Here is a 54,467-nt window from a genome sequence, read left to right as displayed (position 1 = left end):
CCTGGTCCGAGTGGGCACCTGGTCGCCCACTCGACGGCCTCTTCCTTGCTGGCCACCTCGAGGATCCAGAAACCGCTGAACAGCTCGTGGGTCTCGCCGTAGGGGCCGTCGGTGACGATCGGCGTCTCCGACGCGAAGTCGACGACGAACGCCTCGCTGAGGTCGTCGGCCAGGCCGTCGCCGCCGAGCAGCACGCCCGCCTTCATGAGGGACTCGTTGTATGCACCCATCGCGTTGATGATCTGCTCGAAGTCGGCCTTCTCGTATTCCTTCTTCGCTTCATCCGTCGAGCGCATGATCAGCATGAACTTCATGGTGTTTCTCCCTGTGTCAGAGGTCGCGATTGCGTCCTTCTACCTATGCGTCGAACGAGCGACCCACGGATCGACACACTCTCGGAAAATACCCCAAAAAAGTTTGCAGGGCCATGTCGGCGATCTGGGCCGTGGCATCCGTTCGTATCCGCGGCGGGATATACGAGAGGCTAGGAACATGAATGCAGAGAAGACGGTGATCGCCTCCGAACTCGCCCAGGTCACGAAGCACTGGACCCCCCGAGTGATCGGGAGCGTCAACGACCAGTACATCAAGGTCGCCAAATTGCTCGGCGAACTGGTGTGGCACGCACACGAGAACGGGGACGAGATGTTCCTCGTCGTGTCCGGCCACCTACGGATCCAGCTTGAGGGTGCACCCGACGTTCATCTCGATGCGGGTGAGTTCTTCACCGTGCCCCGTGGGGTTCGGCACAATCCGGTTGCCGACGAGGAGGTCGAGATCGTTCTGATCGAGACCGTCAGCACCGCCCACACCGGTGACGTCGTGGTGCCACGAACCGTCCCGATCGCGGAGCAGGTCGCGCACCGGGGTTGAACGGCACGGCGACTGTCACCAACGACGGAGATTTTCGCGCGAAGGGGGCCGTGCGCCCCCAAAAACAGAGGTGTACCCGAGAATCTCCGAAGTTGAGAACAACCCTCGTTGCGAAAAGGAGCCGGCTCAGGATGCCGCGGCGCGGAGCTGCGGGATGAGTTCTTCGACGAAGCGGGCGGTGTCTTCCCAGTCCTCGACGGCCTGGCAGCGCACACCGAGTGCCTTCACCGGGTAGTCGTTGCCGTTCTCGTCGAGGCGGTCGCCGACGAAGAGCATGTCGTCGAGGGGGATGCCGGTGAGCTCGGCGAGCTTCTTCATGCCGTATGCCTTGTCGATGCCCCTGCGGGTGATGTCGACAGACGTCGATCCGCCCGAACGCACCTCGAGGTCTGGGAGGTCTCCGGCGACGGCTTCACGCAGGGTGTTCTTCTTCTCACCGGTCGGGTCCCACTCCTGCTTCGCCGACACCGGTGCAGCCTGGCCGAGGGCGGAGAAGGTGATCTGCGAGCCGCGGTCTTCGAGGATGGGGCCCCAGGTGTCCGTCTCCCAGAATCCGAGCTCCTTCGCGCGGGCCTCGACGGCCGCCAGCGCGCGGGACTTCTGGTCCTCGGTGAGGTTCTCGGCGTAGATCTGCTCCCACGCGTCGTTCTCGAAGCGGAAGTACTGCGTGCCACAGGTGGGCATCAGGTGCAGCCGCTCGAGGTGCGTCGATCCGGCCTCGGGCAGATTGTCGATCGCCTGCATCTTGAACTGCGCGAACTGACCGCCCGAGATGATGCAGACCGGCACGACGTCGAGCAGCTCAGCGAGGATCTGCGACATCCGCGGGTCCATCGGCGATTTCGACGGCGCGAGTGTGTCGTCGAGGTCGAACGCGACCAGAGCTGTCTTGACCATCGGCGGAACGTCCCCTTAGTACCCAGAAAAAATGCCCCGGCGAATCCGACGAGGACGATCCCAGACTACCGAACCGAGGAGAAAACCACCCCTCGGGGTATGGCAAACTGGGGACGCGCCGCACCCGAGCACGGCGTGTAGCGGAGCGACAATTGGCTGACTTCTCCATCCTGACCGTGTGCTCCGGCAACATCTGCCGCTCTCCGCTGGCCGAGCAACTCCTGCGAGCAGGCCTCGCCGACGTCCCCGACGTTCGGGTCTCGAGCGCAGGAACCATCGGAATGATCGGGTCCCCGATGGACCGCCAGTCGGCTGAACTCGCCGCACGGTTCGGTGTGACGGATGCCGACAAGCACGTCGCCCGCGAACTCAACGCCCAGCAGGTCGGCGACGCCCAGCTGGTGTTCGCGATGTCCCGTGAGCACCGCAGGGCCGTCGTCGAATTCGAACCCCGTGCCGCCAGGCGCACGTTCACGATTCGGGAGTTCGCCCGGATCACTGCCGAGATCACCGACGACGATCTCGCCCCCGTCGCCGCGTTGCCGCTCAGCGACACCACCGCACGACTCAATGCGGCCGTCGGTCTCATCGCCGCGATGCGCGGAATGGTGGGACCGGCCGCATCACCCGACGATGACGATGTGATCGACCCGTATCGTCGCCCCGCAGACGTCTACGAGCAGACCGGACGCGAACTGCAGCCGGCGGTGGATGCCGCGCTCACGCTGTTCCGGCGCGCGCTCACCCTCGCGGTCTAACGCACCTCGCGACGTAGCGGGCGGCGACCTCAGGGTCGAGGGCTGGGCTCCCGGCGAATCCGCACGCGGTGCGCAGCCTGTGCCCGCCGGTGACGGCTCACGTCGGCCCGTCCGGCGATCAGCAGCGCGGTCACACCGATCAGCGTGCCGATCACCGTGCCGATCGTGTTGGCGTACACGTCGTCGATCGTGGCGAATCGGCCGGTGAGAAACAGGTCCTGGCCCATCTCGATGGCGACGGACACCGCAATGCCGCCGAGGATGCTCAGCCACCACCACTGCACCCCGAGAAGCACGACCAGCAAGAGGCCGGCGGGGATGAAGAGCAGCACGTTGGCGACGGATTCGATCGTGTCGTAGGTGATCCAGCCGAAGCCGTTCCGGGCGAACCAGGCGATGAGGCGGCCGAGGAACCCGGATGCGGGTTTGTCGACCGGCGTCGGCCAGAACGCGATCAGCATGAGCGCCACCGCATAGAGGATCGCTGCCGTGGTCGTGAACCGACGGAGTCGGGTGGTGATCGTCATGCGGTCTCCGATGCAAATGGGAAAACGGATGATCCGCGATGACCGTGTGGGAAAAGTGTAGACCCGAGGAGCGGTGAACGGCCCTATGTGTTGACGAGTCCCGGCTCCGGGGCGGGAGGGGGACCGGGGATCAGGCCGAGTGAGGCGACGAGGAGGTCGTCGTCGTCACGGACCTGGGCATAGCAGTACCAGGCCGGGCCCTCAGGGCCGACGAGTTCGAACCGGGCATCGAAGCCCATGGCGAACGGCGCATCGCGGGCCACGACGATGCTGCAACTCCGGTCTGCGGTGCGCGTCGCGGTCGACGTTGTCACGAGGATGCCTGGCAGCACCAGTCCGATGAGCCCGAGGACCACAAGGAAACGGGCGGGGCGGAGCATCCGTCGTGAGGGCAGGGGTCTTCCGTCACTCGGCTCATAGCCGTCGAGTTCGGGGTGGCGGTCGGTCACTCCGTCATTGTTTCACGCCGGGCTGAGTGTGCGGGGCAGTGGCCGACGATCGAGTGCGCAGGGTCCTCTGATTCGCTTCGCTCCAGCCAGCGAGCCCTCGATCGATCAGCGGAGAGGGCTCCGCTCAACCCCAACCGGCCGAGGCGAGCGGGTTGGGGGAGCGAAGGGTTCAACATCGCTGGCCCGGCCACATCGGCAGGCGGGGCGGCCGCCGAAGTGGAAACTCTCGGGCCAGCGATGGTCAGTGGGGCGATCAGGCCATCTCGACGAGATCGCTGTAGGTGAAGGCGTCGAACGAGGCATCCGACATCACCGGCCTGGTGAGCGTGTGCTGCCTGCCGACCGCGCGTTGGCGGAGGAGAAGTACCAACTCGTCGTCGAAAATCTCGCCGTAATCGCTCGACTCGGATTCGGACACGATCTGGCTCGTCGGAACCAACAGGAAATTGGCTCGCGCGGTCGATCCGTCCGACCGGCGAACCGGTATGTCGACCGCTGCAGAGGTGTGGTGAGCGGTGAGGAAATGCGCGTAGTCGATCAGTGCGCGAGCGATCAGGTCGCCCGTGAGAAATGAACTGCCCGCGTAGTGGATGCGTTCCATGGCGGTGTCCCCTTAGGTTCAAGCCTCGACGTTGCGAGGATCATCCCGGGGTCTGGGGGACAGTTCTAACTGGTCCGGTGTCGGATCATGATCTGACGCTACACCCCGATGGGCCCGTTGAGTAGGGGGTCAGGGTTCGATTGTCAGTGCTCGCGAAACAAGGTTTTCCGCGACATTGGACAGCAATATTCCATTGTTGCGTGCGTACTGGCGCATCAGGTTGAACGCCTCGTCTGTTGTGATGTCGTTTGTCTGGGACATCACGCCCTTGGCTTGCTCGATGACGATCCGCGAGTTCAGTGCACGCTGGAGCTGGTCGCGCACGGCATCACTTTCGCTCAGACTGCGCGCGTGCAGGATGCCGATCGTTGCGACATCCGCCAGCGCCTGCGCGGCGCGCACGTCGCGTTCGTTGAGCTCCCCGGTTTCGGCGCGGAGCAGGTTCAGGGCGCCGATCGTGTTGTCCCGCAACCGCAGCGGAAGGGCGAAAACCGACTCGAAGCCCTGCTCGGCAGCACTGTCGCGGAATCGACTCCACTTCTCAGGGCTCTCGCGGATATCAGGCACCGAGACCGTGGTCCCGGATGTGAAGCAGTCGACGCACGGCCCGGCCTGCGCACTGAGCTGCATGACCTCAACGAGTCGGGAGGCTTCGCTGGTCGACGCGACGACCTCGAGGTTGCCATCCGGATCGGCCAGCAGAATTCCCGCCGCAGTGACGTCGAGCAGGTCGCGGCAATTTTCAACCAGGGTCTGCAGAAGGTCCACGGCGTCGTAGTCGGCAACCAGGGTGTCGGCCAGCGTCGCGAAGGCATCCACGAGCTGTCCTTCCCGTGTCATCTCAGTCATTTGGACTCCTCGATTCCGTCGTCGCTCACCGAGAAGTTCAAGCGTCGTTCTACTATGTCTTCTGCGATTTCCTGCATTGAGCGGCCCACAGCAAAGGCGTGGGCCTGGATGACGAGGCGGGCCTCGTCGGGGGGAAGGTTCAGCTGGGCAAGCACCATGCCTGTCGCCTGATGGATGGTTCGGCGTGAGAACTGCAGGTCGGCTTCGGGGGTCTCGTCGCGTCCCACCCGGGAGAGGGCGCGGTGAAGAACGAGACGGCTGACCACCGCCGCGAAGGCCGCAGTCTGTTGCGCATGGATATCGCTGAGGGTCAATGGTCGCGTCGAGTACAGATCGAGCGCCCCGAGTCGCAGCGGACCGACGAACAGTGGGAAGGCGAAGATGGCGCCGACCTCGTCTTTGCGAATCGCCTCAGAAAAGGCAGGCCAGACGCCGGCAGGGTGCGTCCTCACATTTGGCTCGAACACGGGGCGAGCTGTCGCCATGGCATCCCAGCACGGTCCTTCTCCGAGGTCGAACTGCAGCTCGTCAATTCTCGCGGCCTGCGTATCGGTGGCGGAAACGGTCTCGTTGCCGAGGAAATCGCCCATCGTCGAGATCGCTGCTCCGGTCACGGGGAGCGCGTCGGCGATCGGCCCCGCCAGTTCGGCTGGATCTCGTTCGGGCCGCGTCAGGCGGTCCATTGCTGCGGCGAATGCGTCAGACACAGCAACCTCCCTGTTGGCCCCTTCGGGAACGGGTGTTCCTTCTTCCTATGCTAACGCTGGGTGGGGGGAGCGGGGCATCCGTTTCAGTATTGGATCCTGTGATTCGACGGCCGGTGTTCGCGCTTCCGCGGTCGCATTTGACGACCTCGTTCAGATTTTCACAAGCCCCTGATTTTGCACCGGGCCGGTCTGTAGTGTGGGCGAACCAAGTGTTGTGATGTGCGCCCGAATCGTCGTCGCTGCACGGCGCGGTGGGGCGCCATTGAACACGATCTAGGGAACTCACATGTCCGACAAAACCGAAAAACGTGACTCAGGGCAGCCTGGCGCTGAGGCCACTCCGCCCGCTGATTCAAGCATCCCAGACAGCGACACCGGTGTCGCCGCTGGGTACACCGGCGAGCCGTCGACGTTCGAGCCGGAGGAAGACGTTCCGGCCTCCGACGCCTCTGCGGATTCAGACTCTGGCACCGGCGATGAGAAGGATGACGCTCAGGGAGGAACCGGCCCGCGCTCCACTGAGGCAACCGGGCTGAGCGGCGAAGACCGATCGATCTTCCAGAGCCACTGGGACGATTTCGCAGGGCACGTCGACTGAGGAGAACTATGCGCATCGTGATCGTCGGAGCCACCGGCAACCTGGGTACAGCGTTGCTGCGTCGGCTGCACGAGGAACCGACCGCCACCGACATCGTCGGTATCAGCCGTCGGGAACCGGATCTGACGGTCGCGCCGTACAGCGGTGTCTCCTGGCACGCCCTCGACATCGGGTCGCCGTCCGCGCCACGACGGCTGGCGAGGATCTTCGCCGGTGCGGACGCCGTCGTGCACCTGGCCTGGCAGCTCCAGCCGAATCACAATGAGGCGGCCCTCTGGCGGACGAACGTCATCGGGACGAAGAACGTCCTCGCCGCCGTCGCTGCTGCGCGGGTACCGCAGCTCTCCTACGCGTCATCAGTCGCGGCATACAGCCCCGGGCCTAAGACGACCCGGGTCGACGAGCACTGGCCGACCGGCGGCATCCCTTCATCGCATTACAGTCGGCACAAGGCCGTCAACGAGCGGGCGCTCGACCGGTTCGAGGAACAGTTCCCGACCATCATCGTCAGCCGGCTGCGGCCTGGACTGGTGTTCCAGCGCCGGGCGGCGAGCGAGATCGCCGGCCTGTTCGTCGGCAAGATCGTGCCGATGGGCTGGCTGAAATGGGTTCGGCCGCCCGTGCTGCCGATGCCCCGCCAGGCCATCTCGCAGGTCGTGCACGCCGACGACGTGGCGGATGCCTTCTGGCGCGCGGTCGACCGGAGTGCGGCTGGGGCGTTCAACATCGCTGCCGAGCCGGTCGTCGATCCGCTGCTCGTGGCATCCGTTCTCGGCTCGCGCTGGGTCCCTGCTCGTCTCCGCGTGATTCGCGCCCTGATGTGGGCCACCTGGAAGCTGCGGTTGCAGAAGTCCGACCCAGGCTGGATCGATATCGCGGCGACGGTGCCGGTGATGTCGACGTCTCGGGCTCGCGACGAGCTCGGCTGGAAGCCACGTGTGCCGTCATCGGTCGCGCTCGATGAGATCGTGCGTGGGGTCGCTGAGCACTCGAACGTGAGAGCGTCGCCGCAGCTCCGGGGGTAGTTCCTCCTGTCTCCACGCGAGATGGCAGTTGTGAACTCAAGATCGCCCGAATCCATGTCTATGGGTGCGTAACTGCACCCTCGTGTGCCCGGGCAGCGCGTGCCCCTTTTCGGGGACAGCCACCCGCCGTTCCCCACCGGTTCACCCGGATGTTCCCTGCGCTCGGTTGGCTGTGAACCGTCCGCCAGTTCGGCGGCACATCATCCAGGGGAATGAACTCAGCATGCCTGTATTTGAACTCGTGCGCCGTCGGCGCATCGTGACGTCGGTGGCCTCAGCGGCCCTCCTCGTCGGTCTCAGCATCGCGACGCCGCTCGCGGCATCCGCAGCGGTCGATGACAACGGGGGCGCCGCCCGCAACGACTCGGACCAGACCCAGGCGCTTCGCGACTCGATCGTCGACGGCGCTGCGAAGAACGTGATCGTGCTCATCGGCGACGGCATGGGTGACAGCGAGATCACGGTCGCCCGCAACTACGCCGAAGGCGCAGCTGGCACGCTCGCGGGCATCGATGCCCTCCCGCTGACCGGTCAGTACACGACCTGGGCGCTCAACAAGGACGGCACCCCGAACTACGCCTCCGAGTCGGCGTCGACGGCGAGCGGCTGGTCGACAGGCACGAAGACCAACAACGGTGCGCTGTCCGTCGACATCAACGGCACCCCGCAGGCGACGCTGCTCGAACTGGCGAAGGCGAACGGCCTGAAGACCGGCAACGTGTCGACGGCTGAGATTCAGGATGCCACTCCCGGTGCGGAGATCGCGCACGTGTCCGCGCGCTCCTGCTACGGCCCGACCGCGACGACGAAGACCTGCCCGGAGGCAGCCCTCGAGAACGGCGGCCTCGGCTCGATCTCGGAGCAGCTGCTCAACGTGCGCCCCGACGTCACCCTCGGTGGCGGCTCGAAGTCCTTCACCGAGAAGGCCGCCGCCGGACCGTGGGAGGGCGAGACCCTCTTCGAGCAGGCGGAAGACCGCGGCTACGCGCTCGTCGACTCCGCTGCCGAGCTCGAAGCGGTTACGACGGCGGATGACTCGAAGCCACTCCTCGGACTCTTCACCCCGGGCAACTTCCCGACCCGCTGGGTCGGTCCTGAGGCAACCGTCGGTGGCGGCGACCTGCCGGCCGTCAGCTGCACCGAGAACCCCGAGCGACTCGGCACCGGGCTCTCCCTCGGTTCGCTGACCAGCAAGGCCATCGACCTGCTGGCATCCGACGACCAGGGATTCTTCCTGCAGGTCGAAGGTGCGAGCATCGACAAGCGTGACCACGCTGCGGATGCCTGTGGCCAGATCGGTGAGACCGTCGACCTCGACGAGGCCGTCCAGGTCGCCCTCGAGTTCGCCAAGGCAGACGGTGACACGCTCGTCGTCGTCACCGCGGACCACGCCCACACGAGCCAGATCCTCGGCTCGACTCCTCCCGGACTCAGTGCACACCTGGTCACCGAGGAAGGACAGTCGATGATCGTCGGCTACGGCACCGCTGAAGCCGGCGGCTCGCAGCAGCACACCGGTTCGCAGGTGCGCATCGCCGGCTACGGCCCAGGTGCGGCCAACGTCGTCGGACTCACCGACCAGACCGACCTGTTCTTCACCTCGGCGAACGCGCTGACGCTGAACCGCAACCTCGCGGCGCTCAGTGCGGATGCCACGGTTTCTGTGGACAAGCCCGAGGCGGTTCCCGGTGACGACGTCACGGTCACGGTGTCCGGTCTGGATGCCGACTGGCAGGTCGCCGGTCTGCTCGAGTCCGACCCGGTCGACCTGGGTCAGCGGGACCTTCTCGGTGGAACTGCGACCTTCACCGTCGAGGCCCCTTCGGAGATCGGTGAGCACACCGTGACCCTGACCGGCGCCCAGACGGGAACGGAACTCACGGCATCCATCCTCGTCACCGAGGACCCGGCGGCCGTCCCGGTTCCGTCGCCTGAACCGTCCGATGGTGCTGGTGCCGGTGCCGGTGCTGCCGGGCCTGGTGGCCTCGCGTCGACCGGTGGCACGATCGTTCCGTATGCGGCGCTCGCCGCGCTGCTGCTGATCTCCGGCGCAGCACTGGTGAAGCGGCACCGCGACAGGCAGCAGCTGGTCTAGCGCTCGAACGCATCGAGATTGCAGTTACGCACTCATGATCGCCCGAAAGGGTGGTTATGGGTGCGTGACTGCAATCTCGTGCGAGCTGGGGTGCGGTCTACGCGTACAGCGTCTCCGGCGTCGCACGATACGCAGACGGCAGCATCCCGTACTGGGCCTTGAAACCGGCGCGGAGCGCGAACGGCGAGCTGAACCCCGACAGCGCGGCGATCTCTGAGATCGGGAGCCCACGCGTCCCCGGGCCGGCCAGCAGCATGGCCGCGGTCTGCGCCCTCTGCCTGCCGATCTCCTCAGCCAGCGTCGTCCCTGCCTCCTCGAACGCGCGCTGCAGGTTGCGCAGCGACACCCCGAGGCCCTGCGCCACCGACGACGGATTGAGTTCCCGCTGACGGTGCATGGCGGCGACGAGGTTGACGGCACGACCGCGGAGCCCAGACCGGAACTCCTCCCCGTCCATCGCGTAGCCCTCCGTCTCGAGGAACATGCCGACGACGAGGTCCTCGAGGGTCCGCTCGGCAATCGTCTCGCTCACGGCGCCCGGATGCCACGCCGGATCGACGAGCGCCGCAGCGAACGATCGCAGCGGGGCGCCGAGCGTCGTCTGCGACGCCAGCTTGAATCGGTCGTGGCGGGTTCGCACCCCGCGCTCGTGGATCCGGCTCTCCGCGAACCGGATCGTCAGGCCCCTCGTCGACTCGGTGCTCTCGAGATCGAAGGCATGCCAGTTGCTCACCGCGAAGACGCCGCCGGGGCGCATCACCGTTCCGGGGCCGCCGGCGAGTCCGATCCTGGCGCTGTTGTTGAGGAGAAAGCCGACGTAGAGCGAGCCGTCGGTGTCGATGACCTCGCGACCGCGGACCCGGAATGCCGACTGTGTGCTGAGCATCACACTCGTCGCGCCGAGGTCTCGCCTGCGCGCGGAGAAGTGGAAGACGACGCCACGGGGAATCGAGAAGCCGCTGGCTATGTGCTCGATCAGCTCGTCGGGCAGGGATGATTCGCCAACCTGCGTGAGGATGTGGCGCAGTGCTTCAGTCGACAGGGGTTCCCACATGCCTGGCCTTTCAGCATCCCTATCCCCGGGGCAGGGGATGGCGAAGGGATGCTCCGCACACTAGTGATCTTCGTGGCTCACGGCAACGACTTCTTCCGTAACGGTCGAACGCGCGCCTGACGAAGGGCAATCCCGCGCCGGACTCCTGCCCGGCCCGCCTGGCGCTCTTAATCTGAGCAGAACTGACGGATGACCACCGCCGATCAGCCGGAACGGCCCGCACCCACCGGGCAGATGTGAGGGAGCACAGGCACATGACCACAGCATCCACAACACAGAAAAAGACACCGGCTGCGCCTGCGACATCCTGGCTGCCGCTCATCGTGGTCGTCCTGACCCAGATCCAGGCGTCATTCGCCGTGAACGCCCTGACGGTGTCGATGCAGGGCATCACCACCGACCTCGACACCCCGGCCACGAGCGTCGGGACCGCGATCACCGCAGGAACCTTCGCGATGGCCGCCTTCATCCTTCTCGGCGCGAAGCTCGGCGCGAAGTTCGGGTCGCGCGGCGTGTTCCAGATCGCCGTCGCGATCCACGGCCTCGCCATGGCCGCCGTCGCGCTGAGCGTCAGCCCGGCGATGCTGTTCGTCGCCCAGGCGGCATCCGGAGCCGTCATCGCCCTCATCGCGCCCGCGCTCGTCGTCTTCATCGCCACGAACTTCCACGGCCAGGCGCAGGCGCGCGCAATCGGATTCCTCGCCGCGGCCATCCCCGCCGCCGGCGTTCTCGCCCTGCTCATCGCCGGAACCTTCGCGTCGACGATCGGATGGCGGTACTCCTTCGCCCTCGTCGCTGCCCTGGGCGTGCTCAACCTGCTCCTCAGCTTCCGGCTCAAGAAGGTCCCCGCCCAGCCGGGAGTGCAGATCGACTGGACAGGTGCGATGCTCGCCGCGGTCAGCGTCATCCTGCTCAGCTTCGGTTTCAGCGGCCTCAACTCGTGGGGCGTGGTGCTGACCCAGCCCGGTGCCCCGTTCGACATCCTCGGCCTGTCGCCGGCGCCGGTGCTCATCCTGCTCGGTCTCATCGTGGGTCAGATCTTCTTCAGCTGGACCCGCAAACGCAAAGCGACGAGCCGGCCGCAGATCTTCGACCTCGACGTGCTGCGCAGCGGCTCGGAGCGAGCGACCACCGCGTGCATGGCCGCGATGCTGTTCGTCGGCACCGCCGCCAACTTCCTCATCCCGCTGTACATCCAGATCGTGCAGGGCCGGTCGAGCCTCGAGACCTCGTTCTCGGTCATCCCGTACACCCTGTCGATCTTCGTTGCCTCGACGGTTGTCGCCACCCTGTACAAGAGGTTCCCGCCGAGGCAGATCGCCCGGGTCGGGTTCGTCGTCGTCGCGCTCGGCCTCATCCTCCTCGCCTTCACGATCCGCAACGAGTGGCAGCAGGCATTCGTGGTGATCGGCCTGATCACCCTCGGACTCGGCCAGGGGGCCATCGTCGCCCTCGTCTTCAATACCCTGCTCGCCGCCTCTCCCAAGGAACTCGCCGGCGACGTCGGCGCATGGCGCGGGCTCGTGCACAACATCTCGGGCAGCGTCGGCATCGCCGTGGCCAGCGTCTTCGCGGTCGGGGTGCTCAGCACCCTCGTCGCCACGAGCCTGGTCGGCAACGAGACGATCGACGACGCGTTGACGTCGCAGGTGAACCTCGACAACGTGAACTTCATCACGAACGAACAGCTCGACGACGTCCTGGCCGAGACCGACGCCACCGATGATCAGATCGCCGAGGCGGTGCGCATCAACGAGGAGGCGCGCCTGCAGGCGCTGAAGATCTCGCTGCTCAGCCTCGCAGGCATCGCCCTCCTCGCGATCGTGCCGGCCGGGCGGATGCCCAACTTCCGCCCGGGCGACATCCCCGAGGTCCTGTCCAGCGGCAAGCCCGTTCCCGTCCCGCCGGAGGACTGAGCGGCGGGCAGTGAGACCGGGCGCAGGGAGGCACCGTGGACCCCATAGCGATCACGCTGGTCGTGCTTGCGCTTGCCGTCGTCCTGTTCGTCTGGAATCGCATCCCCGTCGGCATCGTCGCCATCGCCGTGGCCCTGTCGCTGTACGCGACAGGAGTGCTCACCCTGCAGCAGACCCTCGCCGGATTCGGCGACCCGGTGATCGTCTTCATCGCGGCCCTCTTCGTCGTCAGCGAAGGACTCGACGCCACCGGTGTGACGACGTGGGCGGGGCAGCAGCTGATCGACCGCGCCGGAACGGAGCGCCGCACGATCGTCACCCTCGTCATGACGCTCGTCGCGGTCGTGACGGCACTCATCAGCGTCAACGGCGCGGTCGCAGCGCTCATCCCGATGGTCGTCGTTCTCGCCATCCGGATCAAGCAGCCCCCGTCGCAGATGCTCATGCCGCTCGCATTCGGCGCCCACGCCGGCTCGCTCCTCGTGCTCACAGGCACCCCCGTCAACCTGCTCGTCTCCGAAGTGGCAGTCGACGCAGGGGAACGCCCGTTCGGGTTCTTCGAATTCGGCTTCGCGGGGCTCCCGCTGGTCGTCGGAACCATCCTGATCACCGTGTTCCTCGGCCCGTTCCTGCTGCCACGACGTGAGGCCGTCGCCGGACCCCGCGACCTCAGTGCCCACGCCGAGACCATCGCCGCGCAGTATTCGCTGACGGATGCCGACGCGCGCCTCACCCGGGACGCCGGACTGACCGAGGTCATCGTGTTGCCCCGCTCGGCCCTCGTCGGCGAACTGGTCTTTCCTGGGATGGTCACCGACAGCGGCGAACTCGTCGTCGTCGCCGTCCATCGCTCGGGGGAGGACGTCGGCCGCACCCACCTGGCCCCCGGCGACATCCTGCTCGTGCGCGGAACCTGGGACGCCCTCGACGAACACACCGCAGACCCTGCCGTCGCCGTCGTCGATGCGCCGCAGCAGATCCGACGTCAAGCCGTACCGATGGGTCCGCGGGCGAAGATCGCGCTTGTGGTGCTCGCCGGGATGGTGGTCCTCCTTGCCACCGGGTTCGTCCCGCCCGCGATCGCGGCCCTCGTGGCGGCATCCGCCATGGTGCTGCTCCGCGTGGTGACCGTCTACCAGGCGCACCGGTCGATCTCGTGGACGACGCTCATCCTCGTCGGCGGGATGATCCCGCTCTCGACCGCGATCGAGGTCAGTGGCGCCGCCGACCTCATCGCCGACAGCCTCGTCGAAGCCGTCGGGGCATCGAGCCCGTACCTCCTGCTGTTCGGGATCGCCATCGTCACCGTTGTGCTCGGGCAGCTGATCAGCAACATGGCGACAGCGCTCATCGTGGCGCCGATCGCCGTAGCCATCGCCGCGGAGACCGGCATCTCGCCGCTCCCGCTGCTGATGGGCGTCGCCGTCGCGGCCGCGGCATCCTTCCTCACCCCGGTGGCGACTCCGGCGAACACCATGGTGATGGGGCCAGGCGCCTACCGTTTCGGTGACTACTGGAAGCTCGGGCTTCCGCTCGTCGCCCTCTTCGTGCTCGTCGCCACCTTCCTCGTTCCCCTGATCTGGCAGTTCTGACATCCACCCACACACACAAAGGACACGCTGATGACTCGCAGCCCGAACAAACTCATTCCCGCCACGTTCACCCCGGGGCCGTCGCTCTCGCCTGACGTTGCCGTCGGCATCGTCGTGCACACCGACCCCCCGGTCGGAGTGGATGCCTGCGGCTACGCGGTGGGGACGGAGGGGGCGGTCCCCGACGCGCTCGGCGTCGACCGCGCGGTTCTCGAACGCTCCGGCTTCGAGGGCAAGGTCGGCCAGGTGCTGCTGCTGCCGCAACCGGACGGCCCCGTCGTCGTCGCGGTCGGCGCGGGGCCGACCGTCGAGCAGAACGCCGCAGTGCTGCGAAACGTGGCAGCGTCGTTCGCCCGCGCCACCACGCGGCACTCGCGACTCGCCCTCACGCTGGGCAGCGAGTTCACACTGGAGCCGATGGCTGTCGGCCGGGCGCTCGCCGAGGGTGTTCTGCTCGCCCGGTACCGGTACACGGAGCTCAAAGCCACGGCGAAGGATGCCAGGCTCGAATCGTTCGACATCATCGTGAACGACGACGCCACCGACGTGTCCGCCGGGGTGCGGCACGGCGAACGGCTGGCTCGGGCCACGAACCTGGCCCGCGACCTCGCCAACACTCCCGCCGGCTACCTCACCGCCACCGACTTCGCCGATTTCGCTCTCGAACTCGGGCCGCAGCGGGGCCTCGAGGTCGAGGTGGCCGACAAGCAGAAGCTGATCGAACTCGGCTGCGGCGGGCTGCTCGGCGTGAATGCGGGCAGCACCGAGGAGCCGCGGATGATCGTCCTGCGTTACCGGCCGGAGGACGCATCCGGTCACCTCGCCTTCGTCGGAAAGGGCATCACCTACGACTCGGGCGGAATCTCGCTGAAGCCGTCCGACCCGATGCACCTCGCCATGAAGATGGACATGGCAGGGGCGGCCGCGGTGTTCGGGGCGATGACGGCGCTCTCCGACCTCGGCTGCACCACGGCCGTGACCGCGTATCTGATGTGCACAGACAACATGCCGTCGGGCTCGGCGACGAAACTCGGTGACGTGCTGACGATCCGGGGCGGCACGACCGTCGAGGTGAAGAACACGGATGCCGAGGGCCGGCTGGTGATGGCTGACGCCCTGGTGCTGGCGACGGAGGAATCTCCTGACGCCATCGTCGACATCGCGACGCTCACGGGTGCGGCGCTCGCGTCGCTCGGTCACCTCACGGCGGCGACGTTCAGCACCGATGACGGCCTGATCGGGCAGGTCCAGGCGGCGGCGGACGTCACGGACGAGTCGGTCTGGGAGCTTCCGCTCGAGCGGCGCTACCGGGAACAGCTCGATTCAGACGTCGCCGACATGTCGAACATGGGCGGCAAGTGGGCCGGTGCGACGATCGCGGCACTGTTCCTCGCGGACTTCGTGGCCGACGTGCCCTGGGCGCACCTCGACATCGCCGGGACGATGCAGTCCGAGAAGGACGACTTCTGGCGTTCGAAGGGGGCGACGGGTTTCGGCACGCGGCTGTTGATCGAGCTGGCGCTGAACTTCACGGCGCCGTAGCCGCGCGGGCATGCTGCCCGCCCCACGAGATGACAGTTGCGCACTCACTATCGGCGCAAATCGCGATTATGAGGGCGCAACTGTCATTCCGCGATCCGGAGGCAGCCGTCGGCTAGAGCGACCCCTGCATCTCGGTGCCGGCGGGCAACGGTTCGAGGCGGGTGACCTCGACCGGTGCGGCGAGCTTGCCCTCGAGAGCGGCGGTGAGGGCCGCGACCGCCTGGCCGCCGCCGTGGGCGTCGAGCAGCTCGGCGGATTCCCACTTCTCGATCATCATGATGGTGTTCTCGGGAGTGCGGTGGATCGCGTAGATGATGCACCCCGGCTCCTCGTGGACGGCGGCGATGGCGGGCAGGAGCGCCTCGTGCACGGCGTCGAACTGGCCGTCGGCTGGAACGAAATGGGCGGTGACTACGAGTGGATTGGTCATGGTGATCCCCACGCTACAGGCCGCGAGCGTCATTGCCGCAGCCACGGGCATCCGTTCGCTGAGAGTGCAGTTGCGCACCCAAGATCATCCGCGAGCGCGGTCTTGGGTGCGAAACTGCCATCTCGCGGGGGCGGCGGTGGCCACGGACTTCGTGGTCGCTGGGAGCCCGCTCGCGGAGCAGGAGTACCCTAGGGGGGTATAGACATTCGACCGGCCGGGACCGTTCCTCGCCGTTCTGGAGGTGACCATTCATGCTGCACAATGACCATTCCGCATCACGTCAGTGGACACGAGTGGTCGGCAGAATTACGCGCGTGCTTCTGGGGATCGCCGCTCTGGTGGCTGTGGCCGTACTCAGTGCTTGCACGATCAACTTTCCGACCGGTGGGGGCATGGGGTCATCGGCCCAGCGCCCTGCTGACGTCAACCAGAGCGACGTGATGTTCGTCGCGATGATGATCCCTCACCATGAACAGGCCGTGGAGATGAGCGACATCCTCCTCGAAAAGTCCGGCGTCGACGCCGAGGTGAGAACGCTCGCTGAAGACATCAAGGCAGCCCAGACGCCGGAGATCGAGCAGATGGATGCGTGGCTCTCGGAGTGGGGTATGAACATGGGGGGCGGGAGAGGCCATGGCGGGGGAATGATGTCAGACGATGACATGGGCACTCTGGAGGACGCTGACGGGCCGAGCGCGGCGGTGGTCTACCTCGAGTTGATGATCCCGCACCACGAGGACGCCATCGAGATGGCGGAGGACGTGCTCTCCACGGGTGAGAACGCGGATGTGCGCGAACTCGCGGAGAACATTCTGGAGAGTCAGACTCGTGAGATCGCGCTCATGGAGAACATGCTCGCGAGCGGGTAGAGGTGTGCCGGACCGCGGTCGCGGGGGTGGCGGTGGCCCTAGGGCGAGGTGACGAGCGAGTAGCCGGCCTCCTCGATCGCCGCAGCGACGTGTGCCCGGTCGAGCGGGGCGTCGCTGGTGACGACGACGGAGGAGACACCGTTGGGGTCGAGTGTCACATCGACGCCGTTCACGCCGTAGATCCCGGCGAGTTCTTCGGTGACGGCCGAGACGCAGTGCCCGCAGGTCATGCCGGCGACTGACAGCTCGGTCACGACTGAGCCCGGCGCCGACACGGCATGAGCGCCGTGACCGCCACCGTGTCCACCGCATGCGCAGCCACCGCCGCCGTGGCCGCAGCCACACCCGCCGGCGTTCACATCAGTGAGGCCCAGGTCGGTGCGTGCAGTCAGGCCGAGGTCGTTGAGGGGTGCTGCGGTCATGAAGTTCTCCTGGGATGTCGGGATGCGATCGGGTTCGGAAATCAGGAACGGACGAGCCTGGCGATGGCAGCGGATGCCTCGCGCAGCTTCTCGTCTGCCACCGGTCCACCCTCGCGGGTGGCCTCGGCGACGCAGTGGCTGAGGTGGTCCTCGAGCAGTTGAAGCGCCACGGTCTCGAGCGCCTTCGTGACAGCAGAGACCTGGGTGAGGATGTCGATGCAGTAGACATCGTCGTCGACCATGCGCTGGATGCCGCGCACCTGGCCTTCGGCGCGACGCAGCCTCTTCGTCAGGTCAGCCTTGTTGTCGACGTAGCCGTGCATGGGATCCTCCTCGGTGGCAATGCGTCCAATATACCCTGCGGGGGTATCGTTCACCACTTGCAGTATACCCCTGGGGGGTATATTGTGACAGCCATGAAGACCGAACACACGGCGCACAGCCCTGAGGCTGCCCACGAGCACACACCTCTCGAGCACAGCGCACACGAGGAACACATCGGAGCAGAGGCGGGGCACGGCGGCCACGCGGGTCATGAGGGCCACGCGGGTCATGGCGGCCACGGGGGCCATGCGGGTCACGGCGATCATGTCGGCCAGTTCCGCCGCCTGTTCTGGATCATGCTGGTCCTCGCCGTGCCGGTCGTCGTGTTCAGCCCGATGTTCGCGATGATCTTCGGCTACTCACTGCCGGACGCCGCCTGGGTCGCGTGGGTCTCGCCCCTGCTCGGCACCGTCCTGTACGTGTGGGGCGGTCGTCCGTTCCTCGTCGGCGCCGTAGACGAACTCCGGGCACGCAAACCCGGAATGATGCTGCTCATCGGGCTGGCCATCACGGTGGCGTTCGTGGCGTCGTGGGGAGCGACCAGCGGCATCCTCGATCATGAACTCGACTTCTGGTGGGAGCTCGCCCTCCTCATCGTGATCATGCTGCTCGGCCACTGGATCGAGATGCGGTCACTCGCCCAGACGTCATCGGCGCTCGATTCGCTCGCGGCGCTCATCCCGGATGAGGCGGAGCGCGTCCAGGGCGACCTGCTCGAGACGGTCTCGCCGGCCGACCTCGTCATCGACGACGTCGTCGTGGTGCGGCCGGGCGGGCGGGTGCCGGCCGACGGGCGGATCACCGAGGGCAGCGCCGATGTCGACGAGTCGATGATCACGGGCGAGTCGATGCCCGTTCGGCGGAGTCCGGGCGACCCCGTCGTCGCGGGCACCGTTGCGACCGACAGCGGCATCCGCCTCCGGGTCACCGCTGTGGGGGAGGGAACGGCGCTCGCCGGCATCCGTCGCCTCGTCGCCGAGGCGCAGAATTCGACGTCGCGGGCGCAACGGCTCGCAGACACGGCCGCCGGGTGGCTGTTCTGGTTCGCGCTCGGGGCTGGGGCGATCACTGCGGTCGTCTGGACGATGCTCGGGATGCCGGACGAAGCCGTCATCAGGACGATCACCGTTCTCGTGATCGCCTGCCCGCACGCCCTCGGCCTCGCCATCCCTCTCGTCGTCTCGATCGCCACCGAACGCGCCGCCCGTGCGGGCGTCCTGGTGAAGGACCGGCTCGCGCTCGAGAGCATGCGCACCGTCGACACCGTGCTGTTCGACAAGACCGGAACGCTCACCCGTGGCGAGCCCGTCGTCTCGGAGGTTCTGCCCGCCGGATCGTGGACCACGGATCGGGTGCTCGCGGCGGCGGCGTCAGCGGAGTCCGACAGCGAGCATCCGCTCGCCCGGGCCATCGTCCGTGCGGCGTCGCACCTCGAGCTGGCGCCCGCGACCGACTTCCGCTCGTCGCCGGCCGAGGGCGTCTCGGCGACGGTGGGTGGGGCATCCGTCTCGGTGGGCGGTCCGTACCTGCTGGAGCGGCACGGGCTGGCCCGCCTGCCCGGGACCTCTGAGTGGGACGGCGCCACCGTGCTGCACGTCGTGGTCGACGGGGTCGTCGTCGGTGCGCTGAGCCTGGCCGACGAGGTGCGCCCCGAATCGCGTGAGGCGGTGGACGCGCTGCACGCTCGAGGCATTCAGGTCGTGATGATCACCGGGGATGCGAAGCCGGTGGCAACGGCCGTGGCGGATGCCCTCGGTATCGACCGCGTGTTCGCGGGCGTCCGGCCCTCCGAGAAGTCTGCGCGGGTGGCGCAGCTGCAAAGCGAAGGCCACAGGGTCGCGATGGTCGGCGACGGCGTCAACGACGCACCCGCGCTGGCGCAGGCCGACGTCGGGCTCGCGATCGGAGCGGGGACCGATGTGGCGATCGCCTCGGCGGGCGTCATCCTGGCCAGCGACGACCCGCGGTCGGTGCTCTCGGTGATCGAGCTGTCGCGGGCGAGCTACCGCAAGATGAAGCAGAACCTCTGGTGGGCGGCCGGTTACAACCTCGTGTCTGTGCCGCTCGCGGCCGGCGTGCTGGCGCCGATCGGGTTCGTGATGCCCATGGCCGTCGGCGCTCTCCTCATGTCGCTGTCGACCGTCATCGTGGCGCTGAACGCGCAGCTGCTGCGGCGCCTCGACCTGCGGCCCGGTGTCGTGGTTGGTGCTGGTGCTGACTCCGCGAGGGACAAGGCGCTGGGGTAAGGGTGCTCGGCGGTGCTGGTAGGTCGCACGGTTCGCAGGAGATTTCACGATCTGCAGGATGCCCTGGGTCGATTCGTCCTGCTAACCGCACGATCTCCTGCAAACCGTGCGCGCGGTCGGGTCAGGCGATCGGCTCGGCGAGTCCCTGCGTCCGACGGGCGTGCAGGGATGCCGACCGGACGGCCCCGGCGCTCGCCACGACGACGAGCGCGATGGCCAGCCAGCTGACCAGTGTGAGGCTCTGGCCGAGCACGATGGCGCCGACGATCGCAGCCATCGCCGGGGCGAGGCTCATGAGGATCGAGAACGTCGACGCGGGCAGGCGACGGAGCGCCAGCAGCTCGAGCGCATACGGAATCGCCGACGACAGCACGGCGACAGCCAGGCCGAGCAGGAGTGCGGTCGGTGTGAACAAGGTGACCCCCGCGCTTCCGATGCCGAGGGGCAGAGTGAGGAGCGCTCCGATCGCCATCGCTATGGCGAGTCCGTCGAACTTGGGGAACCGTGCCCCCGTGCGCGCCGACATCAGGATGTAAACGGCCCAGAGTGCCCCGGCTCCTGCGGCGAAGGCGATCCCGACCGGATCAAGTGCCTCGTGCCCACCCTGGCTCAGCAGCACGACACCGGCGAATGCGAGCACGGCCCACAGCCAGCTCGCCGCCCGGCGGCTCGCGATCACGGAAAGGATAAGGGGTCCGAGCACTTCGATGGTGACGGTCGGGCCGAGCGGCAACCGCGCGAGTGCCTCGTAGAACAGCACGTTCATGCCCGCGAGCGCGACCGCGAAACCGGTGACGGTGAGCCAGTCGGCGCGCGAGTACCCGCGCAGCCTCGGTCGGCAGATGAGCAGGAGCACGATCGCCGAGAACGTCAGCCGCAGCGCGACCATCCCGAGCGGACCGACCGCCGGAAACAGCAGCACTGCGAACGATGCCCCGATCTCCTGGCAGAACAGGCCGCCGATGACGAGCCCCGCAGCGCCGATCGGCGCCCGTGCTGCCGGTCGGGTCGGGGTCGAAGTCACGCGTTCAAGCGTACGGCCAGTGCCGGGCGGCCACCGTACCCGCACCCCCGCCACGCTCAACAGGAGGAATCACGCGATTCGGACGCTCACCAGGAGCGAACGGCTCTCCGGGGACCGCCGTTCCTGTTTGAGCGTCAGAGCAGCGGGCGTCACGCCTCGGTCGTGAACCCGATCGCCTTGTGGGTTCCGTCGCAGAACGGCTTGATCGCCGATACTCCGCAGCGGCACAGGGCGATCGTCCTGCGCTTGCGCTCGATCGGGTCGCCCTCCGGCGTCACGAGGTCGAGTTCGCCGCGCACGAGCAGGGGACAGTTCGGGCACGCCACGATCTGAGGAGCCGCCCGGTTGAGGTCGCTCATGTCCGCCTCCACGATCAGGCTTCCGAACCGGATGCCGCCGGCGCGTCAGCCGACGGACGCCCGGTCACGAGCGGCACGCGCAGCGACGACTCACCTGCGGTCCACGCGTCGAGCATGTGCTGCCCGGCCCAGCCGTCGACGATGAGGCAAGCGGCCGCACCGAACATGATGTCGGCGCACAGCGCGGGCTCGTCCTCGGCGAGCGACCCGGCGAGGTCGCGTCCGGCGATCTGCTCGTGCACCGCATCCGCCTCGACGTGCTCATCGAAGTACCACGTGACATCCGCACCGAAGCCGTTCCGCCTGAAGCCCCTGGCGTACAGTCCGTTCGGGATCGACGACGTCATCTCGAACGCGGCCAGGTGGCCTGCGATCGCGCCGCGGAGGCGCCGGTTGAGCCCGAACATCGACATCATGTTGAGCGACGCGAGGGTCACGGCCGGCACGTGGTCGACGTATATGCCGTAACGGTCATCCAGTCCGAGCCCACGCATGGTGCCCGCGAAAATCGCCGCGTGCATCCGTTCGGGGCGGCCGCCGCCGTATTCGTCCGCCTGGATCTCGACCAGCGCGGCCTTCGCACGCCCGCTCAGCCGTGGGATCGCCCAGGAGTGCGGGTCGGCCTCCTTGAGGGTGTAGATCGACCGGTGCACGAGGAACTCGGTCAGCTGCTCGCGCGTGGCCTTCGCCGCCACGTACCGCGACAGGCTCGGCCCGGAATCCTCGCCGGTCAGCGCGAACAGTGCTGATGCGACCGACGCGCTCGTCGTCTCGGGCAGAGGCGGTACGGGCACGACGGCGCGCAGTTCCTTCTCGAAGGCATCCTCGAGGAGGCGGCGCAACGCGATGAGCGACGGATTCCACTCCCACCCGTCGTCGGTGTCGACCACACCTCCGTAGTGCAGGCCGTACAGCACGAACAGGGTCAGCTGGATGTCGTCGTCGTGCACGAGCTCTGTCGCCCGGGCGAGTGCCTCATCGGCGAGGGGAAGAAGGTCGAGATCGCGGATGCCGTCCGGCGCGTTCCCGAGGATGTCGAGGAGCCGGGCGCTGAGCGGCCCGCGGGAGCTGAAGGAGGGGTTCGGGTACGTGCCCTGCTCGAGCAGGGTCGGAGAAAGCGCCATTGTTCCACCATCGTCCGGGCTCCCGGCAACGGTCAAGGGCTTGCCATCGATCCTCATTCCTGCATGACGAGCCGTGCCCGGTCGTGCGAACCAGCGCGCGCGGGTGTTCCGGCTCCGCGCGGGTGAAAAAGCACCAGCGCAGAGCCGATTCACCCGCGCGAAGCAGCCAGGGCGCCCGCCGCCCATCACGACCCGCGCCGCCCTGTCAAGCTCGGCGCCGGCAGCCTCGAGCGGCGATATGGTGTGCCTATGACCCCCATCCGACGTCGGCTCCTCGCCGTGATGCTCGCCGTGGCGTTCGCGCTCACCGGCTGCGCGACGAGTTACCCGGCCGACCCCGACGGCACGCTCGACCGGGTGACCGGCGGCACCCTTCGAGTCGGGGTCTCGCCGAACGGGGACTGGACCGTCACCGGTGACGGCGACGACCCGTCCGGCATCGAGGTGACGCTGATCGAACAGTTCGCCGACACCATCGACGCCGAGATCGAATGGACGGAAGGCGGCGAGGAACGCCTCCTGACCGACCTCGAAGACGGTGAGCTCGACCTCGTCATCGGCGGGTTCACCGACCAGACACCCTGGTCGGAGAAGGCCTCGATCACGAAGCCGTTCGCCGAGGTCGATGCGAAGGATGGCACGACCGAGAAGCACGTCATGGCCACGGCCATGGGGGAGAACGCGTTCCTGCTCGAACTCGAGCAGTTCCTGCTCGACCGGGAGGATGCACCGTGACGGTCGTCGCGTTCGGCGAGACCGAACTCCCCAAGAAGCAGACCGAGACGCTGAAGAAGGCGATCAGGCTCGAGTGGATCACCATCGCGTTCCTCGCCGTCACCGTCAGCCTCGTGTTCCTCGTGCTCGGCAACTCCCAGGCCATGAAAGCCGCGTGGCTCGAAGACATCCTGTCATTCATCCCCCCGATCGCTTTCCTCATCGCAATCAGGGTGGCGCGCCGCAGGCCGAGCGCGAAGCATCCCTACGGCTACCACCGCTCCGTCGGGGTCGGGCACCTCGTCGCCGCGGTCGCCCTGCTCACGATGGGCACATTCCTCATCATCGATTCGGTGGCAGGTCTGCTCGCCGCAGAGCACCCGAGTATCGGTTCCGTCGAGCTCTTCGGCCAGGTGTTCTGGCTCGGCTGGCTGATGATGGGCGTCATGGCGGTCATCGCCCTCCCGCCGGTGTTCATCGGTCACGCGAAGATGAAACTGGCGCGCGAACTGCACGACAAAGTCCTGTATGCCGACGCAGACATGAACAAGGCCGACTGGATGACGGCGGTCGGTTCGATCGTCGGTGTCGGGGGCATCGGGCTCGGCATCTGGTGGACGGATGCCGCTGCGGCGCTCTTCATCGCCTGCAGCATCCTCTGGGACGGGGTCAAGAACACCCATGCAGCCGTCGACGACCTCATGGACAGCCGAGCGACGACGTTCGACGAGGCGAGACCACACCCGGTCATCCACCGTGTCGACGAGTATCTGCGCTCGCTGGGCTGGGTCGAGGATGCCGGCTCCCGCGCCCGCGATGAGGGCCACGTCTTCCACATCGAATCGTTCGTCGTTCCACGGTCGCGTCGCAAGGTCTCACTCGCCGACCTTGCCGCCGCGCGCGACGGATGCATCGAGCTCGACTGGAAGGTCGAGGACATCGTGATCATCCCCGTCACCGAGCTGCCCCGGGTCGTGCGGGACACGCACCCGGCGCACGCGCGGTCAGCCCAGCGGCGCCCCGCCGGTTAGGAAGCGGGCGGAACGTTCGTCGCGGCCGGGGGCTCAGGCACGATCTCGAGTCCGCCGACCGAGTTCGACGAACGCACGAGCGCCTGGATCCAGCGGGAGTTGATCTGCGCGGCGCGGCCGCCGTAATACTGGAACGACAGCGAGATGGCGCTGTGGATCCAGACCGTCGTGCGGCCCAGTCCGTTGGCGTTCTCGTTCCAGGTGAAGGCGAACGGCTCACCCCGGCGAAGCTTCGCGAGCATCACGATCTGCAGGTGGGCGAGGATGCGGTCATCGATGTTCGCGGTCACCTTCGAGTCGTACATCAGCGTTCCCACGGGGCGGGCCTCCAGGTCTCGAACTCCACCGCGGAGCGGCTGAGGTGTTGAATGATTCTATCGACGAACGAGGCGGGCACCCGCCGGTGAGCTACACATGGACGACCGTGATCCGGTTCTTGCCCGCGTTCTTGGACGTGTACATGGCCGCATCGGCCGTTCGCAGGATCAGGTTGGCAGATGCGCCCGTCCTGGCGTTGGGACCGATCACGGCGATCCCGATGCTGGCAGACAGCGGATGCCCCTCGGCATCCGGAACAGGCTCGCTCACGGCCTTCTGAATTCTCTCGGCCACCACGGTGGCCGCGGCTTCATCGGCGTCATCGCAGACGACGACGAACTCGTCGCCTCCGTACCGGCCGATGGTGTCCTCCTGCCGCACCGACGTGCGAAGGCGTTCGGCGATCCGCTGAAGGACGGCGTCGCCCGCGGAATGGCCGTTGGTGTCGTTGATGGCCTTGAACCCGTCGAGGTCGAGAAAGAGCACCGAGACCGGGCGCCCCGTTCGCCGCGATGTGGCCAGTGACTGGCTCAGGCGCTCCTGCAGGAGTTTGCGGTTGGACAGCCCGGTGAGCTGGTCATGGAGGGCCAGTTGCGTGAGCTGATCCTGCAGTCGGATCCGTGCGAGGACCTGGGCCGCCTGCCGGGTCAGGGCGTTGGTGAGCTCGACGGCGTTGTCGTCGAATGTGCGGTGCCTGGCGAAGGAGTAGAGGATGACGCCGAGCAGCGAGCCGTTGTCGAACACGGGCACGGCAGTGACGGTCTCCAGGCGAGCAGAGCGGAGCGAAGGGGCGAGGTCGGGAAGATCGTGATCCGCCCGTTCGGTCGTGTCGGAGACGGTGACCATGTGTCCACGTCGCACGGCCTCGGACTCAGGGCGGAGCGCGTCTGCCGCGAGGTGATCCTGCAGGGGATTCGTGCCGGCGGCGAGGACGAGTTCGCCTCGGGAGTCGATCCGGAACACGGCGGCAGCCGTCGCGTCGACCGCGCTGCGCACCGTACCGGCCAGGGCGTCCGCGAGGCCCTGCTCCGTCGCCGCCGCTGCGAAATCGCTCGAGGCCTGCTGGAGGACCCGAACCCGCGCCTCTGACGATTCAGCGGCCCGCCGCGAAGCAAGGAGCTCGCGTTCGTAGTCACGTCGCCTGGTCGAATCGAACACGGCGATCCGGATCTCCTGCCGCCCGTCAGGGCCTGTCGCGATCACGGAGTTCACGAGAGTCGGAACGGATGCGCCGTCAGCGCAGGTCAGGGAGAGAGCGACTTCGTCGGCCCGCCCCTCCAGCCTCAGTACCGGCAGGTGCCGCGTCTCGTGGAACAGCCTGCTCCCCACCGAGAGGAGGCTCTTGAACGTCTCGCCGATCACAGCTTCCCTGCGGTGGCCGGTCATGCTCAGGTACGTGTCGTTGACCAGGGTGACCACGCCGTCGGCAGTCGTGACCAGGTATCCGAACGGCGCGTTCTCGAACAGGTCGCCGGAGACGTCGCGATCCACCCCTCTGGCCCTCTCAGACACGGAGGTACGCCAGAATCGCGTCGCGGAGTTCCTCGGGTGCCGAGAGGTTCGGGCAGTGCCCGGTCGCTGACAGTTCGACCAGTTCGCTGCCGGGAATCTCGGCGTGAACGAACGTTCCCACCGACACGGGGGCGATGATGTCGTCCTGGCACTGCAGCACGAGCGTCGGCGTCGTCACATCCTTCAGGTCGCGGCGGTTGTCTGACAGGAAGGTGACGCGCGCGAAATGACGTGCGATCGTCGGGTCGGTGCTGCAGAAGCTCTCGACCAGGGTGTCGCCGAGGGCGGGGCGGTCGCCGTTTCCCATGATCATCGGGGCGATGGAGGCGGACCAGCCCAGGTAGTTCGCGTCGAGGGCGTCGAGGAGCGAGTCGATGTCCTCCTGTTCGAACCCGCCCTCGTACCCGGTGGCGTTGATGTAGCGGGGAGACGGCCCGACGAGGATGAGCGCGCCGAACGATGCGGGGTCGCGCGTGGCCGCGAGAACGCCGATCATCGCACTGACCGAGTGCCCCACGAACACGACGTCTCGCAGGTCGAGGGCGTCAACGATCTCGAGGAGGTCGTCGGCATACCCGTGGAGGGAATCGTACTTCCCCCGGTCGTACGCGCCGAGGTCCGATCCGCCGGACCCGACATGGTCGAACAGCACGACCCTGAAGTTCTCGGCGAAGTACGGAGCGACCTCACGCCACATCTCCTGACTGCACCCGAACCCGTGGCCGAAGACGATGGGCCGTCCGTCCGGGTTGCCCGAGACGGTGACGTTGTTGCGCTGGAGGACCGTGCTCGTGGAGCTCTCCATGGTGATGTCGTTCCTGGTCGTGAATCGCGAGCCTCACGGCCCGCCGTTCGCACCTCCGCGACGGCTCACAAAGCGTAACCGACCCCAAATTGCACGGCAATTTCGGGGCGGGGCTTCACCGGGAGTCTCCGGTCGTGTAAGGGATCGCGATTATACGCACACGGAGGCCGGATCCGGGTGCGTAGAAAAATTCTCTTCCCACGCTGACGATGGACTATGTCCAATTGCACCGTCCCCAGACCCGGACGATTCAGGCTCGAGGCGCCGTCGTGCCAAGACGGAGGCTCGTGGTGACGATCGAGGCGGAACTGGAGGGCGCCGTCGGTCGTGCGGAGATCGTCGCGTATTTCCAGCCGCAGGTCGATCTGGTCACCGGACGAGTCGCTGGCGTCGAAGCACTGTGCCGATGGCGCAACCCGCATCGCGGACTGGTCCCGCCTGCCGAGTTCATCCCGGCGGCAGAGAAGAGCGGCCTGATCCACGAGATCGGTGCATTCATGCTGGAGGAAGGATGCCGTCAGGCGGCGCTGTGGCGGAGCGTCGGCCGCGAGATCGACGTGTCGGTGAACGTCTCCGCGCTTCAGCTGGCGAAACCCGACATCTTCAACCGGCTGCACGAGCTGCTGCAGGAGAACACGCTCCCCGACGGTGCGCTCACCATCGAGATCACCGAGTCCCAGCTCATCGCGGACATGGGCGGCGTCGCTTCTCGCCTGCGCGTGCTCAAAGCTCTTGGCCTCGGGATCTCGCTCGATGATTTCGGCACGGGGCGGTCGTCACTGAGTCAGCTCCAGGATCTTCCGATCACCGAACTCAAAATCGATCGGTCGCTCGTTCAGGACGACACGAGCGCTGGAGCACTCATCGCCGTCGCTGTCGCACTGCTCCAGGAGCGCGGCGTGCGGGTCGTCGCTGAGGGCGTCGAGACCGAAGCGCAGCTCGAGAGGGTTCGCGAGTTGCACTGCGACCGCGCACAGGGCTTCCTGTTCGGGCGCCCGGTGCCGGTGGGTGAACTCGACGAGATGCTCGCGCAGACCCAGCCCTGACGCATCGGCCAGGGCGGAAACCTGCGGGCCTACAGACCGCCGAAGGCGTCGTCGTCGAGCTCCACCTGATCGTTGCCGCTGTGATCGCTCGGGGTGTTGTCGCCCCCGACGTCGATCTGGCTCCACGTCACAGGCATCCCGGGGGAGAAGAGGATGTCGATCCCGGGGCCCGTTCGCAGCGGCGGGATGTTGACGTATCCACCCCCGGCCTGGATGGCCGCGAGAATCTTGTCGCGCAGTTCGGTGACGGGGTCCGGGAGAAAATAGTCCCGACCGTCGACGGTCAGCCTGTGAACGATCACCTGATGAATTCCTGTCTCTGCCTGGCGCAGCCTCAGCCGCGCAACCAGCACAACGTTACCGGCTGCGACTGGATCGACCCGACATCGGGAGAGGGCTTGCGAATCGCCCGCACGTGCCGAACATCCGGGGAGCCGGACTTGACGTGGAGTGCACTCCAAGGTTCATGCTTGGCGTATGAGCATCACAGAGAGCGTTCCGGGGAGCAGGATTCCCGACACCGTGGTTCCGCGTGAAGGCCTCACGATCGGCGCGGCCGCCGCGGCGAGCGGGCTGAGCGCCGACACGGTCCGGTACTACGAGAAGGCCGGACTGACCCTGTCCCCGCCCGACCGGTCGGCCTCGGGTCAGCGCCGGTATTACGAACGCGACCTGCGCTGGCTCGACATGCTCGTGATGCTCCGCAAGACCGGGATGCCGATCCGCGACATCCGCTCGTTCGTCTCGCTGTACAGCGTGGACGGCAGCGAACCGGAGCGGATGGCCATCCTCACCGCGCATCGGGAACGGGTCCTCGCTGACCTGCGTGAGGTGCAGGAGCACCTTGCAGCGATCGACCGCAAAATCGAGTTCTATGAGAAGAAAGTGAATCAGCAATGAAGACAGTCGCACTCGGAAGCCAGGGACTCATCGTTCCCATCGAGGGCCTCGGCGCCATGGGAATGAGCGCCTTCTACAGCGGACGTGACGATGACGAGTCGATCGCGACCCTCAACCGCGCGGTCGACCTCGGGGTCACGCTCATCGACACCGCGGAGATCTACGGGCCGTTCACCAACGAGAAGCTCATCGCCCTGGCACTGGGAAGCCGCAGGTCCGAGATCACGATCGCCTCGAAGTTCGCCCGCGAGGTGTTCGACGACGGCACCATCGGCCCCGTCAACGGCAGCCCTGCGTATGCCAGGAAGGCGCTCGAGCGCTCGCTGCGTAATCTCGACACCGATGTGATCGACCTCTACTACATGCACAGGATGGACCCCGAGATTCCGATCGAGGAGACCGTCGGAGCGATGGCGGAGTTCGTCGCAGAGGGGAAGGTCCGCTACCTCGGGCTGTCGGAAGCCGCCCCTGAGACCATCCGCCGCGCGCACACCGTGCACCCGATCACCGCCGTGCAGACCGAGTACTCGCTGTTCGAACGGTCTCCTGAGGTCAACGGAGTTCTGGAGACGGTGCGAGAACTCGGCATCGGTTTCGTCGCGTATTCACCGCTCGGTCGTGGCTTCCTGTCCGGTGAGATCACGAAGCCGTCCGATTTCGCCGAAGACGACTTCCGCCGCCACCTGCCCCGGTTCAGCGAAGAGAACTTCGATCAGAACCTCGTCCTGGTCGAGAAGATCCGCTCGCTCGCCTCCGCGAAGGGCGTCACACCGTCGCAGCTCGCCCTCGCGTGGCTGTTCGCTCAGGATGTCGTCGCGATCCCCGGCACGAAGCGGCGCAGCTACCTGGAGCAGAACGCTGCGGCGGCCGACATCGACCTGTCTGCTGACGACATCGCGGCCCTCAGCGACGCGGCCCCGGTCGGTGCTGCCGTCGGCACCCGCTACGACGAGGCGGGAATGAAGCAGACCTACCTGTAGGCGGTCGCTCCGTCGTCGGCCGAACCGGGAGGGCACGCACCCGGTGCCCGCCCGTAGACAGCGGGAGGGTCGTGGCCCTACCGTCGAGGTGAGGGGATCTCGGCCTGGCTGCGAGCGGAGGACGGCATGACGGACGACAGTTTGCTGACGGACGCCGAGCAGCAGGAGATCGACAGGGCCAATGCCTCCGGACTCATCCCCGTCGTCTTCGTCCACGGACTCTGGCTGCTCTCCAGCAGCTGGGACCGCTGGCGGGCGCTGTTCGAGGATGCGGGCTACACGACCATCGCCCCTGTCTGGCCGGATGACCCGGAAACGGTCGCGCTGGCCCGGCAGGACCCGGATGTCTTCGCCCACAAAATGGTCGCGCAGGTCACCGACCACTACCTCGACGCGATCGGAAACCTCGAAGCCCAGCCCGTTGTCATCGGTCACTCCTTCGGTGGGCTGATCGCCCAGCGCCTCGCGGGCACGGGAGCATCCGCGGTCACCGTGGCGATCGACCCCGCGCCGTTCCGAGGGGTGCTGCCCCTGCCGTTGTCGTCGCTGAAGTCCGCATCGCCTGTGCTCCACAACCCGGCGAACACCAGGAGGTCGGTGCTGCTGACCTTCGAGCAGTTCCGCTATGGCTGGGCGAACGCGCTCACCGATGAAGAAGCCCACGAACTGTACGAGGGCTTCCATGTGCCGGCGTCCGGCGTTCCGCTGTTCGAGGCCGCAACGGCGAATCTCAACCCGTTCACGGATGTGAAGGTCGACACCCTCAACCCGGATCGCGGTCCGCTCCTCATCATCTCGGGGGAGAAGGATCACACCGTGCCGTGGGAGATCGCCAACGCGTCGTTCAAACGACAGCAGAAGAATCCGTCACTGACCGAGATCATCGAGATGGCGAACCGCGGGCACTCGCTGACCATCGACCACGGCTGGCGTGAGGTGGCCGAGACCGCACTCGAGTTCGTGCAGCGCAACTCCCACACGGCTCACTGACCGAGCGAAGCGACGAACTCCCGAATCTCGGAGGCCATGAGATCCGGCTCCTCGTGCGCGAGGAAATGGCCGCCGCGCTTCGGCTCGTGCCAGAACCTGATGTCTGAACACGCGCGTTCGGCGATGCTCATCGGATAGCCCACCATGCCGGGTTCTGAACTCAGGGTGAAGGCGGCAGGCACGTCGATGAGCGGCCGGGGTGCGTTGTGCTCGAAGTCGAGGTACTGCCGGAACGAGGTGCCGATCGACTCCGTGACCCAGTACAGCGTGACGAGCGTGAGCAGGGTGTCCCGATCGAACCGGGACTCCAGGTCGCCGTCGCAATCGCTCCAGTCCCTGAGCTTGTCGACGATCCACGCTGCCAGCCCTGACGGCGAATCGATCAGGGCGGATGCCACGGTGTCCGGCCTGGTCTGCATGATCCAGCTGTAGCCGGCATCCGTCGTGTCGTAGGCCTCCTCCGCGTCGAGGAATGCCTGCTCCTCGGCCGCGACCGGCTCGTCGAACGTCGCAGGGAACGGCGGGTGGATCATGTGGATGCCGATCACGTTCTCCGGATACTTCGCGCCCAGCCAGGCTGCGACCGTGCCGCCGATGTCGCCTCCGAACGCGGCATAGTGGTCGAAGCCGAGCCCGTCGGTCATCAGCGCGTGCAGGTCGTCCGCGACCTTCTCCCTCGTGAACGGGCCGTCAGGCAGATCGGAGAACAGGAATCCGGGCAGGGAGGGAATCACGACATCGAAGGCGAGGCCGGCCGGCGCCCCGAAGCGTGCCGGGTGAGCGAGACGGTCGGCAAGGGCGAGCATCTCGGTGAATGCACTGGGCCAGCCGTGGCAGAGGACGATCGGCACCCGGGTGGTGGCGTCCCCAACAGCCGGGATGTGGGCGTAGTGGAGCGTCCGTCCGCCGAGGTCGGCCTGGAACTGCGGCACGTCGTTGAGGGCGGCCTCCTGTGAGCGCCAGTCGAACCCGTCGGCCCAGTACGCCACGAGGCCCCGGAGATACTCCGGGTCGACCCCCGCCTGCCACGGTGTCGCAGCGGATGCCGTGGGGAACCGGGTGCGCTCGAGACGTTCGCGGAGGTCGGCGAGGGTCGCGTCGGAGATGTCGATCGTGAACGGCTCGGTGGTCACCATGCCGACACTCTAGGGCGAGGTTCTCCCCGACCGCGAAAATGTCCTCCCACCCGGCCGGCAACGGTGACCCCCGTTTAGGCGCAGGACAGCGTGGCGCCGACCACCTAGGCTCAATGTGAGTAATCATCACGTTCACAAACCTGAACCCGAAGCGGGCGCCTGAATGACAACTACGACTGAGCTTCCGCCACGCGCGCCGGTCAGGGTCTTCCTTCTATGGACCCTGCTGGTGCTGCTGGTCGGCGCCATAGCTGCCGGCCTGTGGATCGGGGTCCGCGGCGCATCGGCCGCAGACGAACTCTCGCAGGCGCGATCCCTCGCCTCAGGGCTCAGCGCGGCGATGGGGGCTGGAGACGTCGAGGATGCCGCTGACGCGATCGAGGAGGCATCCGGGCACACCGCGTCCGCCGTCTCGCTCACGAGCGACCCGGTGTGGAGGGCGGCCGAGTGGGTGCCGCTGGTCGGGGCGAATCTCGCCGCCGTCCGCCAGTCGGCCCAGGCCGTCGACGACCTGGTCACCGAGGTCGCTTCACCCCTGTTGCCGCTCGCAGGAGAGCTTGACGCCGGATCGTTCGCCGGAGCATCCGTCCCGATCCAGCCCCTGGTCGATGCGGCGCCGACCGCCGCAGAGGCCAGGAAGGCCGCCGAGGGGATCTCCGAACGGGTCGATGCGATCCAGACCGGACAGGCCCTGCCGTTCGTGCGCGATGCCGTTGCGGAACTCACCGACCTGGTCGCCGATGTGACGCACGCCGTGCAGGCCATCGACCGGGCGACCACCCTTCTCCCCGCGATGCTGGGTGCGGATGCGCAGAGGAACTACCTCGTCCTGTTCCAGAACAACGCCGAGCTGCGTGCCTCGGGCGGGCTGCCTGGGGCGACGGCTGTGCTCGCCGCCTCCGACGGCGAGATCACCCTGGCCGCGCAGCGCTCGAGCATGGACTACCCGCGGCTGGCCGAGCCGGCTCTGCCGCTGACCGCCGCGGAGGCGGGGTTGTACGGAACGATCCTCGGCAGGTACGTGCAAAACGTGAACCTGACGCCGGACTTCAGCAGGACGGGAGCACTCGCGCAGGCGATGGCGGAACCCGTCGTCGGCATGCCGATCGACGGTGTCATCGCCATCGACCCATACGTGCTCTCCTACGTCCTGGAGGCGACGGGACCTGTCGAGCTGGCGGACGGGAGCGTGCTGTCCAGTGACAACGCCGTCCGCGTGCTGCTCAGCGAGGTGTACGGCAGCATCGAGAAGCCCGCGGACCAGGATGCGTTCTTCGCCTCGGTCACCAGGGAGGTCTTCGCCGCAGTGACCTCAGACGACGTCGATCCCGCACGGCTCCTGGCCGCGATCGTGCAGGGAAGCGACGAAGGCCGCATCCGGCTCTGGAGCGCGGATGCCGCCGAGCAGGAGGCGCTCGCCGAGACCACGCTGGCCGGGGTGCCGTCGACCGATTCCGATCCGGTGCTCGGCGTCTACCTCAACGACGCCACCGGCGGAAAGATGGGCTACTACCTCGACGGACTCGTCACGTCGACATGCGCAGGCACGGAGCGCCGCGTCACTGTCGAGCTCACGAGTGAGGCGCCCGCAGACGCGGCGACCAGCCTGCCCGGGTTCGTCACCGGGAACGGCGTGTACGGGGTGCCCGCAGGCTCGATCCGCACCCAGGTGCTCATCGTCCTTCCGCCTGGCGCTCGCGCCGTCACCCAGGCCGACTCGGAGCGGACGGTCGTCAGGGACGACGCCGGACGGGTCGTGGTGGCCCAGCTCGTCGAGGTCGAGCCCGGTGGGTCGGTGAGCGTGGTCGTCGACTACGCGGATGCCTCGACCGCGCGGATCGACACCACGCCTGGGCTCGCTGTCAACAGCCCCGAAAGGGGACAAGCGGAATGCTCCTGATCGCCAGAAAGTGAGTTATTCTCACGTTAGGAGAGCACGCCAGTGCGATCCGGTCCCAGACAAGGAGAGATCCCGTGACACCGACCCGAACCCTCGCGGCAGCGTCCCTAGCGCTGCTCGCCGTCCTCGCAGCGCCTGCCCCGGCGTTCGCGGACACCTACCCACCCGGAGGCGGCGCGGCCGTCGTGAGCGTCGCGTGTGAATCGACGTTCAACGCCGAACCCGGCTATTTCAGCCCCGGTGAGACCGTCACGATCGAGATCCTCGCCGACAGCGCTGACGCCGCCGCACAGAGCGACGCGGACGTCGCGGGCTCGTCCATGTCGAAACACACGGCGGCCGCCGACGGCAGCCTCGTCTACACCCTGCCGAAGGGTACTGCCGACGCTTCGCAGTACGAACTGACGACGTGGGGATCGACCAGCCCTGAGCGTGGCCCGATCCTGTACTCGGCTGCGCAGGAATGCCTCGATGCCTCGCCGACGGCGGAGGAGGCGGCCCAGCCCGGGCTGCCGAACACCGGAGCCGACCTGTCCTGGCTGTGGCTGTCAGGCGGCCTCATCTTCACCGGCCTCATTGCCCTCGGAGCGGTCCACCTGGTCCGTCGTCGCTCCGTGTGAGCCGACCGTGGTCGTCGCCGACCCCAGACAGTTCGGCGACGACCGCGGGAGGTGGTCAGCTCGGGGAGCGCTCAGAGGATTCCTCGGCCGTCGCCCGCGGGCGCACCCCGCGGAACACGATGTAGTGGTAGAAGAGGAACCGCACGAGCACAACGATGACGATGCTCACGAGGTTCACGATGTTGACGATCACCGGGCCCGGGGAGTGGAACAGGCTGACTCCGAGCGCGAGGATACCGGCGCCGAGGACGGTGCACGCGGCATTCACCACGATGAAGAGGACGATCTCGAGCGCACGACCGTGATGTCCCCTGTGCTTGAACGTCCACTCGCGGTTTCCGAAGTACGCGTTCACCAGCGCGATGAGGGACGCGATGATCTTCGACGCCACCACGTCCACCCCGAGCGCATAGTGCAGCAGGTTGAACACAGCGATCTCAATCAGGGTGGAAATCGCTCCGACGGTAAGGAAGCGCGTGCCGAGTACGGCGAGTCGGCGGAAGCGGGTCTGGGTGGCCATTCTGCCGTCAACCGTACTTCACTTTCGGCGCATCGGCCCGCCGACCCGGCTTCGGCAGGTGAGGGCTGTTCGCTCGACTACGCTGAACGAAAACATGTCCGCTAAGGCCCTGGGGAGTGCCGTGCCCTTGCACCATCTTGCTGTAGTGATGCCGGCCTACAACGAGGCCGAAGGGCTGCCGGGTTTCCTGCACGAGATCCTCGCGCACGTCTCACCGCTGGCCGACAGGGTCAGCATCGTCGTGGTGGACGACCGCTCGACCGACGGAACGGCATCCGTTCTGCGCACACTCGAAGCCGAGCTGCCGCAGCTCGTCGTCGTTCACGCCGAGAGCAACCAGGGCCACGGTCCGACCGCACTCGCCGCCTACCGGGCCGGCCTTGCGCTGGGAGCGGATGCTCTCGTGCACGTCGACGGGGACGGCCAGTTCCTCGGAGCCGACTTCCCTCGTCTCGTGCGAGCGCTCGAGTTGCCAGGGGTCGACGTCGTCCACGGCGTTCGGCAGCACCGGAGCGACCCGTGGTTCAGGACCGTGCTCACCGGCCTCGTCGGCACACTGGTCTTCCTCTCGGTCGGCCGTCGGATTCCGGATGTCAACACTCCGCTCCGCGCGTACCGCCCCGGCGCGATCGCCCAGCTGCTCCAGCTCGTGCCGGACGACGCCCTCGTGCCTCACGTGCACTTCTCGCTCGCCGAACGACGCCTCGGCTTCACCGTGCGCTACGTGAAGGTCGAGAGCATCCCGCGCAGGGGATCGACCGCCGCCGGCACGATGTGGGGAGAGTCGGACGCGCCACGGCTTCCGCCCCGGCGACTCCGCGAGTTCAGCGCGCGGGCGATCTCCGAAGTGTGGCGGGTGAGCCTCAGGCCACGTCGCAGCCGATCATGACCCGGGTCGATGGGGCCGTGTCGCGTGCCCCGGGGAACCGCCCGTGGGCATCCGTTCTGTTCTGGTCCGTGCTCGGACTTGTCGTCGTCGCCCAGGTGGTCGTCGTGGTCCCCGGATTCACCGTCATGCGGCTCTGGGAGGATGAGGCCTTCAACCTGACCGTGCCGATCAACCTGCTCGACGGTCTCGGCTACACCAGCGACGGAACGCTCTCGGGGAGCCGGCTCACGCCGTTCGACCCGCGCATCTCGACCGGCCCTGTCGTGCTGCTTCCTGTCGCTGCGGTGCTTGCGCTCGGGGTGGATCCGGTGATCGCCGGTCGCGCCGTCGTTCTCGTCTTCTACGCCGGGCTGCTCGCAGGTCTCTGGCTGCTCGGCCGGCGGATCGGCGGCCGGTGGGCCGGCCTGGCCGCCGTCACCGTTCCGCTCGGCCTCAACACGTGGGATTCGGCGTCGCCGATCCAGACGCCCATCGACGTACTCGGCGAAGTGCCTGCGGCCGCGCTCGTGGTCTGGGCGCTGTGGGCGTTCCGTGACCGCCCGTGGCTGGCGGGACTCCTCATCGGGTTCGCGCTCGAGACGAAGACCATCGCGCTTCTCGCGGTACCGGCGATCGCGGTCGGCGTGTTCTTCACGGTGGAGGGGCAGGCGTTCTGGCTGCGGGTGCGACGGGTGGTGTTCTGTGGGCTGTTCGCGCTTCTCCCCGTCGCCGCCGTCGAACTCTGGAAGCTGATCGCGCTCGGGCCCGCAGGCTACGTGGACGTGACGAAGCAGTTCGGCTACTTCCTCCTCTCCGGCGGCCAGGGTGACAACCGCGTCCCGTTCGCATCCAAACTCAGCGGGCTGGTCACCTCCTGGTTCTCTCCGGCCATCCTGCCCGTCCTCCTGATCCTCGTGTTCGTCGTCGTCGGAATCCTCGTCATCGTCCTGCAGCGGCGGCAGGCTCTCCCTCCGCTCCCGACGGATGCTTCCGCCCGCGAACTCCTCGTCCTCCTGTCGGCGACACTGGTCGGCCTGGCCACCTGGATCGGCTGGTGGGCGCTGTCGAGCCACCTCCCGGTGTGGATCAGGCATCCGTCCCCTGGTCTGTTCGCTTTCGTTCCCGTGCTCGCCGCCTTCCTCGTGCTGGGCGCCCGGCTGCTCTGGAACGCGCGGTCATCCGGTGCGCCGGCCAGGCGGACCGGTCTGCGGGCCGCTGCCGTCGCGGCATCCGTGCTGCTGGCCCTGACGCTTGCCGTGCAGGTTCGCGGCCACGTCGGGATCGCCGATCATGTGCGGTACGGCGAGACGCTGGGGGAGCAGCGGACGGCCGCCGCAGCCGTCGGTGTGCTCGGCGAGGAGACCCTGGCGAGCAGCTGGGGGCCCGCGGTGTCCGTGATCGTGCTGTCCGGGGCGCGCGCAGCCCTCGTCGACGCACCCGGGTTCGCCGGGACGACGAGACTCTACGCAAACTACGACGTGTCAGAGGCCGGGCTGGACCGGTTCGACGACGCCCTCGAGGCGGTGTGTGAGGACGTGCCCCTTCGCATCGGGCACTACGCGATGTGCATCCCACGCTAGGGGCGCGTGCCGCGGCATCCATCCATCGTGCACACATCGCGCTCTGGGAGCGGATCCGGGTCGATTCGCGCACGATCACCGTGTGACTGACCGCGCCGATTGGAGTCGTCCGCTCGCCCGGTCTAGGCTCGACGGATGCCTTCCAGCCCCTTCACCCGCTCCCTGGCCGCCGTCAGGTGGCCGGTGATCGCCGGAACCGGCCTCGTGCTGGCCGGTCTCGTCGCCGGCAGCGCACTGCTGCTCGGCGCAGCGGGAACGGAGCAACCGGCGGCCGGGACCGCCGGCGTGCAGACACGAACGACGGCATCGGATGCCGACGGCCCCCTGAACCCGGGCTCAGACGCCCTGTTCTTCGGAGACTCGTGGACCTGGGGCTACAGCGCCGAGCCGCCGACGGAGGGCATGGCGTACACGGCCGCCGCTGAACTGGAACTCGATGCAACGGTCGACGGCGTACCGGGGACCGGCTTCGTCAGCCCAGGCCCAGGCAACGAGGGCTCCTTGGCCCGGCGGCTCACCGCGCTCGACCTCGACGCGGTGCCCGAGCTCGTCGTGCTGCAGGGCGGCACGAACGACACCGAGTCCACGCCGGAGAACATCGCGGCGGCACTGACCGCAGCCGTGGACGTCGTCGAGAAGCGCTGGCCGGAGGCGACGCTCGTCGTCGTCGGTCCCGGGCCGCGCACCTGGCCGGCGGAACAGCGGCTCTCCGCCGTCGACGCCGTGCTGTCCGGCACGGCGGCCGACCTCGGGATCGACTACATCTCACCCCTCGCCGAACGCTGGATCACCGAGGCCACGGCGCCGACGGTGCTCGACCAGTCGACGTCGCACCCGGGCACGGCCGGGCACGCGTACCTGGGCCGGGAGCTGGCCGACAGCATCCGGGAGCTTCTCGGTTGAGCCGGCCGCGGTCTCGCGGGCTGAAATTATCGGCTATTCTTATTGAGGCCTCCGGGCCATCGGGGTGTGGCGCAGCTTGGTAGCGCGCTTCGTTCGGGACGAAGAGGTCGTGGGTTCGAATCCCGCCACCCCGACAGTCAGACCGTTCGGTTCCGCAAGGAGCCGGGCGGTCTTTTTGTTGCCGCCGTGCGGATGCCGTGACGGCACCAGACAAGGAGAAAGCCCCGAGGCAAGGACGCTCCGCCTGAGGCATCCTTGCGCGGGGGCGTCGTCCTTATGCCGTGCTGGCGGCCGGACCCGGGATCGGCATGAGCCGGATGTGAACGTCTGCCCGGTGCTACTTTTCGCGCGCGACGAGGGTGAGCAGCGTCGCCTCCGGCCGGCAGGCGAACCGCACGGGCGCGTAGATCGAGGTGCCGAGGCCGGCGCTGACGTGCAGGAACGCCGAGCGCAGGGCGTGACGCCACAGGCTGAGCCCCTTCACCTGTGCGCGCGGGATGTCGCAGTTCGTGACGAGCGCACCGTAGCCGGGAACGCAGACCTGGCCGCCGTGGGTGTGGCCGGCGAGGATGAGGTCGGCCCCGTGGTTCACGAACGAGTTCAGGACACGCTGGTACGGCGCGTGCACGACTCCGATGTGCACGACGTGCTGCAGGCCGGCATCGTCGGTCTCGAGCGATTCGTCGTCCTGCTGGCTGTCGAGGAGACCGGTGAGCAGGTCGAGGCGGTCGGCGCCGATGTGCGGGTCGTCGACACCGAATACGTCGAATCGCGTGTTCTTGATCGTGACGCTGCCGACCGCGTTGTTCAGGTTCTGCCAGCCGAGGGCATCCGTGAAGAAGGCGTCGAGGCGCCGGGTGTCGAGGTTGCGCTTGCGCGGGTGATTGCCCGGACGGCCGGCGCTCGACGGGCCGGTGAAGTACTTCAGCCAGTTCTTGTGCATCGGGCCGTAGTAGTCGTTGGAACCGTGTACGTAGATGCCGGGGATGCCGCCGAAGTCCGCGAAGGCGCGTTCGACGCCCGGGATGCCGTCCTCGTGCCCCAGATTGTCTCCGGTGTCGACGATGAGGTCGGGCTTGAGTCGAGCGAGCGACCGGATCCAGTCCTGCTTGTCGTGCTGCCACGGCGCCATGTGCAGGTCGCTCAGGTGCAGGATCGTGACGGATGCCGCGCCCTTCGGCAGCACGGGAACGGTCGCGTGGCGCACCGTGAACAGGCGGCGTTCAACGAGGGAACCCCACGCGAACGCTGCCGTGCCGAGAAGGGCCAGGGTGCCGAAAGCACCCCAGACCCCCCGGCCAGTCGTGGACCCGGTCAATCGCACTTCTGTTTTCTGACGGTGAGAGTGATCTCGTCCTCAGCTTTCGCGGCTGTGCCTGGCGCAGGATCCTGCGCCGTCACCGTTCCAGGGCCCGCTCCGGCCCCGTTGTCCGGTTCACACACTTCTTTCACGTTGGCGTACCCGGCACCGGCCAGGGCGCCGCGTGCGGCATCGGGCGCGGCGCCGACGACGTTCGGGACAGTCGGCGACGGTGTTCCTGTCGACGGCCGGATGGTGATGGTCGAGCCGGTGGAGACCGACGCGCCTGCGCCCGGGTTCGTGGAGGCCACGAGACCCGCCGCGACGCTGGAGGCGATGGGCTCACCGATCTGGGTACCGAATCCGGCGTTCGCGAGCGTCGCGGCCGCTGCCTCGACCGACTGGCCGGCGACATCCGGGACCTTGATCTGCTTGGCGCGGATCAGGGCGTCGTCAGGCGCGGCGAACTTGTCTCCGCCGTACTTGTCGATCGACGACCGGAGGATGCCCGAGAAGATGCCGAACTTCGCACTGAAGCCGGTGACGCCCTCGTTCACGACGACGTCGTACATGCTGTCTTCGCCCTTGACGTTGCCGACCCAGAGCGACGTGATGGCATTCGTCGTTCCACCGGTGATCCACGAGTGCATCGCGTCATCGGCTGTTCCGGTCTTGCCCATCAGGGGAGCGCCGCCGACGGCCGCGCGAGACGCGGTTCCGCCGCCGTCGAAGACGGTTTCCATGGCGTATGCCGCGGTGTTGGCGACCTCGGGCGTGACCGCCTGCGTGCAGGTGCTCTTCGGCGGGGCGATCTCTTCACCGTCAGGCCCGACCACCTTGTCGATGGCGATCGGTGAGCACGTCAGACCCTGTGCCGCGATTCCGGCGATCGCCGTCGCGAGCGACAGCGGTGCGATCTCGTTGGAGCCGAGGAGGGTTGCGGGCAGACGCTTCAGATCTGCTCCGTCGGCGCGGTGCACGCCCATGTCCTGAGCCGTCTGGAAGATGTCGCACATGTCCAGCTTCTGCGCCATCGCGACGAACGCCGTGTTCACCGAGCGTCGTGTCGCCTCGATCGGCGTGATCGCCCCCGGGCTGGTGCCGTCATAGTTCTTGGGGGTGTATGGCTGGGTGTAGTTGCCTGAGCAGCTGTCGTTCCACTTGGAGAACGTGCGTTTCGACCCACTCACCGATTCCCGGAGTGAGTGACCGTTCTTCAGCCAGTCGAGCAGGATGAACGCCTTGAACGTCGACCCGACGTTGAAGCCGCTCGACCCGCCATAGGCGCGGTCAGTGTTGTAGTTCACAGACGTGTAGGAGTTGTCGGCTTCAGAGAGGGCGGCGTTGTTGCTGTACGTCTTGTTCTGGGCCATCGCGAGAATGCGGCCGGTCTTCGGCTGGACCGTCACGGCCGCCGTTCCGATGTCGGTGTTCGTCATCTTCTGCGGGATGTACTTGTTGATCGAGTTCGCCGTTGCGACCTGGAGGTCGTAGTCGAGGGTCGTGTAGACCTGCAGGCCGCCGCGCTTGAGTGTCGCCGCGCGGGCCTCTGGTGTTGCGCCGAAGGCTTCGTCCTTCTGGATGACACGGGTCACGTAGTCACAGAAGAACGCCATGCTGCTTGCGGTCGTGCAGCCGGTGCTCGGCTGCTGGATGTTCGGGGTGATCGGCACTGCCTTGGCTGTTGCGTGCTGCTCGGCGGTGATCTTGCCCTCTTCGAGCATCTTGTTGATCACGTAATCGCGACGTTCCAGGGTGGCGGCGTAGCCATTGGCCGCGCCATTCGTCTCGCTGTCCGGCATGTCGATCCGGAGCCGGGACGGGTAGTTGACGATGGCGATGAGCGTTGCGGCCTGCTCGATGGTCAGGTTCGCGGCTGTGACGCCGAAGTAGTACTTCGCTGCCGCCTGGATGCCATATGTGCGGGCGCCGAAGTTGGCGATGTTGAGGTACCCGAGGAGGATGTCGTCCTTCGCGTAGTCCTTCTCGACCCCGATGGCGTAGCGCATCTCCTTGAGCTTGCGGCTCGCGCCCTCGGCACCGCTCGCGGTCGTCGCGTCGTCGGCACAGGCCTGAAGTTCTTCGTCGTCCTTCGAGTCGATCTCGCACTGCTGCACGAGGACGTTCTTCACGTACTGCTGCGTGATCGACGATCCACCCTGGGTGGTTCCGCCGATGACGTAGGTCTTGAGGATGGCTCGCGTCGTGCCCATGACGTCGATGCCGCCGTGCTCGTAGAAGCGCGGGTCCTCCGCTGCGACTGCAGCGTCCTTGGCGAACTGGGAGACCTGCTCCCATGCCACTTCCTCACGGTTCTGGTCGAAGAACGATGCCAGGAGCACCGGCTTGCCGTCGGAGGTCTGCGCGAAGATGTTGGTCTTCTCCATCGACTGTCCGACCTTGAGGTAGTCGGGGAGTCCGTCGAATACGCCGATGGCGTTGTTGGCGGTCATCCCGGTGACAGCGAGGGCAGGGGTGACGGCAGCGGTGATGAGCAATCCGGCGGCAGCACTCAGGCCGATGAAGCCGAGGAACCCCCCGAGCACACCTCTAGCCGTGCGTTTTTGTTCAGGCATAGGATCGAGTTTAAGCGACAAATCTGAAAAACCGCCTTTACCCGGACATACAAGAGGAAAACATGCCCCGCTGGGAGTACATCACCACCCCGCTGATGATTCATAACACCGCCGCCATACTGAACAACTGGGGCAGTGACGGCTGGGAACTCGTGCAGGTCGTCAACGGTCCTGAGGGCGGCCTCGTCGCCTACCTGAAGCGTCAAGTGGCGGATGCCTGATGTCGCGGATCGCGGATCGTCTCGCTGAACTCGGACTCACCCTTCCCGCCGTCGCGACGCCCGTCGCCGCGTACGTTCCCGCCGTCGTGCAGGGCAACCTGGTCTACACCTCAGGGCAGCTGCCGTTCGTGGACGGCACCCTGCTCGCCACCGGCAAGGTCGGCGGATCCGTGTCGGCCGAAGACGCGAAGTCGTACGCGGCGACCTGCGTGCTCAACGCGCTTGCGGCCGCAGACAGCGTGATCGGCTCTCTCGACCGGGTCACCCAGGTCGTGAAGGTCACCGGCTTCGTGGCATCCGACCCGTCGTTCACCGGTCAGCCCGGTGTCATCAACGGTGCGTCCAACCTGCTCGGCGAGATCTTCGGAGACGCCGGCATCCACGCCCGCTCGGCCGTCGGTGTTGCTGTGCTGCCGCTCGACGCGCCCGTCGAAGTGGAGCTCGTGCTCGCGTTCGCGTAGTGCCCGCACGTTTAGCAGGAGATCGCACGGTTATCAGGATGCGTTCGGGCATTCCGTCCTGATAACCGTGCGATCTCCTGTTTTGCGTCTGCCCGGCCGTCTCCTGCACAGCCGGGGTCGCTCGCCGAGCTGTCCACAGACCGGTGATCACACGGCGTGACCAGCTCCGTTCCGCCATCGTCGATGGATGGACGTTGAGGAATGGGTGCGGCGCAACGGGCGGATCGCGCACACGAGCGACATCATCCGGGCCGGTGGCACGAAATACGGGATCCGTGCGTCGCTGGCGTCAGGGACGCTGAGTCGCGTCCGGCGTGACTGGCTCGCGATTCCCGATTGCGATCCGGCACTCAGAATGGCTGCCATGCATGGTGGGCGGCTGACGTGTCTCACCGCCGCGCAGCGCTACGGACTGTGGACGGTGGCTCATACCGAGATACACCTGGCAGTGCCGAGGAACGCCGGCCGGCTGCATCTGCCACCGAACGTCAAAGCTCACTGGTCCATGGGCCCGGTGTCGTCGTCGTCCTTGCAGCTTCTCGACTCGCTCGAGAACGTGCTCGTCCGGGTCGCCGAGTGCCAGCCCTTTGAGGCCGCGGTAGTGGTTCTCGACTCCGCGCTCCGGCTCAGGAAGGTCTCGCCCATGCATCTGCGACGGGTGGTGACCCGGTCGACGCGGTTCGCGGCCGCCGTGGAAGCCGCGAGCGAGTTCTCAGACTCGGGTATCGAGTCCATCCCACGTATCCGTCTGGCCCGGATCGGAGTCGAGATGCGTCAGCAGGTCATCATCGACGACCACCCCGTCGACGGCCTGATCGGTGATCGTCTCATTCTGCAGATCGACGGGTACGGCCCTCACTCGAGCGCGGATCGCCGCCGCCGCGACCTCCGACAGGACGCTCGCCTCACGCTCATGGGCTATACGGTTCTGCGGTTCGACTACGCGCAGGTCGTGGGGGACTGGGCCTACGTCCAGGCCACGATCCTCTCCGCAATGGCTCAGGGGCTGCACCGTGCCACCTGACAGCGCCGTGTGGGCAATCGCACGATGAACAGGAGATCGCACGATTTTCAGGATGGAATCGAGCTTTTCGTCCTGATAACCGTGCGATCTCCTGTGGCGCGTTCGCCCGCTCTACCTCGCCGTCACCTGCCCGGTGATGATCTGCATCACCGTCGTGTCTGCGAGCGTGGTAGTGTCGCCGACCTCGCGACCCTCGGCGACGTCCCGCAGCAGACGCCGCATGATCTTGCCCGACCGGGTCTTCGGCAGCTCGTTGACCACGAACACGTCACGCGGACGCGCGATCGGGCCGATCTGCTCGCCGACGTGCGTCCTCAGCACCGCGGCGATGTCCTCCACGGCAGAGGACTCCTCGAGCATGCTCTCCTTGATGATCACGAAAGCCACGACGGCCTGGCCGGTGGTGTCGTCGTGCGCACCGACCACAGCGGCCTCAGCCGTGAACGGATGCGCGACGAGGGCGGACTCGATCTCCGCGGTCGACAGGCGGTGACCCGAGATGTTCATCACGTCGTCGACGCGGCCGAGCAGCCAGATGTCGCCGTCGTGGTCGAGACGCGCACCGTCGCCGGCGAAGTACAGGTTCTTGGCCCCGAACTTCTCCCAGTACGTCTCCTTGAATCGCTCCGGGTCGCCCCAGATGCCGCGCAACATCGATGGCCACGGCTCGGTGACGACGAGGAGTCCGCCGTTCCCTGACCCGACGTGCTCGCCGTCGTCATCGACCACATCGATACTGATACCGGGGATCGGAACCTGCGCGCTGCCCGGCTTCGTCTGGGTCACGCCCGGGAGTGCGGAGATCATGATGGCGCCGGTCTCGGTCTGCCACCAGGTGTCGACGATCGGGGCGACCTTGGCGCCGATCACCTTGCGGTACCACATCCACGCCTCAGGGTTGATGGGTTCGCCAACCGACCCGAGCAGGCGGATCGACGACAGGTCGAACTGCTTCGGGATCTTGCGTCCCAGCTTCATGAACGAACGGATGGCGGTGGGCGCCGTGTAGAAGATCGACACCTTGTACTTCTCGATGATCTCCCACCACCGACCGGGGTGCGGGGTGTCGGGGGTGCCTTCGTAGAGCACCTGGGTCGCACCGTTGGCGAGGGGTCCGTAGACGACGTAGCTGTGACCGGTGACCCAGCCGACGTCCGCCGTGCACCAGTAGACATCCGTCTCGGGCTTGAGATCGAAGACCGACTTGTGGGTGAACGCGCTCTGCGTCAGGTACCCGCCGGACGTGTGCAGGATGCCCTTCGGCTTTCCGGTGGTGCCTGATGTGTACAGGATGAAGAGCGGGTTCTCGGCCGGGAACGACTCCGGGGTGTGCTCGGGGCTGGCCTTCGCCATCTCCTCGTGCCACCACAGGTCCTTGTCGGTCCAGTCCACCTCGTTCTCGCCGCGCTTGACGACGAGCACGTTGGTGACGGTGTCCTGGGGGCCGAGGTCTCCGCGGGCGCCGAGCGCGGCATCCACTGCGGGCTTCAACGCAGAGACCTTGCCCTTGCGCCACCCGCCGTCTGCGGTGATGACGAGTTTCGCGCTGGCGTCGTCGACACGCGAACGGATGCTGTCGGCGCTGAATCCTCCGAAGATGACCGAGTGCACGGCACCGAGGCGCGCGACGGCGAGCATCGACACGACCGCCTCGGGAATCATCGGCAGGTAGATCGCGACCCGGTCGCCCTGCCCGATGCCGAGGCCGGAGAGCACGTTCGCGGCGCGCTTGACCTCTTCGGTCAGCTCTGCGTACGTGACGGTCCTGCTGTCGCCCTGCTCACCCTCCCAGTGCAACGCCACCCGGTCGCCGTTGCCGGCTTCGACGTGACGGTCGAGGCAGTTGTATGCGACGTTCAGGCGACCGTCGTCGAACCACTTCGCGAACGGAGGGTTGGACCAGTCGAGGGTGTTGGTGAACGGAGTCTCCCAGTGCAGGAGCTCGCGCGCCTGGCGAGCCCAGAATCCCAGTCGATCGGCATTCGCCTCGTCGTAGAGCGCTGCGGTCGCCACCGCGTCGGCGGCGAATTCCTGTGTCGGAGGAAACTTGCGGTGTTCATGCAGGAGATTATCGATCTGAGTGTTCATCTTGTGGCTTCTCGCTCCTTCGCGGTCGGTTCACGGGGTCACCCCTGTGTGACTCATACAGACTGTACTCCGATCGACGCAGCCTCTTTTGTGCAGTGTGCACGGGCAAAAGTGCGCGTTTGCAGGCGGTCCACTGTTTGGGGGACTCGCCCGGGCTGCACAGGTGTTGCGCCGCCGTCGTTTGCGCGTACACTTGGGCTCGGCCGAATTCTTAATTCGTGCGTGCGACGTACAGATTCCCCCCAATCGAGCGTCGCGTGTGGCGGCATCCATTCCCCCCAATGGATGTCGCCCTCTAATTTTCCGGCCGGTCTCCCGCGGCCGATCCCTCCACCGCGAGACGCGCGAAACGCGTTCTCCACGGATGCCGGCCGGCCGGTTCTGGATCACCCCGGGCTGCGTACCCTCACAGCATGAGCGATCGATTCGTGGCGGCTCCTGTGCTCGGTGCCCCCTCAGCGGCGACGGCGCGGCCGGAGCGCGGGTCCGGCGCCGGAACAGGTTCGCCCGGGTCCGACGGCATCCGTGCGGGACCCGCTGTCGACCTTGCCGACGCCAGGCTGGCCCGGATGCGAATCGCCGCCGAGTTCGGCCCCCTCGCTCCATACCTGGTGGGCACAGACGTGACGGACCTCTTCGTCAACGGCGACACAGGGCTCTGGGTCGACCGGGGCGACGGACTCGAGCGGGACTCCGCGTGGGCGATGGCGGAGCGACCGTTGCGCGAGCTCGCTGTGCGGCTGATCGCGCTCGGCGGCCGCCACATCGATGAGGCGACGCCGTGTGTCGACGTCCGGTTGCATGGTGGGGTTCGCGTCCACGCGGTCCTTCCGCCGGTGTCGGTGAGCGGGACGCTGCTCAGCATCCGGGTGCCGCAGGTGCGGCGGTTCCGACTCGGCGACCTCGCCGAATCGGGGATGTTCGGAGCTGATCCCACGGTCGCGGTCGCCCGGCTTCTGCGCGCCGTCGCGGACCGCACCAATCTCCTCGTCACCGGCGCGGGGGGATCCGGAAAGACCACTCTGCTCGGCGCGCTGCTCGCCGAAGCGCCACACAGGGAGCGGATCGTGGCCATCGAGGATGTCGCCGAACTCGGCGTGGAGCATCCCCATTTCGTCTCGCTGGAGTCCCGGCAGGCGAACCTCGAGGGTGCAGGGGCGATCGGCCTGGAGCGGCTGCTGCGGGAGGCGCTGCGGATGCGGCCGGACCGGCTCGTTGTCGGGGAATGCCGCGGCGCGGAGGTCAGGGAGCTGCTCGCTGCCCTCAACACCGGCCACGACGGCGGCGCCGGCACGCTGCACGCCAACTCGTTGCGCGACGTGCCGGCACGGATCGAGGCGCTCGGTGCGCTCGCGGGCATGACCCCGGACGCCGTCGCACGCCAGACGGTGAGCGCCATCGGCCTCGTGCTGCACCTGGAGCGGGAGGACGGCGTGCGTCGGCTGGCGCAGCTGGGCCGGTTCGAGCTCGACGGGCACGGACGGCTCGGCATCAGCCCCGAAGGACCCGTCCCGTGACGGGGAGGGATCGCACGCCGCCGATCGAACGGGTGGCAGCCGTCACCGAACGGCTGGCCGTGCTCCTCGCCGCAGGGGTTTCGCCGTCGGCGGCGTGGGGATACCTGGCTGCGGCCCCCGGTGTCCGCACCAGGTCGCGCCGGCAGCCGCCGACCGTCGTCGACAGCGTCGTCGCGGCGGCCGCAGCGGCGGCCGCGGATGGCACGGATGTCGCGGCCGCGATCGCCGCGGCTGCGCAGGGGGCGGGGCGGCGGTCCGGAAAACGCGCGAGGGCATCCCCGGTGGCGGATGCCTGGCTCACGGTGGCCGCCGCGTGGTCCGTCGCGATGGAGACCGGTGCGCCGCTCGCCGGATGCCTGCACGAACTTGCGAGGTCCCAGCGCGCTCTCGGGCAGTCGCAACGGGACATCGAGGCAGCCCTCGCCGGGCCTCGGTCGACGTCGCGACTGGTGATGATCCTGCCGCTCGTCGGTCTGCTGTTCGGCCTGTCGCTCGGCTTCGACACCGTCGGCACCCTGGTCGGCACGATCCCCGGTGCGGTCTGCCTGGTGGCCGCAGCGGCGCTCATGCTCCTCGCGTGGCGCTGGTCGGCTGCGATGGTGCGCCGTTCGACACCCCGGTCGAGCGCGCCGGGGCTGGCCATCGACCTCACGGCGATCGCGATGTCGTCCGGGGCATCCGTCGACCGGGCGATCGCGGTGGTCGAGTCGGCGCTCGCCGCGTTCCGGCCGGACTTCTCAGCGGATCACGCGGACCGGGCGGCGATCGACGGAGTCCTCGCGCTATCGCGGGCGGCCGGGGTGCCGGCAGCCGACCTGTTGCGCGGGGAGGCGGACCAGGTTCGACGGGATGCCCGATCCACCGCCCAGCAGGCAGCGGCGGCGCTGGCCACGGGGCTGATGCTTCCGCTCGGGCTGTGCATCCTTCCGGCGTTCATGCTCGTCGGGGTGGCACCGCTGATGATGAGCGTTCTCTCCTCCACAGTCCGGGGAATCGGGTGAGGTTTCCCACCGATCCGCTGCCGGCGCTTCCGCCGGGCGCCGGACGCGCGACGATGGAGGTCCTCGCGCCAGTGGAACCGCATCGCACGATGCAGAAAGAAGGAAGACATGGCGCGAATTCGGGACAGGGCTGCACGGGTTGCCGGGCGGCTGGGAGACGAGACCGGAGCGGCGACGGCGGAGTACGCGATCGCGACGATGGCCGCAGTCGGTTTCGCCGGGCTGCTCGTCGTCATCATGCGCTCAGACGAAGTCCGCGGGATCCTCACCGATCTCATCCGCCGGGCACTCACGGTCAACGGCTGATCATGCCGGTCAGTCATATCGGGTTCGGCGGCGATCCCGTTCGGGCGGGCCGCCGCCGGGCGCTCCCGCGTGGCGCAGGGGAGAGGGCAGGGCCCTCTGGCGAGTCGGGGAGCGCTGCCGCCGAGTTCGCCGTGGCGATCCCTGTCGTGATTCTCGTGCTCGGGTGCTGTCTCGGCGCGATTCAGGTCGCGTCACAGCAGGTACGGCTGACGGATGCCGCGGCAGACGCGGCCAGAACGCTCGCCAGAGGTGACCCCGCCGCTGTGGCCGCGGCCCGTGTGCACCGTGTCTCAGGGGCGGCGCAGATGAGCGCGTCGACCCAGGGCGACTTCGTGTGCGTCGCGCTCAGTGCGCCGGCGAGCTTCGGACCGGCGTCGCTCGCCGGACTGCGAGTGCGCGCCTCGGGCTGCGCGCTCGCCGGAGGGCTCTGATGGCAGACCGTGACCGCTCTGGCTCTGGCGGCTCGGAATCCGGGTCGGGTTCCGTCCTCGCCGTCGCCCTCGTGGCATCCGTCCTGTTGCTGACCGGGATCGCGCTTCCGCTCAACGCCGCCCTCACCACTCGGCAGCTCGCTGCGAACGCCGCGGACGCTGCGGCACTGGCCGCGGCCGACACGGCATCCGGCCTCGTGCCCGGTTACCCCTGCGAGAACGCGGCCGAGGCGGCCAGGCTCAACGGAGCCTCACTGGGCGACTGCGCGGTGGACGGACTCGAGGTGCGGGTGACGGCGTCGAAGGTCGTGCTCGGGGCCACCGTCACGGTCGAGGCACGCGCCGGGCCACCGCCTCACGCGCGGTGAGTTTCCGGTCGCGGCATCGTTGCGCACACCAGAGCGTGCCGCATGCAGAGAGCGTGCCGAACGTGGGCCAGAACGAGAATGCACAGGTGTGCAGCACTCCTCCTGGCGCGAAGACGACCCCCACAACGGGAGTGCCGCCCCGGCGCTACTCTTCGTCGAAGTTCGTCGTCAGGAAACGGTAATTCACTGCGCTCGGACGGTCGGAATCCTCCGACTCGAACTCCTGCCCCGCAGCGCGTGCATAGATATAGGTCTTGCCGCCCTGCGCGGCGACGTCCACGGTGGGGCGCGGATCACCCGACTCGAGGAACTCGGCCGACATCGTCTTGCCTTCCAGCGGCCCGTCGGTGAGCTTGGCTGTGTAGGTCGTCGTCGTTGATGCGCTCATAGCCCCCATTCTGCTCTTTCCTGCGGTCTAATCAAGGGCCCACGACGGATGTGACGCCACGGGCGGATTAGGTGGACACCGGGAATACGTGTGTATGGTGTGCACGACGAAGGGAGTCGGGTGCCAGGAACACGCAAGCTGGTCATTGTTGAGTCGCCGACCAAAATGAAGTCGATCGCCGGATACCTCGGCGACGGCTACGAGGTGCTGAGTTCCGTGGGACACATTCGTGACCTCGCCGAACCCAAGAACCTCCCGGCTGAACTCAAGAAGGGCGCCCTCGGCAAGTTCGCTGTCGACGTCGACAATGACTTCGAGCCCTATTACGTGGTCTCCGACAACAAGAAGAAGACGGTGGCGGAGCTCAAGCGAGCGCTCAAGAACGCCGACGAACTCCTGCTCGCGACTGATGAGGACCGCGAAGGTGAAGCCATCGCGTGGCACCTGCTCCAGGTGCTCCAGCCGAAGGTTCCCGTCAAGCGCATGGTGTTCCATGAGATCACCAAGGACGCCATCCTCGCCGCCAAGGACAACACCCGCGACCTCGACGTCGCCCTCGTCGACGCCCAGGAGACCCGGCGCATCCTCGACCGTATCTACGGGTACGAGATCTCCCCCGTGCTCTGGCGCAAGGTCGGACCGAGCCTCTCGGCCGGTCGCGTCCAGTCGGCAGCCACCCGGCTCATCGTCGACCGCGAACGGGAACGCCTCGCCTTCACCGCCGCCGTCTACTGGGATCTCACCGCCCAGGCGGCGCCGGACGCAGACGCCACCCACTTCGAGGCCCGCCTCGTGCGCCTCGACGGCCAGCGCGTCGCGACCGGCCGCGACTTCGATGACACCGGAAAGCTGACAGGCAAAGCCGTCACGCTCGACGAGCAGGGCGCACGGTCGATCGCCGCAGCGCTCGCCGACCCCGCGGCATCCGCCGTCGTGTCGAAGGTGGAGTCGAAGCCGTACTCGCGTCGCCCAGCAGCCCCGTTCACCACGTCGACCCTGCAGCAGGAAGCGGCGCGCAAGCTGCGTTTCTCGGCCAGGCAGACGATGAGCGTCGCCCAGTCTCTCTACGAGAACGGGTACATCACCTATATGCGTACCGATTCGCCCTCGCTCTCGAGCCAGGCGATCAACGCGGCCCGCGCGCAGGCCACTGCGCTCTACGGCGCCGAGACCATCCCGGACAAGCCCCGTCTCTACGCCGGCAAGAACAAGAGCGCGCAAGAGGCCCACGAGGCCATCCGCCCGTCCGGCGACACCTTCCGCACCCCTTCGTCGCTCTCCGGCAGTCTCCGTGGCAACGACTTCAAGCTGTACGACCTGATCTGGAAGCGCACCGTCGCCAGCCAGATGGCAGACGCCAAGGGCCAGACCGCCACGGTGACGATCGAGGCGCAGGCCGACGGCAGGCTCGCCGAGCTGACGGCATCCGGAACGGTCATCACCTTCCGTGGATTCCTGCACGCCTACGAAGAGGGCCACGACGAGGAACGCAACGCGAGCGACAACGCCGCCCGTGAAGCGAAGCTGCCGCCGTTGACCCAGGGTCAGAAGCTCCAGCTCACCGACGTCGAAGCCAAGGGCCACGAGACGTCCCCGCCCCCTCGGTACACGGAGGCGAGCCTCGTGAAGACGCTCGAAGAGCTGGGTATCGGTCGCCCGTCGACGTACGCGCAGACCATCGCCACGATCACCGACCGCGGGTACGTCACCGCGCGCGGCCAGGCGCTGATCCCCTCGTGGATCGCGTTCAGCGTCGTCCGGCTGCTCGAGGAGCACTTCAACGACCTCGTCCAGTACGACTTCACCGCTGAGATGGAGGAAGACCTCGACCGGATCGCCGGCGGCGAGCAGGACCGCACCGAATGGCTTCGTTCCTTCTATTACGGCAGCGACCAGCACAGGGGCCTCCGCACCGTCGTCGACAACCTCGGTGACATCGACGCCCGCGAGATCAACTCGCTGCGCCTCTCCGACGCGATCACCATCCGCATCGGCAAGTACGGCCCATACCTCGAGGTGACGGATGCCGACGCGCCGGCCCAGGCGGACGGCGAACCGGCCACCCCGCGCCGGATCAACATCCCCGAAGACCTGGCGCCTGACGAACTCACCCTCGCGAAGGCGCAGGAGCTCATCGACGCTCCAGTGCTCACCGACCGTGTCATCGGGCTGAACCCCGAGAACGGCAAGGAGATCGTCGCGAAGGACGGCCGGTTCGGCCCCTACGTGACCGAACTCGAACCCGAGGTGGTCGAAGAGCCCGCCGTCGACCTCGCCACGGGTGAAGTGACGGATGCCCCGAAGAAGAAGGCGCCGGCGAAGAAGAAGGCCGCAGCGGTCAAGCCGCGCACGGCATCCCTCTTCAAGTCGATGTCACTCGACCAGATCGACCTCGACACTGCGCTGAAACTGCTCTCGCTCCCACGCGTCGTCGGCGCCGACCCGGAGACCGGTGAGGAGATCACCGCGCAGAACGGCCGGTTCGGACCGTACCTGAAGAAGGGCACTGATTCCCGGTCGCTCGAGAACGAAGACCAGATCTTCGACATCGAACTGCCCGGAGCTCTCGAGATCTTCGCGCAGCCGAAGTACGGCAACCGCCGTGCCTCAAGCGCGCTGAAGGAATTCGAGGCCGACCCGGTCAGCGGAAAGCCGATCAAGGTGAAGGACGGCCGTTTCGGCCCGTACGTCACAGACGGCGTCACGAACGCGACGATCCCGAAGGCCGAGTCGGTCGAAGAGGTCGACTTCGACCGGGCAGTGCAACTGCTCGCCGACAAGCGCGCCAAGGGCCCTGCCGCTCCGCGGAAGAAGGCGCCGGCCAAGAAGCCCGCAGCCAAGAAGCCCGCGGCGAAGAAGCCGACCGCTGCCGCCGCCAAGAAGGCCGCGGCGACCTCGAAGACCGGGGCCTCCACCGCAACCGCCAAGAAACCCGCCGCTCGGAAGCCGGCAGCGAAACCCGCACCGGCCGAGTAATGGGCACGACGGATTCGTACCCCGGGCTGTTCATCACCCTCGAGGGTGGTGACGGCTCGGGCAAGTCGACCCAGGCCGCCGAGCTGGAGACCTGGCTGAGGGAGCAGGGCCGCGAGGTCGTGCGCACCCGAGAACCGGGTGGCACTGACGTCGGAATCGAGATCCGCGAGATCGTGCTGCACCACCGCGGCGAGATCGCCCCACGGGCCGAGGCGCTCCTCTACGCGGCCGACCGTGCGCACCACATCAGCACCAAGGTGCGCCCGGCGCTCGAACGCGGGGATGTCGTCATCCAGGACAGGTTCATCGACTCCTCCATCGCCTATCAGGGCGCAGGACGCGACCTCGGCATCGACGAAGTACGCGACCTCTCGATGTGGGCCACCGGCGGGCTGATGCCCGACCTGACGATCCTGCTCGACCTCGACGAGGACGCCGCCCGGTTGCGGCTGGACTCGGCGCGCACGCGGTTCGACCGGCTCGAGAACGAGGCCGCCTCGTTCCATCGACGTGTCCGCGAGGTCTACCTCGAGCTCGCTGCCGCCGACCCCGCGCGCTTCCTCGTTCTGGATGCCACGGATGCCGTCGCGACGCTGGCAGACAGCATCCGGTCGCGGGTGTCGACCCTGCTCTGACCGGTTCGGCACCGATCGGTTCCGATGGCGCGATCGACGTCGGAGGCCACGGGTAGGCTGGAGGCCATGGCCACCTGGGATGACGTCATCGGGCAGGCAGACGCTGTCTCGCTGCTGCGCGACGCCGCCGCCGATCGTGGTTCAGACGCGCACGGCGCGATGACCCACGCCTGGCTCATCACCGGCCCGCCCGGCTCGGGGCGTTCGAACCTCGCCTACGCCTTCGCCGCGGCCCTGCTCAGCCGCGAACCCGACGGCGATCCGGGCACGGCGGCGCAGGTCGCCGCCCGAACCCACCCGGATCTCACTGTTCTCGCCACGTCGAACGTCATCATCAAGATCGACGAGGTGCGTGAACTCGTCCGCAGCTCGTATTTCGCCCCGTCCGTCGGCCGCTACCGGGTCATCGTCATCGAAGACGCGGACCGGATGGTCGAGCGCACGTCCAACGTGCTGCTGAAGGCCCTCGAGGAGCCGCCGGAGCGCACCGTGTGGGTGCTCTGCGCCCCCAGCGAGGCCGACCTCATCCCGACGATCAGGTCGCGCGTGCGCGCCATCCGTCTGCGCGTCCCCGACATCGCCGAGGTCGCCGACCTCATCGTCCGCCGCGACGGTGTCGACCTCGAACTCGCCGAACGGGCGGCGCGACAGGCCCAGTCCCACGTCGGCATGGCCCACCGCCTGGCGACGGATGCCGGCGCGCGCGCCAGGCGCGACGAGACGCTCACCGCAGCCCTCGGCATCCGCTCCGTCTCAGACGCCGTGCTCGCAGCGGCCCGGATGCTCGCCATCGCCACAGACGACGGCAAGGCCTTCACCGAACAACGGGATGCCGAGGAGCGCGAACACGCGCTGCGTTCGCTCGGGGTCGAGCCGGGTCAGAACCTCCCGCCTGCGTTGCGCTCACAGATCCGCACCCTCGAAGAAGACCAGAAGCGGCGAGCCACCCGCAGCCTCCGCGACGGACTCGACCGCATCCTCGTCGACCTGCTCTCGCTCTACCGCGACATCATCATGCTGCAGCTCGGCCGGACGGAGACCATCATCAACCGGGAACTGCAGGCCCAGCTC

General features: G+C 67.3%; 56 protein-coding genes and 1 tRNA gene (2 of these 57 running past the window's edge). 33 read left to right on the top strand and 24 right to left on the bottom strand.

Annotation, left to right across the window (positions count from 1 at the left end; all coding sequences use genetic code 11):
• Positions 1-314, bottom strand: the 5' portion of a protein-coding gene (locus AC1M0F_RS09025; RefSeq protein WP_480237893.1) for a YciI family protein. The gene continues 121 nt to the left of window position 1, outside the view; the window shows 314 of its 435 coding nt (coding positions 1-314); its start codon is at positions 312-314; its stop codon lies off the left edge, out of view.
• Positions 315-492: 178 nt separating this feature from the next.
• Between AC1M0F_RS09025 and AC1M0F_RS09020 the strand changes: the two genes are divergently transcribed.
• Positions 493-873, top strand: coding sequence for a cupin domain-containing protein (locus AC1M0F_RS09020; protein ID WP_480237892.1), 381 nt, complete (start codon positions 493-495; stop codon positions 871-873).
• Between the two features lie 126 nt (positions 874-999).
• Here AC1M0F_RS09020 and AC1M0F_RS09015 read toward each other — a convergent pair whose 3' ends face one another.
• Positions 1,000-1,770, bottom strand: a complete 771-nt coding sequence (locus AC1M0F_RS09015; RefSeq protein ID WP_480237891.1) for an HAD-IIB family hydrolase — start codon at positions 1,768-1,770, stop codon at positions 1,000-1,002.
• Between the two features lie 152 nt (positions 1,771-1,922).
• Here AC1M0F_RS09015 and AC1M0F_RS09010 point away from each other — a divergent pair, with 152 nt between their 5' ends.
• Complete coding sequence (locus tag AC1M0F_RS09010) at positions 1,923-2,528, top strand: arsenate reductase/protein-tyrosine-phosphatase family protein (RefSeq protein WP_480237890.1); 606 nt, start codon at positions 1,923-1,925, stop codon at positions 2,526-2,528.
• Positions 2,529-2,557: 29 nt separating this feature from the next.
• Here the strand turns inward: AC1M0F_RS09010 and AC1M0F_RS09005 are convergent, their stop codons facing one another.
• The 5 genes from AC1M0F_RS09005 to AC1M0F_RS08985 all read right to left on the bottom strand — a co-directional run bounded on the left by AC1M0F_RS09005 (position 2,558) and on the right by AC1M0F_RS08985 (position 5,637).
• On the bottom strand, positions 2,558-3,055 hold the full coding sequence (locus tag AC1M0F_RS09005) for a VanZ family protein (protein WP_480237889.1): 498 nt from the start codon (positions 3,053-3,055) through the stop codon (positions 2,558-2,560).
• Positions 3,056-3,138: 83 nt separating this feature from the next.
• Positions 3,139-3,504, bottom strand: a complete 366-nt coding sequence (locus AC1M0F_RS09000) for a hypothetical protein (RefSeq protein ID WP_480237888.1) — start codon at positions 3,502-3,504, stop codon at positions 3,139-3,141.
• Between the two features lie 253 nt (positions 3,505-3,757).
• Positions 3,758-4,105 carry a hypothetical protein gene (locus AC1M0F_RS08995; protein ID WP_480237887.1) on the bottom strand — a complete coding sequence of 116 codons (348 nt, stop codon included), beginning with the start codon at positions 4,103-4,105 and terminating at the stop codon, positions 3,758-3,760.
• A gap of 129 nt (positions 4,106-4,234) precedes the next feature.
• Complete coding sequence (locus tag AC1M0F_RS08990) at positions 4,235-4,954, bottom strand: GAF domain-containing protein (protein ID WP_480237886.1); 720 nt, start codon at positions 4,952-4,954, stop codon at positions 4,235-4,237.
• Positions 4,951-5,637, bottom strand: coding sequence for a GAF and ANTAR domain-containing protein (locus AC1M0F_RS08985; protein ID WP_480238441.1), 687 nt, complete (start codon positions 5,635-5,637; stop codon positions 4,951-4,953). Before AC1M0F_RS08985 ends, AC1M0F_RS08990 begins: the two co-directional genes overlap by 4 nt.
• Positions 5,638-5,947: 310 nt before the next feature.
• Here AC1M0F_RS08985 and AC1M0F_RS08980 point away from each other — a divergent pair, with 310 nt between their 5' ends.
• From AC1M0F_RS08980 to phoA, 3 genes are all read left to right on the top strand, one after another.
• Complete coding sequence (locus AC1M0F_RS08980) at positions 5,948-6,259, top strand: hypothetical protein (protein ID WP_480237885.1); 312 nt, start codon at positions 5,948-5,950, stop codon at positions 6,257-6,259.
• Positions 6,260-6,267: 8 nt separating this feature from the next.
• Positions 6,268-7,284 (top strand): NAD-dependent epimerase/dehydratase family protein, encoded by a 1,017-nt coding sequence (locus AC1M0F_RS08975; protein WP_480237884.1) that lies wholly within the window; start codon positions 6,268-6,270, stop codon positions 7,282-7,284.
• 223 nt (positions 7,285-7,507) lie between these two features.
• Positions 7,508-9,379: an alkaline phosphatase gene (gene phoA / locus AC1M0F_RS08970; RefSeq protein WP_480237883.1), complete on the top strand. Its 1,872-nt coding sequence runs from the start codon at positions 7,508-7,510 to the stop codon at positions 9,377-9,379.
• A gap of 97 nt (positions 9,380-9,476) precedes the next feature.
• Here the strand turns inward: phoA and AC1M0F_RS08965 are convergent, their stop codons facing one another.
• Positions 9,477-10,433: a helix-turn-helix transcriptional regulator gene (locus AC1M0F_RS08965; RefSeq protein ID WP_480237882.1), complete on the bottom strand. Its 957-nt coding sequence runs from the start codon at positions 10,431-10,433 to the stop codon at positions 9,477-9,479.
• Between the two features lie 254 nt (positions 10,434-10,687).
• On the opposite strand from AC1M0F_RS08965, the gene AC1M0F_RS08960 reads away from it, so the two are divergent.
• From AC1M0F_RS08960 to AC1M0F_RS08950, 3 genes are read left to right on the top strand one after another with little or no spacing between them, the layout of a single operon-like run.
• Positions 10,688-12,349, top strand: a complete 1,662-nt coding sequence (locus tag AC1M0F_RS08960) for an MFS transporter (RefSeq protein ID WP_480237881.1) — start codon at positions 10,688-10,690, stop codon at positions 12,347-12,349.
• Between the two features lie 35 nt (positions 12,350-12,384).
• Positions 12,385-13,941: an SLC13 family permease gene (locus AC1M0F_RS08955; protein ID WP_480237880.1), complete on the top strand. Its 1,557-nt coding sequence runs from the start codon at positions 12,385-12,387 to the stop codon at positions 13,939-13,941.
• A 30-nt stretch (positions 13,942-13,971) separates the two neighbouring features.
• Positions 13,972-15,483 (top strand): leucyl aminopeptidase, encoded by a 1,512-nt coding sequence (locus AC1M0F_RS08950; protein WP_480237879.1) that lies wholly within the window; start codon positions 13,972-13,974, stop codon positions 15,481-15,483.
• A gap of 112 nt (positions 15,484-15,595) precedes the next feature.
• Here the strand turns inward: AC1M0F_RS08950 and AC1M0F_RS08945 are convergent, their stop codons facing one another.
• On the bottom strand, positions 15,596-15,913 hold the full coding sequence (locus AC1M0F_RS08945; protein WP_480237878.1) for a putative quinol monooxygenase: 318 nt from the start codon (positions 15,911-15,913) through the stop codon (positions 15,596-15,598).
• Between the two features lie 314 nt (positions 15,914-16,227).
• Here AC1M0F_RS08945 and AC1M0F_RS08940 point away from each other — a divergent pair, with 314 nt between their 5' ends.
• Positions 16,228-16,782, top strand: a complete 555-nt coding sequence (locus AC1M0F_RS08940; protein ID WP_480237877.1) for a DUF305 domain-containing protein — start codon at positions 16,228-16,230, stop codon at positions 16,780-16,782.
• A gap of 38 nt (positions 16,783-16,820) precedes the next feature.
• On the opposite strand, the gene AC1M0F_RS08935 is transcribed toward AC1M0F_RS08940, so the two are convergent.
• Both AC1M0F_RS08935 and AC1M0F_RS08930 read right to left on the bottom strand, forming a co-directional pair.
• On the bottom strand, positions 16,821-17,204 hold the full coding sequence (locus AC1M0F_RS08935) for a heavy-metal-associated domain-containing protein (protein WP_480237876.1): 384 nt from the start codon (positions 17,202-17,204) through the stop codon (positions 16,821-16,823).
• A 41-nt stretch (positions 17,205-17,245) separates the two neighbouring features.
• Positions 17,246-17,527, bottom strand: a complete 282-nt coding sequence (locus AC1M0F_RS08930) for a metal-sensitive transcriptional regulator (RefSeq protein ID WP_480238440.1) — start codon at positions 17,525-17,527, stop codon at positions 17,246-17,248.
• A 93-nt stretch (positions 17,528-17,620) separates the two neighbouring features.
• On the opposite strand from AC1M0F_RS08930, the gene AC1M0F_RS08925 reads away from it, so the two are divergent.
• Complete coding sequence (locus tag AC1M0F_RS08925; RefSeq protein ID WP_480237875.1) at positions 17,621-19,774, top strand: heavy metal translocating P-type ATPase; 2,154 nt, start codon at positions 17,621-17,623, stop codon at positions 19,772-19,774.
• Positions 19,775-19,895: 121 nt separating this feature from the next.
• On the opposite strand, the gene AC1M0F_RS08920 is transcribed toward AC1M0F_RS08925, so the two are convergent.
• The 3 genes from AC1M0F_RS08920 to AC1M0F_RS08910 all read right to left on the bottom strand — a co-directional run bounded on the left by AC1M0F_RS08920 (position 19,896) and on the right by AC1M0F_RS08910 (position 22,281).
• Positions 19,896-20,798 carry an EamA family transporter gene (locus AC1M0F_RS08920; protein WP_480237874.1) on the bottom strand — a complete coding sequence of 301 codons (903 nt, stop codon included), beginning with the start codon at positions 20,796-20,798 and terminating at the stop codon, positions 19,896-19,898.
• Positions 20,799-20,947: 149 nt separating this feature from the next.
• Complete coding sequence (locus AC1M0F_RS08915; RefSeq protein WP_480237873.1) at positions 20,948-21,157, bottom strand: CDGSH iron-sulfur domain-containing protein; 210 nt, start codon at positions 21,155-21,157, stop codon at positions 20,948-20,950.
• Between the two features lie 14 nt (positions 21,158-21,171).
• The gene (locus AC1M0F_RS08910) at positions 21,172-22,281 is read right to left on the bottom strand and encodes an iron-containing redox enzyme family protein (protein WP_480237872.1); all 1,110 of its coding nucleotides are present in this window, start codon (positions 22,279-22,281) and stop codon (positions 21,172-21,174) included.
• Positions 22,282-22,530: 249 nt separating this feature from the next.
• Between AC1M0F_RS08910 and AC1M0F_RS08905 the strand changes: the two genes are divergently transcribed.
• Both AC1M0F_RS08905 and AC1M0F_RS08900 read left to right on the top strand, forming a co-directional pair.
• The gene (locus AC1M0F_RS08905) at positions 22,531-23,016 is read left to right on the top strand and encodes a transporter substrate-binding domain-containing protein (protein WP_480237871.1); all 486 of its coding nucleotides are present in this window, start codon (positions 22,531-22,533) and stop codon (positions 23,014-23,016) included.
• Positions 23,013-24,026 carry a cation efflux transmembrane domain-containing protein gene (locus AC1M0F_RS08900; protein ID WP_480237870.1) on the top strand — a complete coding sequence of 338 codons (1,014 nt, stop codon included), beginning with the start codon at positions 23,013-23,015 and terminating at the stop codon, positions 24,024-24,026. Before AC1M0F_RS08905 ends, AC1M0F_RS08900 begins: the two co-directional genes overlap by 4 nt.
• Here the strand turns inward: AC1M0F_RS08900 and AC1M0F_RS08895 are convergent.
• The 3 genes from AC1M0F_RS08895 to AC1M0F_RS08885 all read right to left on the bottom strand — a co-directional run bounded on the left by AC1M0F_RS08895 (position 24,023) and on the right by AC1M0F_RS08885 (position 26,661).
• Positions 24,023-24,331, bottom strand: coding sequence for a DUF7882 family protein (locus AC1M0F_RS08895; protein WP_480237869.1), 309 nt, complete (start codon positions 24,329-24,331; stop codon positions 24,023-24,025). The genes AC1M0F_RS08900 and AC1M0F_RS08895 overlap by 4 nt on opposite strands.
• Before the next feature lie 103 nt (positions 24,332-24,434).
• Entirely contained in the window at positions 24,435-25,856 is a 1,422-nt protein-coding gene (locus AC1M0F_RS08890; RefSeq protein WP_480237868.1) for a sensor domain-containing protein, read from the bottom strand.
• On the bottom strand, positions 25,849-26,661 hold the full coding sequence (locus AC1M0F_RS08885) for an alpha/beta fold hydrolase (protein ID WP_480237867.1): 813 nt from the start codon (positions 26,659-26,661) through the stop codon (positions 25,849-25,851). Before AC1M0F_RS08885 ends, AC1M0F_RS08890 begins: the two co-directional genes overlap by 8 nt.
• Before the next feature lie 269 nt (positions 26,662-26,930).
• On the opposite strand from AC1M0F_RS08885, the gene AC1M0F_RS08880 reads away from it, so the two are divergent.
• Positions 26,931-27,707 (top strand): putative bifunctional diguanylate cyclase/phosphodiesterase, encoded by a 777-nt coding sequence (locus tag AC1M0F_RS08880; RefSeq protein WP_480237866.1) that lies wholly within the window; start codon positions 26,931-26,933, stop codon positions 27,705-27,707.
• 29 nt (positions 27,708-27,736) lie between these two features.
• On the opposite strand, the gene AC1M0F_RS08875 is transcribed toward AC1M0F_RS08880, so the two are convergent.
• Entirely contained in the window at positions 27,737-28,009 is a 273-nt protein-coding gene (locus tag AC1M0F_RS08875) for a hypothetical protein (RefSeq protein WP_480237865.1), read from the bottom strand.
• A gap of 175 nt (positions 28,010-28,184) precedes the next feature.
• On the opposite strand from AC1M0F_RS08875, the gene AC1M0F_RS08870 reads away from it, so the two are divergent.
• The 3 genes from AC1M0F_RS08870 (at position 28,185) to AC1M0F_RS08860 (ending at position 30,577) form a co-directional block, all read left to right on the top strand.
• Positions 28,185-28,607, top strand: a complete 423-nt coding sequence (locus AC1M0F_RS08870; RefSeq protein WP_480237864.1) for a MerR family transcriptional regulator — start codon at positions 28,185-28,187, stop codon at positions 28,605-28,607.
• Positions 28,604-29,587: an aldo/keto reductase gene (locus AC1M0F_RS08865; protein ID WP_480237863.1), complete on the top strand. Its 984-nt coding sequence runs from the start codon at positions 28,604-28,606 to the stop codon at positions 29,585-29,587. The genes AC1M0F_RS08870 and AC1M0F_RS08865 overlap by 4 nt, the downstream gene beginning before the upstream one ends.
• A 126-nt stretch (positions 29,588-29,713) precedes the next feature.
• Positions 29,714-30,577, top strand: a complete 864-nt coding sequence (locus tag AC1M0F_RS08860; RefSeq protein WP_480237862.1) for an alpha/beta hydrolase — start codon at positions 29,714-29,716, stop codon at positions 30,575-30,577.
• On the opposite strand, the gene AC1M0F_RS08855 is transcribed toward AC1M0F_RS08860, so the two are convergent.
• The gene (locus tag AC1M0F_RS08855) at positions 30,571-31,713 is read right to left on the bottom strand and encodes an epoxide hydrolase family protein (RefSeq protein WP_480237861.1); all 1,143 of its coding nucleotides are present in this window, start codon (positions 31,711-31,713) and stop codon (positions 30,571-30,573) included. The two genes, AC1M0F_RS08860 and AC1M0F_RS08855, sit on opposite strands and share 7 nt — an antisense overlap.
• 163 nt (positions 31,714-31,876) lie before the next feature.
• Here AC1M0F_RS08855 and AC1M0F_RS08850 point away from each other — a divergent pair, with 163 nt between their 5' ends.
• Both AC1M0F_RS08850 and AC1M0F_RS08845 read left to right on the top strand, forming a co-directional pair.
• Positions 31,877-33,613 (top strand): DUF4012 domain-containing protein, encoded by a 1,737-nt coding sequence (locus AC1M0F_RS08850; RefSeq protein WP_480237860.1) that lies wholly within the window; start codon positions 31,877-31,879, stop codon positions 33,611-33,613.
• Positions 33,614-33,687: 74 nt separating this feature from the next.
• Entirely contained in the window at positions 33,688-34,233 is a 546-nt protein-coding gene (locus AC1M0F_RS08845; protein ID WP_480237859.1) for an LPXTG cell wall anchor domain-containing protein, read from the top strand.
• 55 nt (positions 34,234-34,288) lie between these two features.
• On the opposite strand, the gene AC1M0F_RS08840 is transcribed toward AC1M0F_RS08845, so the two are convergent.
• Entirely contained in the window at positions 34,289-34,753 is a 465-nt protein-coding gene (locus AC1M0F_RS08840; RefSeq protein ID WP_480237858.1) for a GtrA family protein, read from the bottom strand.
• 148 nt (positions 34,754-34,901) lie between these two features.
• On the opposite strand from AC1M0F_RS08840, the gene AC1M0F_RS08835 reads away from it, so the two are divergent.
• From AC1M0F_RS08835 to AC1M0F_RS08820, 4 genes are all read left to right on the top strand, one after another.
• Positions 34,902-35,642, top strand: coding sequence for a glycosyltransferase family 2 protein (locus AC1M0F_RS08835; protein ID WP_480237857.1), 741 nt, complete (start codon positions 34,902-34,904; stop codon positions 35,640-35,642).
• Entirely contained in the window at positions 35,639-37,201 is a 1,563-nt protein-coding gene (locus AC1M0F_RS08830) for a hypothetical protein (RefSeq protein ID WP_480237856.1), read from the top strand. The genes AC1M0F_RS08835 and AC1M0F_RS08830 overlap by 4 nt, the downstream gene beginning before the upstream one ends.
• Positions 37,202-37,336: 135 nt before the next feature.
• Positions 37,337-38,104: an SGNH/GDSL hydrolase family protein gene (locus AC1M0F_RS08825; RefSeq protein WP_480237855.1), complete on the top strand. Its 768-nt coding sequence runs from the start codon at positions 37,337-37,339 to the stop codon at positions 38,102-38,104.
• 60 nt (positions 38,105-38,164) lie between these two features.
• Positions 38,165-38,238: transfer RNA gene (locus AC1M0F_RS08820), tRNA-Pro, on the top strand.
• A 203-nt stretch (positions 38,239-38,441) separates the two neighbouring features.
• Here AC1M0F_RS08820 and AC1M0F_RS08815 read toward each other — a convergent pair.
• On the bottom strand, positions 38,442-39,422 hold the full coding sequence (locus tag AC1M0F_RS08815; protein ID WP_480237854.1) for a metallophosphoesterase: 981 nt from the start codon (positions 39,420-39,422) through the stop codon (positions 38,442-38,444).
• Positions 39,419-41,980 (bottom strand): transglycosylase domain-containing protein, encoded by a 2,562-nt coding sequence (locus AC1M0F_RS08810; protein ID WP_480237853.1) that lies wholly within the window; start codon positions 41,978-41,980, stop codon positions 39,419-39,421. Before AC1M0F_RS08810 ends, AC1M0F_RS08815 begins: the two co-directional genes overlap by 4 nt.
• Before the next feature lie 62 nt (positions 41,981-42,042).
• On the opposite strand from AC1M0F_RS08810, the gene sp36 reads away from it, so the two are divergent.
• The 3 genes from sp36 (at position 42,043) to AC1M0F_RS08795 (ending at position 43,686) form a co-directional block, all read left to right on the top strand.
• The gene (sp36, locus tag AC1M0F_RS08805) at positions 42,043-42,201 is read left to right on the top strand and encodes a Sp36 family protein (protein WP_480237852.1); all 159 of its coding nucleotides are present in this window, start codon (positions 42,043-42,045) and stop codon (positions 42,199-42,201) included.
• On the top strand, positions 42,201-42,662 hold the full coding sequence (locus tag AC1M0F_RS08800; RefSeq protein WP_480237851.1) for a RidA family protein: 462 nt from the start codon (positions 42,201-42,203) through the stop codon (positions 42,660-42,662). Before sp36 ends, AC1M0F_RS08800 begins: the two co-directional genes overlap by 1 nt.
• A 187-nt stretch (positions 42,663-42,849) precedes the next feature.
• Positions 42,850-43,686, top strand: a complete 837-nt coding sequence (locus tag AC1M0F_RS08795) for a DUF559 domain-containing protein (protein ID WP_480237850.1) — start codon at positions 42,850-42,852, stop codon at positions 43,684-43,686.
• 111 nt (positions 43,687-43,797) lie between these two features.
• Here AC1M0F_RS08795 and acs read toward each other — a convergent pair whose 3' ends face one another.
• A complete protein-coding gene (gene acs, locus AC1M0F_RS08790) occupies positions 43,798-45,774 on the bottom strand; it encodes an acetate--CoA ligase (RefSeq protein WP_480237849.1) in 1,977 nt (658 codons plus the stop codon).
• Positions 45,775-46,187: 413 nt separating this feature from the next.
• Here acs and AC1M0F_RS08785 point away from each other — a divergent pair, with 413 nt between their 5' ends.
• From AC1M0F_RS08785 to AC1M0F_RS08765, 5 genes are all read left to right on the top strand, one after another.
• Positions 46,188-47,291, top strand: coding sequence for a TadA family conjugal transfer-associated ATPase (locus AC1M0F_RS08785; protein ID WP_480237848.1), 1,104 nt, complete (start codon positions 46,188-46,190; stop codon positions 47,289-47,291).
• A complete protein-coding gene (locus AC1M0F_RS08780) occupies positions 47,288-48,292 on the top strand; it encodes a type II secretion system F family protein (protein ID WP_480237847.1) in 1,005 nt (334 codons plus the stop codon). Before AC1M0F_RS08785 ends, AC1M0F_RS08780 begins: the two co-directional genes overlap by 4 nt.
• A 108-nt stretch (positions 48,293-48,400) precedes the next feature.
• Entirely contained in the window at positions 48,401-48,598 is a 198-nt protein-coding gene (locus tag AC1M0F_RS08775) for a DUF4244 domain-containing protein (RefSeq protein WP_480237846.1), read from the top strand.
• A 2-nt stretch (positions 48,599-48,600) separates the two neighbouring features.
• Positions 48,601-49,029, top strand: a complete 429-nt coding sequence (locus AC1M0F_RS08770; protein ID WP_480237845.1) for a TadE family type IV pilus minor pilin — start codon at positions 48,601-48,603, stop codon at positions 49,027-49,029.
• Positions 49,029-49,397: an Rv3654c family TadE-like protein gene (locus AC1M0F_RS08765; RefSeq protein WP_480237844.1), complete on the top strand. Its 369-nt coding sequence runs from the start codon at positions 49,029-49,031 to the stop codon at positions 49,395-49,397. Before AC1M0F_RS08770 ends, AC1M0F_RS08765 begins: the two co-directional genes overlap by 1 nt.
• A 145-nt stretch (positions 49,398-49,542) precedes the next feature.
• Here the strand turns inward: AC1M0F_RS08765 and AC1M0F_RS08760 are convergent, their stop codons facing one another.
• The gene (locus tag AC1M0F_RS08760) at positions 49,543-49,785 is read right to left on the bottom strand and encodes a hypothetical protein (RefSeq protein ID WP_480237843.1); all 243 of its coding nucleotides are present in this window, start codon (positions 49,783-49,785) and stop codon (positions 49,543-49,545) included.
• A gap of 120 nt (positions 49,786-49,905) precedes the next feature.
• Between AC1M0F_RS08760 and topA the strand changes: the two genes are divergently transcribed.
• The 3 genes from topA to AC1M0F_RS08745 all read left to right on the top strand — a co-directional run.
• Complete coding sequence (gene topA / locus AC1M0F_RS08755) at positions 49,906-52,761, top strand: type I DNA topoisomerase (RefSeq protein WP_480237842.1); 2,856 nt, start codon at positions 49,906-49,908, stop codon at positions 52,759-52,761.
• Positions 52,761-53,396 (top strand): dTMP kinase, encoded by a 636-nt coding sequence (gene tmk / locus AC1M0F_RS08750; protein WP_480237841.1) that lies wholly within the window; start codon positions 52,761-52,763, stop codon positions 53,394-53,396. The genes topA and tmk overlap by 1 nt, the downstream gene beginning before the upstream one ends.
• Positions 53,397-53,462: 66 nt before the next feature.
• On the top strand, positions 53,463-54,467 hold the 5' portion of the coding sequence (locus AC1M0F_RS08745) for a DNA polymerase III subunit delta' (protein ID WP_480237840.1). 138 nt of this gene lie beyond the right edge of the window; only the first 1,005 of its 1,143 coding nucleotides appear in the window; the start codon lies at positions 53,463-53,465; the stop codon falls past the right edge of the window.

The organism is Mycetocola sp. Y719 (assembly GCF_056713205.1).
Note: the sequence above shows the minus strand (reverse complement) of the source record. Positions and strands in the feature narration are given on the sequence as shown.

Coding starts and splice junctions, on each gene's coding strand:
- AC1M0F_RS08990 (WP_480237886.1), bottom strand. CDS start 4,954: ATGACTGAGATGACACGGGAAGGACAGCTCGTGGATGCCTTCGCGACG.
- AC1M0F_RS08760 (WP_480237843.1), bottom strand. CDS start 49,785: ATGAGCGCATCAACGACGACGACCTACACAGCCAAGCTCACCGACGGG.
- AC1M0F_RS08985 (WP_480238441.1), bottom strand. CDS start 5,637: ATGGACCGCCTGACGCGGCCCGAACGAGATCCAGCCGAACTGGCGGGG.
- AC1M0F_RS08975 (WP_480237884.1), top strand. CDS start 6,268: ATGCGCATCGTGATCGTCGGAGCCACCGGCAACCTGGGTACAGCGTTG.
- AC1M0F_RS08930 (WP_480238440.1), bottom strand. CDS start 17,527: ATGCACGGCTACGTCGACAACAAGGCTGACCTGACGAAGAGGCTGCGT.
- AC1M0F_RS08980 (WP_480237885.1), top strand. CDS start 5,948: ATGTCCGACAAAACCGAAAAACGTGACTCAGGGCAGCCTGGCGCTGAG.
- AC1M0F_RS08825 (WP_480237855.1), top strand. CDS start 37,337: ATGCCTTCCAGCCCCTTCACCCGCTCCCTGGCCGCCGTCAGGTGGCCG.
- AC1M0F_RS08950 (WP_480237879.1), top strand. CDS start 13,972: ATGACTCGCAGCCCGAACAAACTCATTCCCGCCACGTTCACCCCGGGG.
- AC1M0F_RS08840 (WP_480237858.1), bottom strand. CDS start 34,753: ATGGCCACCCAGACCCGCTTCCGCCGACTCGCCGTACTCGGCACGCGC.
- AC1M0F_RS08865 (WP_480237863.1), top strand. CDS start 28,604: ATGAAGACAGTCGCACTCGGAAGCCAGGGACTCATCGTTCCCATCGAG.
- AC1M0F_RS08775 (WP_480237846.1), top strand. CDS start 48,401: ATGGCGCGAATTCGGGACAGGGCTGCACGGGTTGCCGGGCGGCTGGGA.
- AC1M0F_RS08830 (WP_480237856.1), top strand. CDS start 35,639: ATGACCCGGGTCGATGGGGCCGTGTCGCGTGCCCCGGGGAACCGCCCG.
- AC1M0F_RS08770 (WP_480237845.1), top strand. CDS start 48,601: ATGCCGGTCAGTCATATCGGGTTCGGCGGCGATCCCGTTCGGGCGGGC.
- AC1M0F_RS08965 (WP_480237882.1), bottom strand. CDS start 10,433: ATGTGGGAACCCCTGTCGACTGAAGCACTGCGCCACATCCTCACGCAG.
- AC1M0F_RS08905 (WP_480237871.1), top strand. CDS start 22,531: ATGACCCCCATCCGACGTCGGCTCCTCGCCGTGATGCTCGCCGTGGCG.
- AC1M0F_RS09005 (WP_480237889.1), bottom strand. CDS start 3,055: ATGACGATCACCACCCGACTCCGTCGGTTCACGACCACGGCAGCGATC.
- AC1M0F_RS08870 (WP_480237864.1), top strand. CDS start 28,185: ATGAGCATCACAGAGAGCGTTCCGGGGAGCAGGATTCCCGACACCGTG.
- AC1M0F_RS08800 (WP_480237851.1), top strand. CDS start 42,201: ATGTCGCGGATCGCGGATCGTCTCGCTGAACTCGGACTCACCCTTCCC.
- AC1M0F_RS08895 (WP_480237869.1), bottom strand. CDS start 24,331: ATGTACGACTCGAAGGTGACCGCGAACATCGATGACCGCATCCTCGCC.
- phoA (WP_480237883.1), top strand. CDS start 7,508: ATGCCTGTATTTGAACTCGTGCGCCGTCGGCGCATCGTGACGTCGGTG.
- sp36 (WP_480237852.1), top strand. CDS start 42,043: ATGCCCCGCTGGGAGTACATCACCACCCCGCTGATGATTCATAACACC.
- AC1M0F_RS08960 (WP_480237881.1), top strand. CDS start 10,688: ATGACCACAGCATCCACAACACAGAAAAAGACACCGGCTGCGCCTGCG.
- AC1M0F_RS08795 (WP_480237850.1), top strand. CDS start 42,850: ATGGACGTTGAGGAATGGGTGCGGCGCAACGGGCGGATCGCGCACACG.
- acs (WP_480237849.1), bottom strand. CDS start 45,774: ATGAACACTCAGATCGATAATCTCCTGCATGAACACCGCAAGTTTCCT.
- AC1M0F_RS08945 (WP_480237878.1), bottom strand. CDS start 15,913: ATGACCAATCCACTCGTAGTCACCGCCCATTTCGTTCCAGCCGACGGC.
- AC1M0F_RS09015 (WP_480237891.1), bottom strand. CDS start 1,770: ATGGTCAAGACAGCTCTGGTCGCGTTCGACCTCGACGACACACTCGCG.
- AC1M0F_RS08885 (WP_480237867.1), bottom strand. CDS start 26,661: ATGGAGAGCTCCACGAGCACGGTCCTCCAGCGCAACAACGTCACCGTC.
- AC1M0F_RS08850 (WP_480237860.1), top strand. CDS start 31,877: ATGACAACTACGACTGAGCTTCCGCCACGCGCGCCGGTCAGGGTCTTC.
- AC1M0F_RS08995 (WP_480237887.1), bottom strand. CDS start 4,105: ATGGAACGCATCCACTACGCGGGCAGTTCATTTCTCACGGGCGACCTG.
- AC1M0F_RS08835 (WP_480237857.1), top strand. CDS start 34,902: ATGCCGGCCTACAACGAGGCCGAAGGGCTGCCGGGTTTCCTGCACGAG.
- AC1M0F_RS08810 (WP_480237853.1), bottom strand. CDS start 41,980: ATGCCTGAACAAAAACGCACGGCTAGAGGTGTGCTCGGGGGGTTCCTC.
- tmk (WP_480237841.1), top strand. CDS start 52,761: ATGGGCACGACGGATTCGTACCCCGGGCTGTTCATCACCCTCGAGGGT.
- AC1M0F_RS08925 (WP_480237875.1), top strand. CDS start 17,621: ATGAAGACCGAACACACGGCGCACAGCCCTGAGGCTGCCCACGAGCAC.
- AC1M0F_RS08935 (WP_480237876.1), bottom strand. CDS start 17,204: ATGACCGCAGCACCCCTCAACGACCTCGGCCTGACTGCACGCACCGAC.
- AC1M0F_RS08765 (WP_480237844.1), top strand. CDS start 49,029: ATGGCAGACCGTGACCGCTCTGGCTCTGGCGGCTCGGAATCCGGGTCG.
- AC1M0F_RS08910 (WP_480237872.1), bottom strand. CDS start 22,281: ATGGCGCTTTCTCCGACCCTGCTCGAGCAGGGCACGTACCCGAACCCC.
- AC1M0F_RS08915 (WP_480237873.1), bottom strand. CDS start 21,157: ATGAGCGACCTCAACCGGGCGGCTCCTCAGATCGTGGCGTGCCCGAAC.
- AC1M0F_RS08785 (WP_480237848.1), top strand. CDS start 46,188: ATGAGCGATCGATTCGTGGCGGCTCCTGTGCTCGGTGCCCCCTCAGCG.
- AC1M0F_RS08860 (WP_480237862.1), top strand. CDS start 29,714: ATGACGGACGACAGTTTGCTGACGGACGCCGAGCAGCAGGAGATCGAC.
- AC1M0F_RS08855 (WP_480237861.1), bottom strand. CDS start 31,713: ATGGTGACCACCGAGCCGTTCACGATCGACATCTCCGACGCGACCCTC.
- AC1M0F_RS09020 (WP_480237892.1), top strand. CDS start 493: ATGAATGCAGAGAAGACGGTGATCGCCTCCGAACTCGCCCAGGTCACG.